Origin of the sequence: Streptomyces sp. NPDC102402 (genome assembly GCF_044765765.1) — a bacterium.
In the GTDB taxonomy this organism is placed as follows: domain Bacteria; phylum Actinomycetota; class Actinomycetes; order Streptomycetales; family Streptomycetaceae; genus Streptomyces.
The window spans coordinates 443927-499235 of sequence record NZ_JBIWKR010000005.1; the positions used below are offsets into that span (position 1 = coordinate 443927).

Annotated in this window: 58 protein-coding genes (2 of these 58 cut by a window edge); 33 read left to right on the plus strand and 25 right to left on the minus strand. The window is 71.9% G+C overall.

What is annotated here, in order from left to right; translation table 11 throughout:
- Positions 1 to 22, plus strand: the 3' portion of a protein-coding gene (locus ACIRJR_RS18625) for a DUF456 domain-containing protein (RefSeq protein WP_403781471.1). 461 nt of this gene lie to the left of the window's left edge; 22 of the gene's 483 nt are visible here — the last part of the coding sequence; its start codon lies off the left edge, out of view; its stop codon occupies positions 20 to 22.
- Positions 23 to 79: 57 nt separating this feature from the next.
- Here the strand turns inward: ACIRJR_RS18625 and rsgA are convergent, their stop codons facing one another.
- Positions 80 to 1243 (minus strand): ribosome small subunit-dependent GTPase A, encoded by a 1164-nt coding sequence (gene rsgA / locus ACIRJR_RS18630; protein WP_403781474.1) that lies wholly within the window; start codon positions 1241 to 1243, stop codon positions 80 to 82.
- A gap of 318 nt (positions 1244 to 1561) precedes the next feature.
- Here rsgA and ACIRJR_RS18635 point away from each other — a divergent pair, with 318 nt between their 5' ends.
- Entirely contained in the window at positions 1562 to 2062 is a 501-nt protein-coding gene (locus ACIRJR_RS18635) for a DUF5949 family protein (RefSeq protein WP_403781477.1), read from the plus strand.
- A gap of 137 nt (positions 2063 to 2199) precedes the next feature.
- Here ACIRJR_RS18635 and ACIRJR_RS18640 read toward each other — a convergent pair whose 3' ends face one another.
- From ACIRJR_RS18640 to ACIRJR_RS18665, 6 genes are all read right to left on the minus strand, one after another.
- Complete coding sequence (locus ACIRJR_RS18640; protein WP_403781480.1) at positions 2200 to 2607, minus strand: rodlin; 408 nt, start codon at positions 2605 to 2607, stop codon at positions 2200 to 2202.
- Between the two features lie 116 nt (positions 2608 to 2723).
- Positions 2724 to 2948 carry a hypothetical protein gene (locus ACIRJR_RS18645; RefSeq protein ID WP_403781483.1) on the minus strand — a complete coding sequence of 75 codons (225 nt, stop codon included), beginning with the start codon at positions 2946 to 2948 and terminating at the stop codon, positions 2724 to 2726.
- A 268-nt stretch (positions 2949 to 3216) separates the two neighbouring features.
- Positions 3217 to 3627 carry a rodlin gene (locus ACIRJR_RS18650; RefSeq protein ID WP_103513833.1) on the minus strand — a complete coding sequence of 137 codons (411 nt, stop codon included), beginning with the start codon at positions 3625 to 3627 and terminating at the stop codon, positions 3217 to 3219.
- Positions 3628 to 3800: 173 nt separating this feature from the next.
- On the minus strand, positions 3801 to 4103 hold the full coding sequence (locus ACIRJR_RS18655) for a hypothetical protein (RefSeq protein ID WP_403781486.1): 303 nt from the start codon (positions 4101 to 4103) through the stop codon (positions 3801 to 3803).
- A 170-nt stretch (positions 4104 to 4273) separates the two neighbouring features.
- Positions 4274 to 4507, minus strand: a complete 234-nt coding sequence (locus tag ACIRJR_RS18660) for a chaplin (RefSeq protein WP_403781489.1) — start codon at positions 4505 to 4507, stop codon at positions 4274 to 4276.
- A 222-nt stretch (positions 4508 to 4729) separates the two neighbouring features.
- Positions 4730 to 5134, minus strand: coding sequence for a rodlin (locus ACIRJR_RS18665; RefSeq protein ID WP_403781492.1), 405 nt, complete (start codon positions 5132 to 5134; stop codon positions 4730 to 4732).
- A 267-nt stretch (positions 5135 to 5401) separates the two neighbouring features.
- Here ACIRJR_RS18665 and ACIRJR_RS18670 point away from each other — a divergent pair, with 267 nt between their 5' ends.
- From ACIRJR_RS18670 to ACIRJR_RS18680, 3 genes are all read left to right on the plus strand, one after another.
- Positions 5402 to 6175, plus strand: a complete 774-nt coding sequence (locus ACIRJR_RS18670) for a chaplin (RefSeq protein WP_403781495.1) — start codon at positions 5402 to 5404, stop codon at positions 6173 to 6175.
- A gap of 184 nt (positions 6176 to 6359) precedes the next feature.
- A complete protein-coding gene (locus ACIRJR_RS18675) occupies positions 6360 to 7091 on the plus strand; it encodes a FadR/GntR family transcriptional regulator (RefSeq protein ID WP_403781498.1) in 732 nt (243 codons plus the stop codon).
- Positions 7092 to 7142: 51 nt separating this feature from the next.
- The gene (locus ACIRJR_RS18680; protein ID WP_403781502.1) at positions 7143 to 8315 is read left to right on the plus strand and encodes an FAD-dependent monooxygenase; all 1173 of its coding nucleotides are present in this window, start codon (positions 7143 to 7145) and stop codon (positions 8313 to 8315) included.
- Here ACIRJR_RS18680 and ACIRJR_RS18685 read toward each other — a convergent pair.
- A complete protein-coding gene (locus ACIRJR_RS18685) occupies positions 8303 to 9001 on the minus strand; it encodes a FadR/GntR family transcriptional regulator (RefSeq protein ID WP_403781505.1) in 699 nt (232 codons plus the stop codon). The genes ACIRJR_RS18680 and ACIRJR_RS18685 overlap by 13 nt on opposite strands.
- A gap of 151 nt (positions 9002 to 9152) precedes the next feature.
- On the opposite strand from ACIRJR_RS18685, the gene ACIRJR_RS18690 reads away from it, so the two are divergent.
- From ACIRJR_RS18690 to ACIRJR_RS18705, 4 genes are read left to right on the plus strand one after another with little or no spacing between them, the layout of a single operon-like run.
- Positions 9153 to 10112, plus strand: coding sequence for a dihydrodipicolinate synthase family protein (locus ACIRJR_RS18690; protein WP_403781508.1), 960 nt, complete (start codon positions 9153 to 9155; stop codon positions 10110 to 10112).
- Positions 10109 to 11050 (plus strand): ROK family protein, encoded by a 942-nt coding sequence (locus ACIRJR_RS18695; RefSeq protein ID WP_403781510.1) that lies wholly within the window; start codon positions 10109 to 10111, stop codon positions 11048 to 11050. The genes ACIRJR_RS18690 and ACIRJR_RS18695 overlap by 4 nt, the downstream gene beginning before the upstream one ends.
- Positions 11047 to 11727: an N-acetylmannosamine-6-phosphate 2-epimerase gene (locus ACIRJR_RS18700; protein ID WP_403781513.1), complete on the plus strand. Its 681-nt coding sequence runs from the start codon at positions 11047 to 11049 to the stop codon at positions 11725 to 11727. The genes ACIRJR_RS18695 and ACIRJR_RS18700 overlap by 4 nt, the downstream gene beginning before the upstream one ends.
- Before the next feature lie 39 nt (positions 11728 to 11766).
- Positions 11767 to 13239 carry a sialate:H+ symport family MFS transporter gene (locus tag ACIRJR_RS18705; protein WP_403781516.1) on the plus strand — a complete coding sequence of 491 codons (1473 nt, stop codon included), beginning with the start codon at positions 11767 to 11769 and terminating at the stop codon, positions 13237 to 13239.
- A gap of 106 nt (positions 13240 to 13345) precedes the next feature.
- On the opposite strand, the gene ACIRJR_RS18710 is transcribed toward ACIRJR_RS18705, so the two are convergent.
- The 4 genes from ACIRJR_RS18710 to ACIRJR_RS18725 all read right to left on the minus strand — a co-directional run bounded on the left by ACIRJR_RS18710 (position 13346) and on the right by ACIRJR_RS18725 (position 17541).
- Positions 13346 to 13804 carry a MaoC family dehydratase gene (locus tag ACIRJR_RS18710; RefSeq protein WP_403781520.1) on the minus strand — a complete coding sequence of 153 codons (459 nt, stop codon included), beginning with the start codon at positions 13802 to 13804 and terminating at the stop codon, positions 13346 to 13348.
- Positions 13805 to 13835: 31 nt separating this feature from the next.
- The gene (locus tag ACIRJR_RS18715; RefSeq protein ID WP_403781523.1) at positions 13836 to 15179 is read right to left on the minus strand and encodes an MFS transporter; all 1344 of its coding nucleotides are present in this window, start codon (positions 15177 to 15179) and stop codon (positions 13836 to 13838) included.
- A gap of 128 nt (positions 15180 to 15307) precedes the next feature.
- Positions 15308 to 16534, minus strand: a complete 1227-nt coding sequence (locus ACIRJR_RS18720; RefSeq protein ID WP_403781526.1) for an acetyl-CoA C-acetyltransferase — start codon at positions 16532 to 16534, stop codon at positions 15308 to 15310.
- Between the two features lie 116 nt (positions 16535 to 16650).
- Positions 16651 to 17541: a LysR family transcriptional regulator gene (locus tag ACIRJR_RS18725; RefSeq protein ID WP_403781529.1), complete on the minus strand. Its 891-nt coding sequence runs from the start codon at positions 17539 to 17541 to the stop codon at positions 16651 to 16653.
- Between the two features lie 155 nt (positions 17542 to 17696).
- Between ACIRJR_RS18725 and ACIRJR_RS18730 the strand changes: the two genes are divergently transcribed.
- The 4 genes from ACIRJR_RS18730 (at position 17697) to ACIRJR_RS18745 (ending at position 21443) form a co-directional block, all read left to right on the plus strand.
- A complete protein-coding gene (locus tag ACIRJR_RS18730; RefSeq protein WP_403781938.1) occupies positions 17697 to 18614 on the plus strand; it encodes a CoA transferase subunit A in 918 nt (305 codons plus the stop codon).
- Between the two features lie 26 nt (positions 18615 to 18640).
- Positions 18641 to 19417 carry a CoA-transferase subunit beta gene (locus ACIRJR_RS18735; RefSeq protein ID WP_403781532.1) on the plus strand — a complete coding sequence of 259 codons (777 nt, stop codon included), beginning with the start codon at positions 18641 to 18643 and terminating at the stop codon, positions 19415 to 19417.
- A gap of 34 nt (positions 19418 to 19451) precedes the next feature.
- Positions 19452 to 20978: a 3-hydroxyacyl-CoA dehydrogenase gene (locus ACIRJR_RS18740; RefSeq protein ID WP_403781535.1), complete on the plus strand. Its 1527-nt coding sequence runs from the start codon at positions 19452 to 19454 to the stop codon at positions 20976 to 20978.
- 69 nt (positions 20979 to 21047) lie between these two features.
- Positions 21048 to 21443, plus strand: a complete 396-nt coding sequence (locus ACIRJR_RS18745) for a VOC family protein (protein WP_403781537.1) — start codon at positions 21048 to 21050, stop codon at positions 21441 to 21443.
- Here the strand turns inward: ACIRJR_RS18745 and ACIRJR_RS18750 are convergent.
- Together ACIRJR_RS18750 and ACIRJR_RS18755 are read right to left on the minus strand one after the other, a co-directional pair.
- Positions 21380 to 22147 (minus strand): DUF6597 domain-containing transcriptional factor, encoded by a 768-nt coding sequence (locus ACIRJR_RS18750; RefSeq protein WP_403781540.1) that lies wholly within the window; start codon positions 22145 to 22147, stop codon positions 21380 to 21382. The genes ACIRJR_RS18745 and ACIRJR_RS18750 overlap by 64 nt on opposite strands.
- Before the next feature lie 19 nt (positions 22148 to 22166).
- Positions 22167 to 23297, minus strand: a complete 1131-nt coding sequence (locus ACIRJR_RS18755) for a YihY/virulence factor BrkB family protein (protein ID WP_403781543.1) — start codon at positions 23295 to 23297, stop codon at positions 22167 to 22169.
- 17 nt (positions 23298 to 23314) lie between these two features.
- Here ACIRJR_RS18755 and ACIRJR_RS18760 point away from each other — a divergent pair, with 17 nt between their 5' ends.
- From ACIRJR_RS18760 to ACIRJR_RS18825, 14 genes are all read left to right on the plus strand, one after another.
- Positions 23315 to 24952 carry an acyl-CoA dehydrogenase family protein gene (locus ACIRJR_RS18760; protein WP_403781546.1) on the plus strand — a complete coding sequence of 546 codons (1638 nt, stop codon included), beginning with the start codon at positions 23315 to 23317 and terminating at the stop codon, positions 24950 to 24952.
- 258 nt (positions 24953 to 25210) lie between these two features.
- The gene (locus ACIRJR_RS18765) at positions 25211 to 26503 is read left to right on the plus strand and encodes a GAF domain-containing protein (protein WP_403781549.1); all 1293 of its coding nucleotides are present in this window, start codon (positions 25211 to 25213) and stop codon (positions 26501 to 26503) included.
- A gap of 48 nt (positions 26504 to 26551) precedes the next feature.
- Positions 26552 to 27145: a GNAT family N-acetyltransferase gene (locus ACIRJR_RS18770; protein ID WP_403781552.1), complete on the plus strand. Its 594-nt coding sequence runs from the start codon at positions 26552 to 26554 to the stop codon at positions 27143 to 27145.
- Positions 27146 to 27278: 133 nt separating this feature from the next.
- Positions 27279 to 27362 carry a putative leader peptide gene (locus tag ACIRJR_RS18775; protein ID WP_349817346.1) on the plus strand — a complete coding sequence of 28 codons (84 nt, stop codon included), beginning with the start codon at positions 27279 to 27281 and terminating at the stop codon, positions 27360 to 27362.
- A gap of 113 nt (positions 27363 to 27475) precedes the next feature.
- Positions 27476 to 29173 (plus strand): nitrite/sulfite reductase, encoded by a 1698-nt coding sequence (locus tag ACIRJR_RS18780; RefSeq protein WP_403781555.1) that lies wholly within the window; start codon positions 27476 to 27478, stop codon positions 29171 to 29173.
- On the plus strand, positions 29170 to 29349 hold the full coding sequence (locus ACIRJR_RS18785) for a hypothetical protein (protein WP_403781558.1): 180 nt from the start codon (positions 29170 to 29172) through the stop codon (positions 29347 to 29349). Before ACIRJR_RS18780 ends, ACIRJR_RS18785 begins: the two co-directional genes overlap by 4 nt.
- Positions 29346 to 30062, plus strand: coding sequence for a phosphoadenylyl-sulfate reductase (locus tag ACIRJR_RS18790; protein WP_403781561.1), 717 nt, complete (start codon positions 29346 to 29348; stop codon positions 30060 to 30062). Before ACIRJR_RS18785 ends, ACIRJR_RS18790 begins: the two co-directional genes overlap by 4 nt.
- The gene (gene cysC / locus ACIRJR_RS18795; RefSeq protein ID WP_403781564.1) at positions 30062 to 30631 is read left to right on the plus strand and encodes an adenylyl-sulfate kinase; all 570 of its coding nucleotides are present in this window, start codon (positions 30062 to 30064) and stop codon (positions 30629 to 30631) included. Before ACIRJR_RS18790 ends, cysC begins: the two co-directional genes overlap by 1 nt.
- Complete coding sequence (gene cysD, locus ACIRJR_RS18800) at positions 30628 to 31563, plus strand: sulfate adenylyltransferase subunit CysD (RefSeq protein ID WP_403781567.1); 936 nt, start codon at positions 30628 to 30630, stop codon at positions 31561 to 31563. The genes cysC and cysD overlap by 4 nt, the downstream gene beginning before the upstream one ends.
- A 2-nt stretch (positions 31564 to 31565) precedes the next feature.
- Entirely contained in the window at positions 31566 to 32909 is a 1344-nt protein-coding gene (locus ACIRJR_RS18805; RefSeq protein ID WP_403781570.1) for a sulfate adenylyltransferase subunit 1, read from the plus strand.
- 234 nt (positions 32910 to 33143) lie between these two features.
- Complete coding sequence (locus ACIRJR_RS18810; protein ID WP_403781573.1) at positions 33144 to 34259, plus strand: aliphatic sulfonate ABC transporter substrate-binding protein; 1116 nt, start codon at positions 33144 to 33146, stop codon at positions 34257 to 34259.
- A 49-nt stretch (positions 34260 to 34308) separates the two neighbouring features.
- Positions 34309 to 35100, plus strand: coding sequence for an ABC transporter ATP-binding protein (locus ACIRJR_RS18815; RefSeq protein ID WP_376371230.1), 792 nt, complete (start codon positions 34309 to 34311; stop codon positions 35098 to 35100).
- The gene (locus ACIRJR_RS18820; protein ID WP_403781577.1) at positions 35087 to 35965 is read left to right on the plus strand and encodes an ABC transporter permease; all 879 of its coding nucleotides are present in this window, start codon (positions 35087 to 35089) and stop codon (positions 35963 to 35965) included. Before ACIRJR_RS18815 ends, ACIRJR_RS18820 begins: the two co-directional genes overlap by 14 nt.
- 6 nt (positions 35966 to 35971) lie before the next feature.
- Positions 35972 to 36724, plus strand: a complete 753-nt coding sequence (locus tag ACIRJR_RS18825) for a sirohydrochlorin chelatase (protein ID WP_403781580.1) — start codon at positions 35972 to 35974, stop codon at positions 36722 to 36724.
- Between the two features lie 75 nt (positions 36725 to 36799).
- Here ACIRJR_RS18825 and ACIRJR_RS18830 read toward each other — a convergent pair whose 3' ends face one another.
- From ACIRJR_RS18830 to ACIRJR_RS18850, 5 genes are all read right to left on the minus strand, one after another.
- Complete coding sequence (locus ACIRJR_RS18830; RefSeq protein WP_403781941.1) at positions 36800 to 37801, minus strand: ketopantoate reductase family protein; 1002 nt, start codon at positions 37799 to 37801, stop codon at positions 36800 to 36802.
- A gap of 115 nt (positions 37802 to 37916) precedes the next feature.
- Complete coding sequence (locus ACIRJR_RS18835) at positions 37917 to 38831, minus strand: S1 family peptidase (protein WP_403781583.1); 915 nt, start codon at positions 38829 to 38831, stop codon at positions 37917 to 37919.
- 553 nt (positions 38832 to 39384) lie between these two features.
- A complete protein-coding gene (locus ACIRJR_RS18840; protein ID WP_403781586.1) occupies positions 39385 to 39768 on the minus strand; it encodes a DUF4440 domain-containing protein in 384 nt (127 codons plus the stop codon).
- Entirely contained in the window at positions 39761 to 40309 is a 549-nt protein-coding gene (locus tag ACIRJR_RS18845; protein WP_403781589.1) for a DUF1697 domain-containing protein, read from the minus strand. Before ACIRJR_RS18845 ends, ACIRJR_RS18840 begins: the two co-directional genes overlap by 8 nt.
- A 262-nt stretch (positions 40310 to 40571) precedes the next feature.
- Entirely contained in the window at positions 40572 to 41774 is a 1203-nt protein-coding gene (locus tag ACIRJR_RS18850) for a S8 family peptidase (protein WP_403781592.1), read from the minus strand.
- Between the two features lie 308 nt (positions 41775 to 42082).
- Here ACIRJR_RS18850 and ACIRJR_RS18855 point away from each other — a divergent pair, with 308 nt between their 5' ends.
- The 4 genes from ACIRJR_RS18855 to ACIRJR_RS18870 all read left to right on the plus strand — a co-directional run bounded on the left by ACIRJR_RS18855 (position 42083) and on the right by ACIRJR_RS18870 (position 47487).
- On the plus strand, positions 42083 to 43504 hold the full coding sequence (locus tag ACIRJR_RS18855; protein WP_403781595.1) for a nucleotide sugar dehydrogenase: 1422 nt from the start codon (positions 42083 to 42085) through the stop codon (positions 43502 to 43504).
- Complete coding sequence (locus ACIRJR_RS18860) at positions 43501 to 44397, plus strand: hypothetical protein (protein ID WP_403781598.1); 897 nt, start codon at positions 43501 to 43503, stop codon at positions 44395 to 44397. Before ACIRJR_RS18855 ends, ACIRJR_RS18860 begins: the two co-directional genes overlap by 4 nt.
- A complete protein-coding gene (locus ACIRJR_RS18865) occupies positions 44394 to 45875 on the plus strand; it encodes a glycosyltransferase (RefSeq protein ID WP_403781601.1) in 1482 nt (493 codons plus the stop codon). Before ACIRJR_RS18860 ends, ACIRJR_RS18865 begins: the two co-directional genes overlap by 4 nt.
- Positions 45876 to 45975: 100 nt before the next feature.
- Positions 45976 to 47487 carry a polysaccharide deacetylase family protein gene (locus ACIRJR_RS18870; protein WP_403781604.1) on the plus strand — a complete coding sequence of 504 codons (1512 nt, stop codon included), beginning with the start codon at positions 45976 to 45978 and terminating at the stop codon, positions 47485 to 47487.
- Here the strand turns inward: ACIRJR_RS18870 and mgt are convergent.
- From mgt to ACIRJR_RS18890, 4 genes are all read right to left on the minus strand, one after another.
- A complete protein-coding gene (mgt, locus tag ACIRJR_RS18875; protein ID WP_403781607.1) occupies positions 47459 to 48661 on the minus strand; it encodes a macrolide-inactivating glycosyltransferase in 1203 nt (400 codons plus the stop codon). The genes ACIRJR_RS18870 and mgt overlap by 29 nt on opposite strands.
- Before the next feature lie 66 nt (positions 48662 to 48727).
- Positions 48728 to 50020: an ABC transporter substrate-binding protein gene (locus tag ACIRJR_RS18880; protein WP_403781610.1), complete on the minus strand. Its 1293-nt coding sequence runs from the start codon at positions 50018 to 50020 to the stop codon at positions 48728 to 48730.
- Positions 50020 to 50859: a carbohydrate ABC transporter permease gene (locus tag ACIRJR_RS18885; RefSeq protein WP_403781613.1), complete on the minus strand. Its 840-nt coding sequence runs from the start codon at positions 50857 to 50859 to the stop codon at positions 50020 to 50022. The genes ACIRJR_RS18880 and ACIRJR_RS18885 overlap by 1 nt, the downstream gene beginning before the upstream one ends.
- Positions 50856 to 51788 carry a carbohydrate ABC transporter permease gene (locus tag ACIRJR_RS18890; RefSeq protein WP_403781943.1) on the minus strand — a complete coding sequence of 311 codons (933 nt, stop codon included), beginning with the start codon at positions 51786 to 51788 and terminating at the stop codon, positions 50856 to 50858. The genes ACIRJR_RS18885 and ACIRJR_RS18890 overlap by 4 nt, the downstream gene beginning before the upstream one ends.
- 132 nt (positions 51789 to 51920) lie before the next feature.
- Between ACIRJR_RS18890 and ACIRJR_RS18895 the strand changes: the two genes are divergently transcribed.
- The gene (locus ACIRJR_RS18895) at positions 51921 to 52787 is read left to right on the plus strand and encodes a phosphotransferase (RefSeq protein WP_403781616.1); all 867 of its coding nucleotides are present in this window, start codon (positions 51921 to 51923) and stop codon (positions 52785 to 52787) included.
- 58 nt (positions 52788 to 52845) lie between these two features.
- Positions 52846 to 53358, plus strand: a complete 513-nt coding sequence (locus tag ACIRJR_RS18900) for a hypothetical protein (RefSeq protein ID WP_403781619.1) — start codon at positions 52846 to 52848, stop codon at positions 53356 to 53358.
- A 39-nt stretch (positions 53359 to 53397) separates the two neighbouring features.
- Here the strand turns inward: ACIRJR_RS18900 and ACIRJR_RS18905 are convergent, their stop codons facing one another.
- Both ACIRJR_RS18905 and ACIRJR_RS18910 read right to left on the minus strand, forming a co-directional pair.
- Positions 53398 to 54186 carry a 3'-5' exonuclease gene (locus tag ACIRJR_RS18905; protein ID WP_403781622.1) on the minus strand — a complete coding sequence of 263 codons (789 nt, stop codon included), beginning with the start codon at positions 54184 to 54186 and terminating at the stop codon, positions 53398 to 53400.
- Between the two features lie 78 nt (positions 54187 to 54264).
- A protein-coding gene (locus tag ACIRJR_RS18910; RefSeq protein WP_403781626.1) for an SAV2148 family HEPN domain-containing protein crosses the window boundary here: on the minus strand, positions 54265 to 55309 show its 3' portion. It continues 188 nt past the right edge of the window; 1045 of the gene's 1233 nt are visible here — the last part of the coding sequence; its start codon lies off the right edge, out of view — the gene reads right to left on this strand; the stop codon is at positions 54265 to 54267.

Below are 55309 nucleotides of genomic sequence, written 5' to 3' on the forward strand. Positions count from 1 at the left end.
GGGAGCCGTCGTCTGGGGATGAGGACCGAGGGGTGCCCGGCCGGCCGCAGGCCGTCCGGACACCCCCGGCGGTACCCCGCTAACGCGTCCTGCCCCGCTTCATCACCATGGCCTCCCTGCCCTCCGCTCCCCTGCGCTTCCATTCGCGCAGGGTCTCGGTGCGCAGCCGCGCGTCGGTCTTCGCCGCGATGCGGTGGTTCTCCCGGAGGAGCTTGCGGTAGCTGTCGAGGCGCCGTTCGGCCAGGGAGCCGTCCTCGATCGCGCCGAGCACGGCGCACCCGGGCTCGCTCTCGTGCGCGCAGTCGTGGAAACGGCACCGCCGTGCCAGGTCCTCGATCTCGGAGAAGACCTGGCCGACGCCCGTCTCCGCGTCCCACAGACCGACCCCCCGCAGTCCCGGAGTGTCGATCAGGACGCCCCCGCCGGGGAGTACGAGCAGATTGCGGGTCGTCGTGGTGTGACGGCCCTTGCCGTCCACCTCCCGCGCTTCCTGCACATGCATCACGTCCGCGCCGAGCAGCGTGTTGGCGAGGGTCGACTTGCCCGCGCCGGAGGTCCCGAGCAGCACGCTCGTACCGCTGCCGGCGATCGCGCCGAACACGTCGACGCCCTCCCCCGTGGCGGAGCTGACGGGGAGCACCTGCACCCCGGGGGCGATGCGCTCGATGTCCTGGACGAGGTGGGACAGCGTGGTGGCGTCCGGGACGAGGTCGGCCTTGGTGAGCAGCACGAGCGGCTGCGCCCCGTACACCTCGTGCCCGGCGGAGGTGGCGCCGTCGCCGAGCAGGGCGGCGCCGGCGGTGGCGGACATGGCCAGCGCCAGGAACCGCTCCAGCCGTCCGAGGTCGAGCTCGACCGCGAGCGAGACGCAGATGACGATGTGGTCGATGTTGGTGGCGAGCACCTGCCCTTCGGAGCGCTGCGACGACGTCGAGCGCACGAAGGCCGTGCGGCGGGGCAGGAGCGCCCGGACGAACTGCGGGTCGCCGTCCGGGTCGACGGCCACCCAGTCACCGGTGCAGACGATCCGCATCGGGTCACGGGGCACCACGAACGCGGTGTCCGCCCTGAGGGTGCCCGCAGGAGTGACCACGTCGCACAGACCGCGGTCGACCCGCACCACGCGTCCCGGCAGGAGTCCCTGCTCGGCGTACGGGGCGAAGGTTTCGGCCCACGCGTCGTCCCAGCCGTACGGAGCCAGCGGGTGCGACGGAACGGAGCCCGGGGAAATCGAGAAAGACAAGGGAGACCCTTCACAAGGGCGGCCCCGGCAACGCGCGTCAGGCGCGGAGAGAGAAGTCGAGTCAGCCGGTGGCCACAGGGGTGGGAACGATGCACTTCGGGTTGTGGGCAGCGCCCATCGCAACGACAGTCATCAATGTCCTCACCTCCTGGTTCCTCGAACTCCGCACACCATAGCCCGGGGTATCCCCGCAAGCGCAACAGGTTTTACGGGAACGGCCCCCCTGCACCGACGGATTGGACGGAGTTGCCGGAGATACTCCACGATCAGGTGATACGCGTGCACAAGGACCGGTCTCGGGCCGTTAGGGTGCCGGTCATGACCTCACCGAAAACCTCCGCCCTCCCTTACTCACAAGCCCAGTTGGGCACCCAGGTCCTGATCGGCTGGAGCGGGGCGAGTGCCCCCGGAGAGCGCGAGACGGCCTTCCTCCTCGCCTACTCGCTCGGCGACGGCCGGGACGGGCCCGAGGCCGGCGAGACGGCCATGCACACGGCACTGGAACGCAGTGGGCTGCATGTGGGAGGCGAGACACTGGACGCCTCCGGGCTGCCGAACCTCCCGGTGAAGCTCCTCGTCCAGGCCGGTCAGGCCGTCCTGACACTGCCTCACTTCAAGGCGCAGTACTCCGTACCCCCGGAGTGGCTGGCCGCGGCGCGGTCCGAGGGCCGGGTCCACGGGATGTTCGCCACGCGCCCGTGGCCCGCGGCCGTCCCCGGGCAGCCGGTCGGCCAGGATCTGCTGATGTCCTTCGTCGGCGATCCCGACGTCATCAGGACCTCCGCCCACTGTCTGCTTCCGGTACGCAGTCTCGGCTGACCCTCCGGGGCTCCCGGTGCAAGGCGATGCCCACCACCCCCCGTGGAGTGGTGGGCATCGCCCTGTGCGCTGCGCTTCGCAGCATTCATGCGGGCGTCCCGCAGGCCTGCGCCCGGGGGTCACCGCACGGAGTGACGTCAGTTGTTGCCGACGCCGTTGCCCGAGAGCACCGGGATGTCGTTCAGGATGTGCGACAGGGCCTCGTCGCCCTTGGCCTGCGTGGAGTTGTCCGCGCACTGCTGGTTCTGCGGCGAGGACAGGACGTTGATGTCCTGGACGGCGATCGGAATGGCACCGATCAGCGAGCCCACGTTGGCCTTCACCGGCAGGGCGATGCAGGGCTTGTTGAGCGAGCCCTGGACGAGGCTGAGCTGCGGGCTCTGGTCGCCCCTGGTCGAGCTGTTACCGAACTCCGACTCGGCGCCGTTGCCGTTGACCGAGGTCGTGCCGTGGTCGTCGCCGATCGCCATGGCCGAGGGGGCCGCGGCCGCGGACAGGCCGATCAGGGACACGGCTACGGCGGCGCCGGCCATCATCTTCTTCATCACGCTTCACCTTTCGGAGCGTCCCGTTCTGGAACGTACTGACTAACCCCAAACGGAGCTTTCGGTTCCGCTACACCACTCGAACGGGTTGGATCCGATTCCGCTGTGACGTGCGCCTATCCGCAACCGCCCGCGGTGCGGGCGGCGGGGACGAAGGCGCTCTCCCTGCCGGACGACGGCTCCCCGGATGCCTCAGGGGCGGGTGCGGCGCCCTCCGCCCACGACACCGCCTCGCGGCGGGCGGCGTCGCGCCATTCGGCGAGCAGCCGGTCGTAGATGGGCGTGGAGCTCTCGGGCTCCCGGCCGCGGCCACGAGCGTGGTGACTGTCGTACGAGTCCATGAGGCGCACCTACCCGGACACGCGTACGGCGTCCGCCGTTCGTGCGGCAACCGGCCCAATTCCCGCACTATCGGGCTACCCGACGTGCAGACCGACGGATCACCGGGCGCGTGCGGGCAGGCGTGTGGGGCCGCCCCGTCCGGACACCCGACCGAGGGTCGGGCACTGCTCGGAGGAACGGCCCCACATGTGTTCACGGACTACGCGAAGGCGGGAAACGGTGCGCCCTGGCCTGGACGGACGCAGGGAGAACCGGAGCGGAGCGTTGTCAGTTGTTGCCCGCGCCGTTGCCCGAGAGCACCGGGATGTCGTTGAGGATGTGCGACAGGGCCTCGTCACCCTTGGCCTGGGTGGAGTTCTCGGTGCACTGCTGGTTCTGCGGCGAGGACAGGACGTTGATGTCCTGGACCGAGATCGGGACGAGCCCGAGCAGCGAGCCGATGTTGGCCTTCGCCGGAAGCGCGATGCAGGGCTTGTTGAACGAGCCCTGGATGAGACCGATCTGCGGGCTCATGTCGCCGTGCGTGCTGCTGTTGCCGTAGTACTGGTCGGAACCGTTGCCGTTGACCGTCGTGGTGCCGGTGTCGTTGCCGATCGCCATGGCCGAGGGGGCCGCGGCGGCTGAAACACCGGCGACGGATGCGGCCATGGCCGCCGACGCCAGAATCTTCTTCATCATGAACGTGCCCTTCTGAATTTTCTGTTGCCCGCCTGTCCGGAGCATTCTGAACAACTCCGGCAGACGCATTCCGGTTGCGCCCTTTCACTCGAACGATGTTTCTCGTCCGGGGTGCCGCACGGCGCGCGGAAGCGGCCCGCCCGCCGCACGGCCCGAAGGGACGGGCCCGGCGGTCAGCCGCCCAGCGGGAGTCCGCCCAGGAGCGGGGCCGCCGTGTCCGCCACACCGGTCACCACATCGGCCGACCTGCTGACCGTGCGGTCCTCCTGCACCGCTCCGACGGTCTCTCCGGCCGCGTCCACCAGGGGGTCGACCACCTGGTCCGGGATCCGCGGTGCCGCGGAGGTCAGTTCGTTCACACCGGTGGTGAGGCTGATCCGAGGAGCCGTGGGGGTGGTCGCGGCGAAGGCGGGGGCGGCGGCCCCGAGAGCGGCGACGGAACCTGCGACAACGGCTGCGGTCTTCGCGTACTTCACTTTCCCAAATCCCTTCTTCGGCGGCGTGCGCCGCCTCTGCCCCGGACAACGATCAAGCGTCGTCCCGGGAAACTGCGCGGGGCCGCATTTCCCTCCGAGCAGCGAGAAGGCCCTGGGGCGGCAGACGCACCCCAGGGCCTTCTCGTGACGAACCGTCAGCTGCGACCGGATCAGTCGTTGACGCAGACGTTGCCGAACGCCGGGTTGAGCAGGCCGATCACGTTGATGGTGTTACCGCAGACGTTCACCGGGATGTGGACCGGAACCTGAACGACGTTGCCGGACAGGACACCCGGGGAGTGGGCGGCAACGGCCTCGGCGCCGGAGTCGGCCATGGCCGGAGCAGCGGCACCCAGAGCCATGAGGGTTCCGGCGGCGACGGCGGCAACCTTGGTGTACTTCACTTTCGTCCCTTTCTGCAGCGGAGTCCTGAGCGGTCACGTCTTTCGTGCCGCACGAGCACTTCTCTGAAATGCGCTCGTGACTCCGGAGCTGTAATCCGTAACGAGTGACGGGCGATTGCGAAACGCCATGGAAGGAGTTTCCCGGAAAAACGCCCGAATGATGCAGGCCCGGGCCGCACGATGGAGGAATGTCGACGGCCCGGACCGGTCCTGGTGGGCCGGTCAGTTGTTGCCGGCGCCGTTGCCGGAGAGGACCGGGATGTCCGACAGGATGTGCGACAGCGGCTCGTCACCCTTGGCCTGGGTGGAGTTGTCCGTGCACTGCTGGTTCTGCGGGTTGGACAGGACGTTGACGTCCTGGACCGCGAGCGCCGCGATGACACCGACCAGCGCGCCGGCGTTGGCCTTGACGGGCAGGGCGATGCAGGGCTTGTTGAGCGAGCCCTGGACGATGCTGAGCTGCGGGCTCTGGTCACCCCTGGTCGAGCTGTTGCCGAACTCCGACTCGGCGCCGTTGCCGTTGATCGACGTCGTGCCGGTGTCGTCACCGATCGCCATGGCACTGGTCGCAGAGACACCGAGGACGGAAGCGGCGACGGCACCCGTAGCCAGAACCTTCTTGATCACGATTAACCCTTCTCGTACCGACTTGCCCCGCGGCGGAGCTCACTGATCAACTCGCCGGCCGGCGTTTGGTTCCCCCCGTTCACCCGAATGCCGGAACTCCCCCACCGGGGCGAACACCCGTACGTGACCCTTTCGGGTGGTTACAGAATTTCCACGAATCTCCGAGTTTCCCCCGCAACCGTCGCGTCGTTATGGAGTAGTCCGCGTCGATGGCATGACTGCCATCAGGGTCACCGCCCACGCGAATTTCCCGGAGAAGGGCATGTAATGCGACAGGTTCTGAATAAAAGCATGATCGTCATGGCGGCGGCGTCGGGCATCCTGACCGCCGCCGGCGGTTACGCTCACGCCGACGCCTCGGCCGACGGTGTCGCGGCCAATTCGCCGGGTGTCGGCTCGGGCAACGCCGTTCAGGTCCCGGTGCATGTCCCGGTCAACCTCTGCGGCAACACCGTCAATGTGATCGCCCTGCTGAACCCGGCCTTCGGCAACAAGTGCGCGAACGTCAGCTCGCACGACGAGCACGGCCGCGGCTCCTCGGGCGCGAGCGCCGACGGCAAGGCCGTCGGGTCGCCCGGCGTCCTCTCCGGCAACCTGGCGCAGGTTCCGGTGGACGTCCCCGTGAACGTCTGCGGCAACTCCGTCAACGTCGTCGGCGCGCTGAACCCCGTCTTCGGCAACTCCTGCGCCAACGAGAGCGGTCGCGACCACGGGCACCCGCCGGTGCACCCGCCGGTGGACCCGCCCGTCGACCCGCCGGTGCACCCGCCGGTCGACCCGCCCGTCGACCCGCCGGTGGAGCCCCCCACCGAGGAGCCCCCCACGGTCACCCCGCCGACCGAGGAGCCCCCGACGGTCACCCCGCCGAGCTCGAAGCCGCCCGTGGAGGAGCCGCCGGCCGGCAACCCGGACCCGAACAGCCCCGACGCGCAGCTGGCACAGACCGGTGCGGGTGGGGTCGGCATGGCTGCCGGCGCGAGCGCGGCACTGCTGCTGGGCGGCGCGGTGCTCATGCGCCGCACCCGCGGTTCGCGCGACTGATCAACTCCTGAGAAGGGGCTGCCGGAAGGAGCCGGCCGACAGCTGCACCTGTCGGCCGGCCCTTCTGTGTCCGGACCGCCTGCCGGGGCCGGGAGCAGACCGCTGCCGGTCCGTGCGTAGGACGTCTGCCACCTGACGCCTTGATAGCGTGTCCCCTCAGCTCGATGACCGAGAGGGGCGAGAGGTGGGGAGTCCACCGGCGCCGGGCCGCAAGCCCGGCCGGACACTGCTCCGGCAGGAAGTCGCGGAGGGGATCAAGCGCTACATCCTGGAGGAGCGCCTGCGACCGGGCGACGCCCTGCCCACGGAGCCCGCCCTCTGCGAGGCGCTCGGCGCGAGCCGCTCGAGCGTGCGCGAGGCGGTCAAGATCCTCGACGCCCTGGACATCGTCGAGGTCCGTCACGGACACGGCACGTACGTCGGCCGGCTGAGTCTGTCCGCTCTGGTGGAGAGCCTGACGTTCCGTGGGCTGCTCTCCCCCGGCGACGACTTCCAGGTGCTGGCCGACCTCGTGGACGTACGCGAACTCTTCGAGCGCGGGATGGCCGACCGCATCATCTCGCTGCTCGGGCCTGCCGATCTCGACCGGCTGGACGCGCTGGTGGCCGAGATGCGCGGGACCGACGCCCACGCCGGTGAGGGATTCGTGACCGCGGACCGGGCGTTCCACGCGCTGCTCGTCGCTCCGCTCGGCAACGACCTCATCGGGCAGCTCTCGATGGCCTTCTGGGACGTGTACACGATCGTCGCGCCGCGTCTCGACGGATTCACCCATGCCGACGAGACCGCCACGATCGCGGCCCACCAGGCCCTCGTCGACTCCGCGCGCGCCGGTGACGTCGCCGGCTTCGTGAGGGCGCTGGGTGAGCATTACGCCCCGGTCAGACGGCGTATCTCGGAGGCTCGCGCCTCCTGACCTGACATCCTGGGCGTCCACGCGAGGTTCACGGGAGTGCCTGCTGTGCCGATGACGGGTTTACGGATGGGAGTGGTCGGCGGGAGCATCGCCGGCTGCGCGATGGCGATCGCCGGGACCCGGGCGGGTGCGGAGGTCACCGTCTACGAGCGCAGCGGCGGCGCGCTCCAGGACCGGGGCCTCGGGGTCGTCGTCCCACCCGCCCTGCACACCCGGCTGGTCGCCCTCGGCTATCTGGACGCGTCGATGCCGACCGCCCCGGTCGGAACCCATGTCTGGCTGGCCCGGCCCCGGGGCCTGCGCTCCACCCGTGAAATCGCCCGGCAGCCGAGTCCGGTCACCCCCTGCAACTGGGGGCTGCTGTGGCAGTCCCTGCGGGCGAACACCGGCGGAACGCACCATCACCGGGGCCGGCCCGTCACGTCCGTGGGCCGGACCCCCGCGGGAGGCGGACTGATCCGCACGGCTGACGGCGAGGAGGGGTACGACATCGTCGTGGGGGCGGACGGGCACCGCTCGCTCACCCGGCAGTCGCTCGCCCCGGGACTGGAGCCCACCGCCGCCGGATACGCGGTGTGGCGCGGCACGATCCCGATGAGCGCGCTGACGGGCCATCGGCGCCCGCTGGAGCTGCTGCGCGAGGCCTGGGTCACTCTGGGCTTCCCCGGCGGCCACGGCATCTTCTACCTGATCCCGGCGGGGGCGGGCGCGGATCCCGGGGAGCGGCTGCTCGCCTACGCCGTCTACGCCTCTCCGCCCGCCCGGGACGGACAGCGGGATCCCGCCCCGTACGTACGGGAGATCGCGGACGAGCACTTCCCCGACGAGTGGGCCGACATCGTGGCGCGGGGCGCGCACGCCTCGCTGGTCTGCCATCCCGTCACCGATCTCCACGCCCCGCGCGCCGCGGATCCGCCCTTCCTGCTCGCGGGTGACGCGGCCGGCATCACCCGGCCGCACACCGCGAGCGGGGCGGTCAAGGCGCTCGAGGACGCGCTCTGCCTGGAGGAGGCCCTGCGCGGCAGCACGTCACCCCAGGAGGCGCTGCTCCGGTACGAGGCCGAACGCACGCCCGAGGGGGCGAGGCTGGTCGAGCTGGGCCGCAGGCTGGGCGCGGCGCAGGTGGAGCGGGCCCCCGACTGGGGCGCGATGGGGCAGAACGAGGTCGACGGCTGGTTCCGCGCCGCGCTGGCCGGTACGCCCAGCTACCTCTACGAGGGCTGACCGCCCGCGCCGAGCCGGTGGCGGATGCCGTCGAAGTGGGTGCGCATGGCGCGGACCGCCCGCTCGCCGTCGCCTGCCGCGACCGCCTCGACGATCTCCAGGTGCTGGGCGCAGGTGGTCAGCGGGTCCTGATGGCCGTCGTCGAGGTCCTCGCGCACCCGGTCCATGGCCGCCCAGAACGCGTCCAGCACCTCGCTGAGCAGGTGGTTGTCGAGCGAGGCGTAGAGCGCGAGGTGGAAGGCACGGTCGGTGGCCCGGGCCACGCGGCCGGTGCCGGCCTCGGACTCCATGGTGGTCACGAGCGCGCGGAGGACGGCCAGGTCCTCCTCCGGTATGCCCGCGGTGACGGCCCCCACCAGGCCCGCCTCAAGGGCCTCCCGCACCTTCATCAGCTCCAGGAGGCCCGGCTTGCCCCGCCGGTGGCGTACGGCGGCGCGGAAGGCGAGCCCCTCGGCGAACGGTGAGAGCGAGAGCGAGCCGACGAAGGTCCCGGACCCGCGCCTGATCTCCACCGCGTTGACGGCCTGGAGCGACTTGAGCGCCTCGCGCACGGAGACCCTGCCCGCGTCGAAGTGCTCCATCAGCTCCCCCTCGGTCGGCAGCGGGTCGCCCGGGCCGAGCCGCTGTTCGAGGATCAGTTCCTTGATCCGGCGCTCGATGTCCTGGGCGATGGTGGGGCGGGCCACAACTGTCCTCCTGGGGTGCCGTTACCTCTTGACCGTGCGCCGGGGCATCTGTTTAAGGTGGGCGCCAGACATAGGACATCTTACGTCTCACCTCTGGGTCTGCGCACCCCCGGGCCGCAGACCGGTGTCCCCCACTCCCTGGAGCCCCCGCATGCCCCTGACCGCACCGCTGCACGGCGTCGTACCGCCGGTCTGCACCCCCCTCGGCCCCGACGGGGAGGTGGACACCGCCTCCCTCGGCCGGCTCGTCGAGCACCTGATCGACGGCGGTGTGCACGGACTCTTCGCCCTCGGTTCGACCAGCGAGGTCGCCTTCCTCACCGACGCGCAGCGCCGCACCGTCCTGGAGACCGTGATCGGCGTGACCGCGGGCCGGGTCCCGGTCCTGGCCGGGGTCATCGACACGACGACCGCCCGTGTCATCGACCACGCGCGGACCGCCGCCGGGCTGGGCGCGGACGCCCTCGTCGCCACCGCGCCCTTCTACACCCGCACCCACCCCAAGGAGATCGCCGGCCACTTCCGCCGCATCCGCGCGACGGTCGACCTGCCCCTCTTCGCCTACGACCTCCCGGTGTCCGTGCACTCCAAGCTCTCGGGCGCCCTGGTCCGCGAGCTCGCCGAGGACGGCACCCTGGCCGGCCTCAAGGACAGCAGCGGCGACGAGGGCGGGCTGCGCAGGCTGATCGTCGAGCTCGGCGGGCGCGACGGCCGCTCCACGGGTCCCGCGCCGCACTTCAGCGTGCTGACCGGTTCGGAGCTCACGGTGGACGCGGCGCTGCTGGCCGGCGCCGACGGCGTCGTCCCCGGCATCGGCAACGTCGACCCTGCCGCCTACGTGCGCCTCCACGACGCGGCCGCGGCCGGTGACTGGAAGCTCGCCGCCGAGGAACAGGAGCGGCTCGTCGCGCTCTTCTCCCTCGTCGACGCCGGGCCCGAGGCCGACATGGGCCGCGGTTCCTCCGCTCTCGGCGCGTTCAAGGCGGCGCTCTGGCTGCTCGGCGTCATCGACGACGGCGCCACCGCCTTCCCGCAGATCCCGCTCTCCGCCGAGTCGGTCGCCCTGGTCGCGGAGCGGCTGCGCGGTGCCGGTCTGACACCGGTCCGATGACACGGCCCGGCGCGTACCCGGTGGTCGGGCTCGATCTCGGCGGTACGAAGATCGCCGCGGCGCTCTTCGCCGCCGACGGCAGGGTGTCCGCCCGCCACACCCGCCCCACTCCCGCCGGGCAGGGGCCCGCGGCGGTGCTCGACGCCCTCGCCGTGGCCGTCGCCGAGGTCGATCCCGGGGGGCGCGCCACCGCCGTCGGCGTCGCCGCCGCCGGGGTCGTCGATCCGCGCAGCGGCGTGGTCACCAGCGCCACCGACGCGATCCGGGACTGGGCGGGCACCGCCCTCGGCACCGGGCTCGCGGACCGTACGGGACTGCCGGTGGCCTGTGACAACGACGTACGGGCGACCGCGGGGCCCGAGCTCGCCGGACTGCCGGACGGCCGCGGTTCGCTCGTGTTCGCGGCCGTCGGCACGGGCGTGGGCGGCGCGCTCGCGGCCGACGGGCGGATGCTGCACGGCGCGTCCGGGATCGCGGGGCACATCGGCCACCTCCCCAGCGCCGAGGCGGCCGGGCTGACCTGCGCCTGCGGGGCCACCGGACACCTGGAGGCCGTCGCCTCGGGCCCGGGCATCACCGCCCACTACGAGCGGCTCACCGGCGCCCCGGTGGACCGGCTCGAAACGGTGGCCGCCCGGGCGGCCCGGGGCGACGCCGACGCCGTACGGGCCGTCACCACCGGGGCCGCGGCGGCCGGACGGGTCCTCGGCGGCCTCGCCAACGCGCTCGGGCCGGACCGGGTGGTCGTCGGCGGCGGCGTCCCCAGGATCGGCCCGCTGTACGGGGACGCGCTGGCCCGGGCCTTCGCCGCCGAGCTGATGCCGCCACTGCGCCACCTCGTCCCCCGGCCCCCGCGGTTCGGCCCCGACGCGGCCGTGACCGGGGCGGCGGCCCTCACCACCACCCTGCCCCTCCACCAGCCGGGAGCTCTCCGATGACCGCACAGGACCTCACCGGGTCCCTCCGGGGCCGCCTGATCGTCTCCTGCCAGGCACCGCCCGGCGATCCGATGCGCGAGACCTCCGCCCTGGTGCGGCTGGCCCGGTCGGCGGCCGCGGGCGGCGCCGCGGCTGTCCGCGCCAACGAGCCGGAGGTCGTCGCGGCGATCACCGAAGCCGTCGACCTTCCGGTCATCGGGCTGTGGAAGGACGGCGACACCGGCGTCTACATCACGCCGACCGTCCGGCACGCCCTGGCGATCGTCGAGGCGGGTGCCGCGGTGGTGGCCGCCGACGCCACCGACCGGCCGCGCCCCGACGGCTCCTCCTTCGCCGAGCTGGTCACCGCCGTCCACGCGGCGGGGGCGCTGGTCATGGCGGACGTCTCCACACTCGCCGAGGGGATCGCCGCCGCGGCGCTGGGGGCGGACTTCGTGTCCACCACCCTGTCCGGCTACGTGCCGGGCACACCGGCGCAGCACGGTCCCGACCTCGGCCTGGTGGCCGCACTGGCCGCCGCCACCGACGTGCCGGTGGTCGCCGAGGGCCGCATCGGTACCCCCCGACAAGCCGCCGAGGCACTGTCCAGCGGCGCCCACAGTGTCGTCGTCGGCACCGCCATCACCGCACCGACCGCCCTGACCGCCCGCTTCGTGGCCGGTCTCCTCCTGCGCTGAACCGTCCGGACCGCTCAAGGGCCCGCGCCCTCCCGCACCATGGAGTCCACCGTGCAGAAAACTCCCCCGACGCTCCCCTGGTACCGCGAGGTGAGCCGTACGCAGTGGAAGTCGTTCTTCGCCGCCTGGATCGGCTATGTCCTCGACGGTTTCGACTTCGTCCTCATCACCCTCGTCCTGACCGAGATCAGCGACGACTTCGGCCTGAGCACGGTGCAGGCGGCCAGCCTGATCTCCGGAGCCTTCATCACCCGCTGGCTGGGCGGGGCCGTGCTGGGAGCCATCGGTGACCGGTACGGCCGCAAGATGTCGATGGTGCTGAGCATCCTGCTCTACTCGCTGGGCACCTTCGCCTGCGGTTTCGCGTGGGACTTCCACAGCCTGTTCGCCGCCCGCCTCGCCATCGGGATGGGCATGGCCGGGGAGTACAGCGCCAGCGCCACCTACGTCATGGAGAGCTGGCCGGCCAGGGTCCGCAGCCGGGCCAGCGGCTTCCTCATCTCGGGCTTCTCCGTCGGTTCGGTGCTCGCGGCACAGGTCTACGACTGGGTGGTCCCCTCGCTCGGCTGGCGGTGGATGTTCTACCTGGGGCTGATACCGATCGCGGTCGCGCTCTGGATGCGGCGCGCGCTGCCGGAGGCCGAGGAGTGGACGGAGACGGTGGCCGAACAGGGCGCCAGGCCCAATCCGTTCCGGCCGCTGTTCATGACCCGGGGACGTGCGGTGGCCAACACCGTGCTCGTCGCGGCCGCCACGCTCTCGCTCTTCCTGATCTTCACACCGGGCGGCGAGGGCCTGGTGCCACTGCTGTCCGTCGTGGCGGGCCTGTCTCTCGCCGCCTTCGCGGTGCAGATGGGCGGGAAGAGGGGATGGCTCCTCTACCTGTCCATGATCGTGACGCTGTTCTTCGCCTTCCTGTACTCGTGGCCCATCCAGGCCCTGCTTCCCACCTATCTGAAGACGGAGCTGGGATACACCACCGGCCAGGTCACCGACGTCCTCTACTTCGCGGGATTCGGGACCATGGCGGGCTGCTGGGCGGCGGGCTTCCTGGGCGACCGGATCGGGGCCAGGAAGGCGTACGCGCTGACGCTGCTGGCCTCGCTGGCCTTCGTCTACCCGGTGTTCGCGGTGAAGGACAACCTGCTGGTGCTCGGCTGCCTGCTGTTCCTGCTCCAGGCCACCAGCTTCGGGATCTCAGGGCTGCTGCCCCGGTACATCGGCGGCCACTTCCCGACCGCGAGCCGGGGAGCCGCACTCGGCTTCACGTACAACGTGGGGGCGCTGGGAGGTGCCGTCGCACCGGTCCTCGGGGCGAACCTGGCCTCCGGGATGGATCTGGGGCAGGCGCTGGCGGTGCTGACCTTCGCCGGGACCGTGATCGTGGTGCTGCTGGTCGGGTTCGACGTGCCCTCGCGGCTGAACCGGCTGACCGACCCCGGCGCGCAGGCCGACCACCTGTCCGCGCCGTCCGCGGCCGGGGAGCCGGAGAAGGCGGACCGCGTCGGATAGCGGTTCCGTACGCACCGGCGCCCGCCTCGGTACTCCCGGGCGGGCGCCGGCGCGTGTCCGGTACTTCCGGGCGGGCGCCGGCGCGTGCGGACTCGGGACCGCGGGCCTACGGGTAGAAGTGGGTCAGAGACTCGGCGACGCAGGCGGGCTTCTCGGAGCCCTCCAGCTCGAAGGTGAAGCCCCGTGTCATCTGCACGCCGCCCCGGGCGACCTCGCTCACCCCGGTGACCACGGCGTGCAGGCGCACGCGGCTGCCGACGGGGACGGGGGCCGGGTAACGGACGCGGTTGACGCCGTAGTTGAGCGCGCGGCCCACACCGCTCACCTGGAGCAGCTCCCCGAACATCGGGATGCCCCAGCTCAGGACCATGTAGCCGTGGGCGATGGTGCGCCCGTACGGGCCGGCGGCGGCCCGCTCGACGTCGGTGTGGATCCACTGGTGGTCCCCGGAGACGTACGCGTACGCGTCGATCAGCTCCTGGGTGACCTCCTTCCACTCCGAGCGTCCGAGGTCGCGCCCGCCGAGGGCGAGGATCTCCGGGATGCCGTGCGCGGTCAGGGGCATGGCGGTACTCCGATCTACGGGAACGGGCGGGTCAGGCGGTGACGGTCGCGGTGCGGGGTGCGGCGACCGGCTCGGCGGCCTGCTCGTCGTGGTCGGGGCGCTTGAGCAGGAGGAGCATGCAGCCCAGGGTCAGCGCGACCTGGAAGACGGCGTAGGCGATGACGGCCGTGATGGAGCCGGTCCGGTTCAGCAGGAACTGGCCGATGATCGGGGTGGTCCCGCCCAGCAGGGTGCCGCAGAGCTGGTAGCAGAGCGAGATGCCGGTGTAGCGCAGATGGGCCGGGAAGCGGCTGGCGAGCATGCCGGCGAGGGCCGCGTAGTAGAGGCAGTGCGGGATGGTGGCGACGGCGACACCGACCATCGCGAGCCCGTAGTTCTCGGTGCTGATGAGGACGAACATCACCGGCATCAGGACGAGTTCGGGGACCAGCATCACGATCACCGCGCGGGACCAGCTCTTCATCCGGGTGGCGATGAGGGCGCCGAAGGGCTGGACGACGATCTGGGTGACGTTGGCGACGAGGATGATCGTCAGGAACGAGCTGCGGTCGAAGTCCAGGGACGTGGTCGCCCAGGAGAGGGCGAACGTCGACTTGAAGTACGTCGCGGACAGCCCGATGGTGCAGGCGCCGATACCGAGGACGATCAGCATGGGGTGGGTGCGCAGGACCTCGGTCAGGGGGAGCTTGACGACTTCCTTCTTCTCGATGAGCCTGGCCATGGCCGGGGACTCGGTGACCTTCAGGCGGACGAGCAGGCCGACCATGACGAGTGCGGCGGAGGCGAGGAAGGGCACCCGCCAGCCCCAGGAGACGAAGGCGTCGTCGGGCAGCTGGCTGATGGCGAGGAAGCTCACGGTGGAGAGGGTGTTGCCGACGGGCGAGCCCTGCTGGGCGAAGGCCGCGTACAGCACGGACTTGCCCTTGGGGGCGTGCTCGGAGGCGATCAGGACGGAGCCGCCCCACTCGCCGCCGAGGCCGATGCCCTGGATCATGCGGATGCAGACCAGCAGGATCGGGGCGGCGATGCCGATGGACGCGTAGCCGGGCAGCAGACCGATCGCGGTGGTCGAGATCCCCATCATCAGCAGGGTGATGACGAGCGTCTTCTTGCGGCCGAGCCGGTCGCCGTAGTGGCCGAAGATGATGCCGCCGAGGGGGCGGGCGAGGAAGCCGACCCAGAAGGTGGCGAACGCGACCAGCGTGCCTATGGGCCCTTCGAGTTCGGGGAAGAACACCTTGTCGAAGACGAGCGCTGCCGCGGTTCCGTAGATGTAGAAGTCGAACCACTCGATGGTGGAGCCGATGAAGGCTCCGAATCCTGCGCGGTTGGCGGCTTTCGTTCGCTCGCGTGCGGTGGCGGTGGTCGCACTCATGGGTGGCTCCCGAACATCGTTGATCAAGCGGATGGGGGCACGGCTGACCCGGGCGTCGCCCGGGACGCCCTGGATCGCGTGGTGGAGAGGGGACGGAGAGGAAGGGGACGGCGAAGGGGGAAGGGCCGTCAGGCGGCGATGCGTTCGAAGACCGCGGCGAGGCCCTGGCCACCGCCGATGCACATGGTCTCCAGCCCGTAGCGCGCCTGGGTGCGGTGCATCTCCCGGCTGAGGGTGGCGAGGATGCGCGCGCCGGTGGCGCCCACCGGGTGGCCGAGCGAGACGCCGGAGCCGTTGACGTTGATCCGCTGGTCGTGGTCCTTCTCGCCGAGGCCGAGTTCGCGGGTGCAGGCCAGGACCTGGGCGGCGAAGGCCTCGTTGAGCTCGATCAGGTCGAGGTCGGCGAGGGTGAGGCCGGCCCGGCCGAGGGCCGCGTGGGTGGCGGGGACGGGGCCGATGCCCATCGTCGCGGCGGGGACACCCGCGCGGGCGAAGGAGACCAGACGGACGAGCGGGGTGAGCCCGAGCCGTTCGGCGGTGGCGGAGCTGGTGACCAGACAGGCGGCGGCCGCGTCGTTCTGGCCGCTGGCGTTGCCCGCGGTGACGGTGGCCTCGGGGTCGGACTTGGCCATGACGGGGCGCAGCGCGGCGAGCTGTTCGGCGGTGGTGTCCGGGCGGGGGTGCTCGTCGGCCGAGACGACGGTCTCGCCCTTCCGGGTGCGCACGGTCACGGGGACGGTCTCGGCGTCGTAGCGCCCCTCCTTCGCGGCGCGGGCGGCGCGGGCCTGCGAGCGCAGGGCGAGGGCGTCCTGGTCGGCGCGGCTGATGGAGTAGGCGCGGCGGAGGTTCTCGGCGGTCTCGATCATGCCGCCGGGTACGGGGTGGTGGACGCCGCCCGCCGTGACACGGCCACGGGCGAGCGAGTCGTGGAGCTGGAGGCCGGGGCCCTTGATGCCCCAGCGTCCGTCGTGCGTGTAGTAGGGGGCGGCGCTCATGACGTCGACGCCGCCGGCGATGACGACGTCGCTGAATCCGGCGCGGATCTGCATGGCGGCGTCGAGGACGGCCTGCAGGCCGGAGCCGCAGCGCCGGTCGGTCTGGGCGCCGGTGACGGTGTCGGGGAGCCCGGCGTCCAGCGCGGCGACCCGGCCGATGGCGGGCGCCTCGGACGAGGGGTAGGCGTGTCCGAGGATCACCTCGTCCACCCGGTCGGGGTCGATCCCCGTGCGCGCGACGACCTCGGCGATGACGCGGGCGGCCAGCGCGGCCGGTGTCTGCTGGGCGAACGCGCCGCCGAAACGCCCGATGGGGGTGCGCAGCGGCTCGCAGATGACGACATCGGTCTGGTCGGGCACGGCGGAACACCTTTCGGCGGGTTCGGGTGTGTGGGGTGACCTTCGCACCGGACCACTGAGTCGGTCCAATATCGAGTTGCCTCACATTCAAGACGCCACGCGTCTCAATCGGACCGCTACGGGGTCGGCAGGGCCTCCTCGGCGACCGCGAGCACCGCGCCGAGGGCCGCCGAGGGGTTGTCCGTGCGCCAGGCAAGCGCCGCCTGGCGCCGGACGGGCGGACCGGCGAGGGACCGGTAGACCAGCCCGTTCTGCTGGATGTGGCGGACCGAGGAGACCGTGAGCGTGACGCCGACGCCCGCGGCGACGAGGGCGAGGATCGTGTACGAGTCCGGCGCCTCCTGCACCACGCGCGGGTTGAAGCCGGCTGCCTCACAGACCTGGACCATGGCGTCGCGCACCGTGGAGCCGGCGTTCGCGGGGAAGGAGACGAAGGGCTCGTCGGCGAGAATGCCGATCGGGATGCTCTCCAGGCGGGCGAGCCGGTGGTCGGAGGGCAGCGCGCACAGCAGCTCCTCCTCGTCGATCACCCGGTAGGCAACACCGGGCTGGGTGACGGGGAGGCGGACGAAGCCCAGGTCGAGGGAGCCGTCGGCGACCCGGGAGAGGGCGACGTTGGCGTAGGTCTGGCCCTTCATGGCCAGCTCGATCCCGGGGTGGGCGGCGCGCACGGCCCGGGTCAGCAGGGGCAGGGTCTCGTGGCTGGAGGCTCCCGCGAAGCCGATGGTGACCCGCCCGTGCTCCCCGCGCCCGGCGGCCTTGGCGGCCCGTACCGCCGTGTCGAGGTCGGCCAGGACGGTCCGTACGGGTTCGAGGAAGGACTCCCCCGCGCTCGTGAGCCGCACCGAGCGCGTGTTGCGTTCGAAGAGCTGGACCCCGAGCTCCTTCTCCAGCTGCCGGATCTGCTGGCTGAGCGGGGGCTGGGCCATCTGCAGCCGCTTGGCGGCGCGGCCGAAGTGCAGCTCCTCGGCGACGGCGGTGAAGGCGGTCAGATGACGCAGTTCCATCGGATGCTTCCATTCATTAACCAGCTGTCTTGATCTGACCTTAATTTGGTATTGGACAGCAATCAATGGCCGCTGACACGGTGAGGGCCAACAGCACGCACTCGCCGAGGAGCACCGTGGAGCGGACGGATACGGCCGACGGGCCCAGCAAAGTCATGTCGATGAAGGAGGCCGTCGCCACCTTCGTGCGCGACGGGGCGACCGTCGCCATCGAGGGGTTCACCCATCTCGTCCCGACCGCCGCCGGTCACGAGATCATCCGCCAGGGCCGCAAGGACCTCACCGTCGTACGGATGACGGCGGACATCGTGGTGGACCAGATGATCGCCGCGGGCTGCGTCTCCCGGCTGGTCTCCTCGTTCGTGGGCAACTCCTCCGCCGGCTCGCTCGGCGAGCTGCGGCGCAGGATCGAGCGGGCCGACCCGGCGCCGCTGGCCTTCGAGGAGTACAGCCACTACGGGATGGTGTGCCGCTATCTCGCGGGGTCCCAGCGGCTGCCCTTCTATCCGCTGCGGAGCTACGGAGGCAGTGATCTTCCCTCGGTCAACAGCGGTCTGCGCAAGGTGACGTCGCCCTACCCGGGGCCCGACGGGGAGCCGGAGCAGATCTACGTCGTGCCTCCGGTGAACCCGGACGTGACGATCATCCACGCCCAGCGGGCCGACCGCCGGGGCAACACCCAGATCTGGGGGCTGACCGGAATCCAGGCCGAGGCGGTCTACGCGGCGGAGAAGGCGATCGTGGTCGTCGAGGAGGTCGTCGCGGACGAGGTGGTCCGCTCGGACCCCAACCGCACCCTCGTCCCGTCCCACGCCGTGGACGCCGTGGTCGTCTGCCCTCGCGGCGCACACCCCTCGTTCGCCCAGGGCTACTACGACCGCGACAACGCCTTCTACCGGGCCTGGTCGCACATCAGCAAGGACCCGGAACGGCTGCGGGCCTGGCTGGCGGAGTGGGTGTACGGAACGGCCGACCACGCCGAGTACGTCGACAGGCTGGGCGAGGACTTCTGGGCCGGACTCGCGGTGGGCGAAGCCCTCAGCGAACCGGTGAACTACGGGCGGCGGCTGTGAGCGCGCCGCAGGAGAGGGAACGGGACATGACCACCACCGCACCGGAGACCGCCACCTCCTCCGAGCTGCTCTCCGTCGTCGCCTCCCGCGAACTGGCTTCCCGGAGAACGGTGTTCGCCGGCATCGGGCTGCCTACGCTCGCCACCGAGCTCGCCCGTCTGACGGTCGCGCCGCAGATCGAGGTCGTGTACGAGTCCGGGGTCTGCGGGGCACATCCCTCGCACCTGCCGGAGACCATCGCCGACGCGGTCCTCATCTCGGGCGCGGAGGCCGTGCTGTCGATGCCGGCGCTGTTCGGCTGCGTACTCCAGGGCGGCCACATCGACGTGGGCTTCCTCGGTGCCGCGCAGATCGACCGGTGGGGCAACCTGAACACCTCCGTCATCGGGGAGTGGGAGCGCCCGACGGTGCGACTGCCCGGATCGGGCGGCGCCATGGAGGTGATGGCCAACTCCCGCGAGGTCTTCGTGGTGATGCGCCGCCACGATCCGCGCTCCTTCACCGCGACGCTCGACTTCTGTACGACGCCCGGCCCGGACCGCGCCCGCGCGGAGGGCATCCGCCCGCTGGGCGCGGGGGTCACCCGGGTCATCACCGAGCTGGGCATCCTGGCCCGCGCGGGCGTCGGCGAGGAGCTCCGGCTCGTCGCCGTGCATCCGGGCGTGACGGTGGACCAGGTGCGCGCGGCGACGGGCTGGGACCTGCAGGTCGCCGCCTCCGTCGGCACCGTCCCCCCGCCGACCGGGGCGGAACTGCGCCGCCTGCGCGAGGACGTCGACCCCGGCCGCGTCTACCTTCGCTGACATCGACCACACCTGCCGAGAGGACGTCACCGCCATGCGTATCAGGATCGTCGGCGCCGGAGCCATGGGCCGCGGCATCGCCCAGTGGGCCGCCGTCGCCGGGCACACCGTCGAGCTCTGCGACGTACGGACCAAGGCGGTGACAGCCGCCGTGGACTTCGTACGTTCCATGCTGGAACGCGCGGTCCAGAAGGGCCGGATGACCTCCGGCGACGCCGCCGCGGCCCTGGAACGCCTGGTCCCGCTGGACGACCCGTGGGCGCCCGGCCCGGAGGTCGAGCTGGTCGTCGAGGCCGTCCGGGAGGATCTGGACACCAAGGCCGAGGTGTTCGGGAAGCTGGAGGAGGCACTGCCGGACTCCACCGTCTTCGCGACCAACACCTCGTCCCTGTCGGTGACCCGGATCGCCGCCTCGCTGCGCGACCCGGCGCGCCTGGCGGGGCTGCACTTCTTCAATCCCGTGCCGCTGATGAGGATCGTCGAGGTCGTGCCGGGCGCCGCGACCCGTCCCGGGATCCCGCCGGCCCTGACCGCGCTGGTCGAGAGCTGCGGCCACCGCGCGGTGACCGTCGCCGACACCCCCGGGTTCCTGGTCAACCACGCCGGGCGTGGCCTCGTGACCGAGGCCCTGGCCCTGCTGGAGGAGTCCGTCGCGGACGCGGCCGGGATCGACCGGATCGCCAGGGACGTGCTGGGACTGCGCATGGGCCCGTTCGAACTGATGGACCTCACGGGGCTCGACGTCACCGCCGCCGTGATCGACTCGATCTGGCAGGGCTTCCGCCACGAGGACCGGCTCCGCCCCTCCTACCTCACCCCGAACAGGGTGACCGCCGGCCTGCACGGCCGCAAGACCGGGCAGGGCTGGTTCGCGTACGGCCCCGACGCTCCCGACGCCGGGGAACCGCCGGTGACGGGCGACGCGGGCCGGCCGGTGTTCGTCGCGGGCGGCGAGGGCGCGGAGGGGCTGCGGAACTCGCTGCGTGCCGGCGGGGCAACGGTCGAGAGCGGCCCGGAGCCCTCGGAGGAGGCCCTCGTCCTGGTCCCCGTCTGGGGCACCACGGTCGCCGCGGCGGTGGCCTCGCAGGGGCTGCCCGCCGCGCGCAGCTTCGGCGTGGACCCGCTGCCCCCGGCCGGCCGGCGACGGGTACTGGCGGTGACGCCCGCGGCCGACCCCTCAGCCGCGCGGGACGCCCGCGCGGTGCTGGCCCGTGCGCCGGAGGGCGGGGAGCCGCACGCCGTCTCGGTGGTGCGGGACACCGCGGGGTCGGTGGCGCAGCGGCTGCTCGCCTCCGTGGTCTCGGTCGCCGCGTCGATCGCGGAGCGCTCGCTGGCCACCCCGGCGGACATCGACCTCGCCGTGACGACCGGCCTCGGCTATCCGACGGGCCCGCTGGCCTGGGGCGACCGCATCGGCACCACGCGCCTGCTGGACCTGCAGCGGGCGCTGCACGCGACGACCGGCGACCCGAGGTACCGGCCGACCCGCTGGCTCACCGAGCGGGCACAGCTCGGCCTGTCACTGACGGACCCGGGCACCCCGCCGGAGGACTGCGCGTAACGGTGCCTCCGCCCGGCCCGTGACCGTTTCGTACAAGACCCGGCCACGGGCCCGGCCTACGGTCGTCCCATGACTCCACGACTCGACGCGATCTCCGTCACCACGGCCGACCTGGCCGCATCGCTCGCCTTCTACCGCAGGCTCGGCCTCGACATCCCGGCCGGGGCCGAGTCGGCTCCCCATGTCGAGGCGGCCCTCCCCGGAGGGCGGCGTCTGCTGTGGGACACCGAGGACGTCGTACGTTCCTTCGACCCTGACTGGACGGGGCCGAAGGGCGGCGAGCGCCTCGGGCTCGCCTTCCTCTGCGACAGCCCCGCGGAGGTCGACTCGGTGTACGCCGACCTGACCGCCGCCGGACACCCCGGCCATCTGGAGCCCTGGGACGCCGTGTGGGGACAGCGTTACGCGGTCGTCCTGGACCCCGACGGCTGCGCGGTCTCGCTCTTCGCGTCCACCCCCTCGTAGCCGGTCCCGGCCAGATAGCCGCCGAGCGTCGTCCCGGCCAGGTCCCGCATCTCACGCGCGAGGTGCGCCTGGTCCGTGCAGCCGGCGGCGTACGCGGCCTCGGCGTACGGCGTCCCCTCCCGGACGAGGGCCAGGGCGCGCTGCAGTCTCAGGATCCTGGCCAGGGTCTTGGGGCCGTAGCCGAAGGCTGCCAGGGAGCGGCGGTGCAGCTGGCGGGCGCCGAGCGCCACGGCATGCGCCGTGGCGGCCACGGAGCGCCCCTGCCGCAGCTGCGCGGCGACGGCCGCGGCGAGCGGGTCCGGGGGCTCGGCACGGGCCGCCCGGCGCAGCGCGAGGGACTCCAGCGCGGCGGCCGGGTCGTGGGCCGCGCCGATCCGTTCGGTGAGCCCGCGGACCTCCGCGCCGGGCCAGACCGCGTCGAGCGCGACCCGCCGGTCGCGCAGCTCGTGGGCCGGGACGCCCAGGAGCGCGGGTGCGGTGCCGGGGGCGAAGCGGATGCCCGCGCAGCTGCCGGAGAGTGCCGCGGCGGGGGTGAAGGCGTGGGTGTCGGGACCCGCCACCAGCAGCCGGCCACCGGCCCACAGCAGGTCCATGCAACCGTCGGGGAGCACCGGACGGCCGGGGTCGCGCGGACCGCTCCACGTCCAGAGGACCGCGCCGCCGAAGCGCGACACGCGCTCCTCGTACCTTGGGCCCACGGTCACCAGGCTATCGGACGCGCCCTCAGGAGGCGTCCTTGTCCCGGGGCCCGTGGAGGCGGGACTTCACGTCGTCCGGGGGCAGGAAGCGTGACCAGCGCTCGGGGAACTCGGAGGGCATGGACACGTCCTCCTCGTCGTCGTCCGCGTACGCGTCCCAGTTCGCCGCCTGGGTGCGGGCGAGGAGTTCGGCGGCCTGCGCCGCCCGTGCGCGCTCGGTGACCTCGCGTGCCGCCGCCGTGGCCAGCGAGGGCCAGACGCGGTCGATCGCGGCGTTCACCGCGGCGCCGACGAGTACCGCGAAAGCGGAGATGCCTATCCAGAGCAGGACAGCGATGGGTGCGGCCAACGAGCCGTAGATGGTGGGGCCTTCGACCGTGCTCGTGAGGTAGATCCGCAGCAGGAAGCTCCCCACCACCCACATCCCGAGCGCCACGAGCGCACCCGGCACGTCCTCTATCCACGGCGAACGGACCGGGACGGACACGTGGTAGAGCGTCGTCAGGAAGGCGATGGACAGGACGATGACCAGCGGCCAGTACATGACGGCCAGCACCTCGGTGCCCCACGGGACGAACTCCACCACCCGGTCGGGGCCGACCACCAGCAGCGGCAGCACCACCGCCCCGAGCAGCAGGGCGACCACGTACAGCAGGAAGGCGAGCAGCCGGGTCTTGACGATGCCGCGGTGACCGTCGAGGCCGTACATCACGGTGATGGTGTCGATGAAGACGTTCACCGCGCGTGAACCCGACCAGAGCGCGATCGCGAAGCCGATGGAGATGACGTCCGGGCGCGCACCCGTGGTCACGTCGGCTATCAGCGGCTTGGCGATGTCGTTGACGCCCCGCTCGGACAGCACCGTCTGCACCGCGCCCAGGATGTTGCGCTCGATGGAGGCGACCGTGGTGGTCGCCGTCCAGTCGTCGACGTAACCGAGCAGCCCGATCAGACCGAGCAGCAGCGGCGGCAGGGACAGCAGGGTGAAGAACGCGGCCTCCGCCGCGAGGCCGAGGATGCGGTACTCGATGCACGAGTTCACCGTGTCCTTGAGCAACTGCCAGGCCATCTGCCGCTTGGACACGTTGCGGTAGAGGACGCGAGCCCGGTGGAGCCGGCCCGGTGGCCGCTCGGGTGTTTCGTTTGCTGCCTGCACCTCCTTACCGTATCGGCATGGCACCTAGCACCCACACAGTGACCAACCAGGTTCCGCCGCTGGTCGGCTATGACGTCTTCGCCGCGGACCGGGCGCTGACGGAGGCCGTCGAGCGTCATCTCCCGCCCGGGGTCCTCGACGAGGCCCGGCAGGAACTCGCCGGGCTGGGCCGGTCCGCCGGCTCGGCCCAGGCCCAGCGCTGGGGTGCCCAGGCCGACGAGAACCCGCCGAGGCTGCGTACGCACGACCGGTACGGGCACCGGGTCGACGAGGTGGAGTTCCACCCCGCGTGGCACCGGCTGCTGGGGCACGCGGTCACGGCCGGGCTGACGGACGCCTGGGGCAGGCAGGGGGGTCATGTCCGGCGCGCGGCGGGCTTCCTGGTCTGGACGCAGGCCGAGGCGGGCCACGGGTGCCCGCTGTCGATGACGCACGCGGCGGTCCCGGCGCTGCGGACCGATCCGTCGCTGGCCTCGGAGTGGGAGCCGCTGCTGACCTCGCACGTGTACGAGGAGGGGCTGCGGCCCCCGTCGCAGAAGTCCGGTGTGCTCTTCGGGATGGGCATGACGGAGAAGCAGGGCGGCACCGACGTGCGGTCCAACACCACCCGGGCCGAACCGCTGGCCGGCGGCGGGGAGTACCTGCTGACCGGCCACAAGTGGTTCTGTTCGGCACCCATGTCCGACGGCTTCCTGGTGCTGGCGCAGGCACCTGGCGGGCTGAGCTGCTTCCTCGTGCCCCGGGTCCTGCCGGACGGCGCCCGCAACGCGTTCGCGATCCAGCGCCTCAAGGACAAACTGGGCAACAGGTCCAACGCCTCCGCCGAGGTCGAGTTCGACGGGACGTGGGCCCGCCCGGTCGGCGAGGAGGGGCGCGGGGTCCGCACCATCATCGAGATGGTGGCGGCGACCCGGCTGGACTGCGTGGTCGGTTCGGCGGCGCTGATGCGCCAGGCGGTTGCGCAGGCGATCCACCACAGCTCCCACCGCCGCGCGTTCGGCGGCCTGCTGGTCGACAAGCCGCTGATGCGCAACGTACTGGCGGACCTGGCCCTGGAGTCGGAGGCGGCGACGACGCTCGCGCTGCGGCTGGCCGCGGCGTACGACGCGGACACGGAGCAGGAGCGCGCCTTCCTGCGGATCGCGGTGCCGGCGGCCAAGTACTGGGTGACGAAGCGGTGCGCGGCGGTGGTCGGGGAGGCCCTGGAGTGCCTCGGCGGCAACGGCTACGTCGAGGAGTCCGGGATGCCCCGGCTGCTGCGCGAGGCCCCGCTCAACTCGATCTGGGAGGGCTCGGGGAACGTACAGGCGCTCGACGTGCTGCGTGCGCTGCTGCGCGAGCCGATGGCGCTCGACGCCTTCCTCCAGGAGGTCGGGAAGGCGCGTGGCGCCGACCACCGTCTCGACGCGGCGATCAAGGGCCTGCTGACCGAGCTGGCGGACCTGGGCGCCGCCGAGGAGCGGGCCAGGCGGCTGGTGGAGCGGATGGCCCTGGTGCTGCAGGGCTCCCTGCTGCTGCGCTGGGCGCCGCCGGAGGTCGCGGACGCGTTCTGCGCCTCGCGGCTCGGCGGGGACTGGGGCTCCGCCTTCGGGACGCTGCCGCACGGTCTTCATCTGGCCGCGGTGGTGGAGCGGGCGCGCGCCGAGCGGGGGTAGGGGCAAACGACGGAGGGTGGTGCTGCGCCGACACGGCACCACCCTCCACGCTTGTGCACCACCGCACGTCGGGCCGAGGGCCTCCCGCACGGTGTCCCGCCACTCTCGTACGGCCGTCGGGCCCGTCACCAGAGTTGCAAAGGGTTGCAACCATTGCGCGGAGTGCGAGCCAACGCGACCCTCGCACGGCAGGATGGGTGCTTCGGGGCCGGTACCTCATCTTCCGGACCGGGCCCACGCATTGTTGGGGGGACCGTCATGGATACACACCCTGTCGCGTCGGTACGGCCGGAAGGCGACTCCTGCCCCGCGGCGACCGAGCGCCTGGTGCACCGCGCACGGGAGGCCCGGCTGGCGGGCGGGCGCACGGCCGCTGTGCCGCGCGCGGAGATCGACGCGTCCTGGGACCGGGTGCTGCGCAGCGGCATCGATCCGGAGCAGTCACCGGAGAGCAGGCTGCTGGAGACGGACGAGATCGAGCACCGGCGCAGGGGCACCGCGATCGGCGAGGTCATGCCCCTGCTGCGGGAGGGGCTGGCCACGATCGCGGACGCCGCACAGCAGATCATGGTGGTCACCGACACCGAGGGCAGGGTCCTGTGGCGTCAGGGTCATGCGGCCGTGATGCGCCGGGCCAAGGACATCTGCCTGGAGGAGGGCGCCGCCTGGGCGGAGTCGGCGACGGGGACGAACGCCATCGGCACCGCGCTCGCCGTGCGCACCCCCATCCAGGTCCACTCCGCCGAGCACTTCATCCGCGCCCTGCACAACTGGACCTGCGCGGCGGCCCCGGTCCGCGACCCCCGGGACGGCCGGCTGATGGGCATCGTCGACATCAGCGGTCCCGCCTCCACCTTCCATCCGGCGACGCTGGCGCTGGTCGGCTCGGTGGCCGCGCTGGCGGAGAGCGAGCTGCGCGGCCGGCACCTGGTGGCGATCGAGCGGCTGCGCTCGGTGGCCGCCCCGATCCTGTGCCGGCTGGGCGGCCGCGCCATGGTGGTGGACAGCCACGGCTGGCTGGCCGCCGTCAGCGGGATGCCGCCCGTGGACCGGCTGCCCCTGCCCAAGTCGCTGGAGCCGGGCACGGTGTGGCTGGCCTCTCTCGGGATGTGCCGGGTGGAGCCGCTGCCGGGCGGCTGGCTGGTGCAGGTCGCGGAGGGCGCGTACGACGGGCCCCCGCGCCGCCTGGTGCTCGATCTGAGCCGCGACCGTGGGCTCGCGGTCCACGTGACGGGCCCCGTGGGCAGCTGGACGCGCCGGCTCTCGCCGCGTCACGCGGAGCTGCTGTACGCGCTGGCCCTGCACCGGGAGGGGCGCACCGCGGCGGAGCTGGCCGCCGACGTCTTCGGTGACACCGGCAGGACGGTGACGGTGCGGGCCGAGATATCGCGGATCCGCCGCCATCTCGCGCAGGTGCTGGCCCACCGCCCCTACCGGTTCCGCGAGGGGGTCGACGTGGAGGTCGTCCACCCGGACGTCCCGGCCGACCTGCTGCCCCGGTCGACGGCTCCGGTGGTGGTCAGGGCGCGTATGCCCGCGGGGACGGTCTGAGCGGTCCGGGTTTGGGCAAGGGGCCGCGGCCGTGGTTCTCTGACCGCCATGAACGACTCCACCCACTCCTCCCCCGCCGTCTGCGACGTGACCGTCTGGTCCCTGGAGCAGACCTCGCCCGCCGACCTGAGCCCCGCCTCCGCCGCCCCCGCCGGAGTGACGGTCACCCGCGCGGAGACGCCCCTGCCCGAGTTCAGCCGTTTCCTCTACACGGCGGTGGGCGGGGACGTGCGGTGGACCGACCGGCTGGGCCTCACCTACGCGCAGTGGCAGGAGATCCTGGGCCGGCCGGGGGCCGAGACCTGGGTGGCGTACGAGAACGGGACCCCGGCGGGCTTCATCGAGCTCGACGCCCAGGAGGGCGGAGCGGTGGAGATCGCCTACTTCGGCCTGATCCCGGCCTTCCGGGGGCGACGGATCGGCGGGCACCTCCTGACGTACGGGGTGGCGCGTGCCTGGGACCTCGCGGAGCGCCACGACGACCGCACACCGACGAAGCGGGTCTGGCTGCACACGTGCTCCCACGACGGCCCGCACGCGATGGACAACTACCTGCGGCGGGGTTTCCGGCTGTTCGACACCAGGACCGAGCAGGAGCCGGACGTCGCGAACCCCGGCCCCTGGCCCGGCGCGCACGCCTGACCGGAGGCCGTTCGTATCGGTTTGTCGACAGGGCGACGTGATCGACGCCACACCATCTCGCATTTCGGGACCATCCCGTCCACATAATGGATCGTGGTGGACTGGCCCGAGATCCGCGTGACACGCTTCCGTCATGTCTGGAACTGGAATTGCCTTGGTGAGTCGGCGGCACGTCGACCTCGGCCGCATGTCCAGCGCCATCTGTCCGGTCCGCTGAGAGTCTCCAGCACCGCGATCCCCTGAAGTCCGCTCCACCCCTGCGCACCGCCGCGCCTCGCGCGAGTGTGCAGTTCAGAGCCGCCCTCCTGCAGTCCCGAAGGACGTATTGCCATGGCCGCCAGCCCCGATAAGCCTGCTACCGCCACGCCCCGCCGCAAGGCCGGACGTCACCGTGGTGAAGGTCAGTGGGCCATGGGTCACTTCACCCCGCTGAACGGGAACGAGCAGTTCAAGAAGGACGACGACAGTCTCAATGTGCGGACGCGCATCGAGACGATCTACTCCAAGCGCGGATTCGACTCCATCGACCCGAACGACCTGCGCGGACGCATGCGCTGGTGGGGGCTCTACACGCAGCGCAAGCCCGGGATCGACGGCGGCAAGACCGCCGTGCTGGAGCCGGAGGAGCTGGACGACCGCTACTTCATGCTCCGCGTGCGCATCGACGGCGGCCGGCTGACCACCGCTCAGCTGCGTGTCATCGGCGAGATCTCCGAGGAGTACGCGCGCGGCACCGCCGACGTCACCGACCGGCAGAACATCCAGCTGCACTGGATCCGCATCGAGGACGTCCCGGCGATCTGGGAGAAGCTGGAGGCCGTCGGGCTCTCGACCACCGAGGCCTGCGGCGACTGCCCCCGTGTGATCATCGGTTCGCCGGTGGCCGGTATCGCCGCGGACGAGATCATCGACGGCACGCCCGCCGTCGACGAGATCCACGAGCGGTACATCGGCAGCAAGGAGTTCTCCAACCTGCCCCGCAAGTTCAAGACCGCGATCTCGGGCTCGCCGGTCCAGGACGTGGTGCACGAGATCAACGACATCGCGTTCGTGGGTGTCGACCACCCCGAGCACGGCCCCGGCTTCGACCTCTGGGTCGGCGGCGGCCTCTCCACCAACCCCCGGTTCGCCGAGCGGCTGGGTGCCTGGGTCCCGCTGGGCGAGGTGCCCGACGTGTGGGCCGGTGTCGTCGGGATCTTCCGCGACTACGGCTACCGCCGTCTGCGTACCCGCGCCCGTCTGAAGTTCCTGATGGCCGACTGGGGCCCGGAGAAGTTCCGCCAGATCCTCGAGGACGAGTACCTCAAGCGCCCGATGCTGGACGGGCCGCCGCCCGCGCAGCCCTCCTCCCGCTGGCGCGACCACATCGGTGTGCACGCGCAGCAGGACGGCCGCTTCTACGTCGGCTTCGCCCCGCGCGTCGGCCGGGTGGACGGCTCGACCCTCGCCAAGATCGCCGACCTGGCCGAGGCGCACGGCTCCGGCCGGGTGCGCACGACGGTCGAGCAGAAGATGCTCATCCTCGACGTGGAGCAGGACCAGCTCGAGTCCCTGTCCGCCGGACTGGAGGCACTGGACTTCCAGGTGAAGCCCTCCCCCTTCCGGCGCGGCACGATGGCCTGCACGGGCATCGAGTTCTGCAAGCTGGCGATCGTCGAGACGAAGGCGCGGGGCGCCGCGCTCATCGACGAACTGGAGCGCCGCATGCCGGAGTTCGAGGAGCCGCTCTCCATCAACATCAACGGCTGCCCGAACGCCTGCGCCCGTATCCAGACCGCGGACATCGGCCTCAAGGGCCAGCTCATGCTGGACGGCGACGGCAACCAGGTCGAGGGCTACCAGGTGCACCTCGGCGGGGCGCTCGGCCTGGAGGCCGGCTTCGGCCGCAAGGTCCGTGGCCTCAAGGTCACCTCGGCCGAACTCCCGGACTACGTCGAGCGGGTGCTCGGCAGGTTCCAGGAGCAGCGCGAGGACGGCGAGCGCTTCGCGACCTGGGCCGCCCGGGCCGACGCGGAGTCGCTGTCATGAGCGAACGAGCCGCGCCGTTCTACTGCCCCTACTGCGGCGACGAGGACCTGCGCCCGCACGAGACCGGCCACGGCGCCTGGGAATGTGCTTCCTGCAACCGCGCGTTCCAGCTGAAGTTCACCGGTCTGCTGACCCGTGGGCTCCAGCGCGACGACGTAGAAGGGGACGGGACATGACGGACACCCTGCAAGCGGACGAACTCACCGACGAGGCCCTGAAGGAACTGGCGGAGCGGGCCGGCCGCGAGCTGGAGGACGCCTCGGCCGGCGACATCCTCACATGGGCGGCCGACACCTTCGGCAAGCGCTTCTGCGTCACCTCCTCCATGGAGGACGCGGTCGTCGCGCACCTGGCGTCCCGGGTCTTCCCCGGCGTGGACGTGGTCTTCCTGGACACCGGATACCACTTCGAGGAGACCATCGGGACGCGGGACGCGGTGGACGCCGTGATGGACGTCAACCTCATCACGCTGACCCCGCGTCAGTCGGTGGCCGAACAGGACGCCGAGTACGGGCCGAAGCTGCACGACCGCGACCCCGACCTGTGCTGCGCGCTGCGGAAGGTCAAGCCCCTGGAAGAGGGCCTGACCGCGTACGCCGCCTGGGCGACCGGGCTGCGCCGCGACGAGTCCCCCACCCGGGCGAACACCCCGGTCGTGGGCTGGGACGAGAAGCGCCGCAAGGTGAAGGTCTCACCGATCGCCCGGTGGACCCAGGACGACGTGGACGCGTACGTCGCCGAACACGGCGTACTGACCAACCCCCTGCTGATGGACGGCTACGCCTCCGTCGGCTGCGCCCCCTGCACCCGCCGGGTGCTGGAGGGCGAGGACGCACGGGCCGGCCGGTGGGCCGGGCGGGGCAAGACCGAATGCGGGCTGCACGGCTGATGACGACTGATCAGGAGATATCGATGAGCGTGACGGAGACGGGAGCCACCGTCTGGCTCACCGGTCTGCCGAGCGCCGGCAAGACCACCATCGCCTACGAACTGGCGGGCCGGCTGCGTGCGGACGGTCACCGGGTCGAGGTGCTCGACGGTGACGAGATCCGGGAGTTCCTCTCCGCCGGGCTCGGCTTCTCCCGCGAGGACCGGCACACCAACGTCCAGCGGATCGGCTTCGTCGCCGAACTGCTGGCCGCCAACGGCGTGAAGGTGCTCGTCCCGGTCATCGCCCCGTACGCCGACAGCCGTGACGCGGTGGCCAAGCGCCATCAGCAGGAGGGCACCGCGTATCTGGAGGTGCACGTCGCGACCCCCGTCGAGGTGTGCTCCGAGCGCGATGTGAAGGGGCTGTACGCCAAGCAGGCGGCAGGCGAGATCAGTGGTCTCACCGGGGTCGACGATCCCTACGAGGCACCCGAGTCGCCGGATCTGCGGATCGAGTCGCACCAGCAGACCGTGCAGGAGTCCGCAGCGGCGCTCCGTGCGCTGCTCACCGAGAGGGGCCTGGCGTGAGCACCGTCGCCACCGTGCCGGAAGGCACCGTCAACCCGTACGCGCTGAGCCACCTGGACTCCCTGGAGTCGGAGGCGGTGCACATCTTCCGTGAGGTGGCGGGTGAGTTCGAGCGGCCGGTGATCCTCTTCTCCGGCGGCAAGGACTCGATCCTGATGCTGCACCTCGCGCTGAAGGCGTTCGCCCCCGCGCCCATCCCCTTCACGCTCCTGCACGTGGACACGGGGCACAACTTCCCCGAGGTCCTCGAATACCGCGACCGCACCGTCGAGAAGCACGGGCTGCGCCTGCACGTCGCCTCCGTCCAGGAGTACATCGACGCCGGCAAGCTCCGCGAGCGCCCCGACGGCACCCGCAACCCCCTGCAGACGGTCCCGCTCACCGAGGCCATCCAGCAGCACCGCTTCGACGCCGTGTTCGGCGGCGGACGCCGTGACGAGGAGAAGGCCCGCGCCAAGGAGCGCGTGTTCTCCCTGCGCGACGAGTTCTCCCAGTGGGACCCGCGCCGTCAGCGCCCCGAGCTGTGGCAGCTCTACAACGGCCGCCACGCCCCCGGTGAGCACGTCCGCGTCTTCCCCATCTCCAACTGGACCGAGCTCGACGTCTGGCAGTACATCGAGCGCGAGGGCATCGAGCTCCCGGAGATCTACTTCGCCCACGAGCGTGAGGTCTTCAGCCGTTCCGGCATGTGGCTGACCGCCGGTGACTGGGGCGGCCCCAAGGAGCACGAGAGGACCGAGACCCGGCAGGTCCGCTACCGCACCGTCGGTGACATGTCCTGCACCGGCGCCGTCGACTCCGACGCCACCACCCTGGACGCCGTCATCACCGAGATCGCCGCCTCCCGCCTCACCGAGCGGGGCGCCACCCGCGCCGACGACAAGATGTCCGAGGCCGCGATGGAAGACCGCAAGCGCGAGGGGTACTTCTAGACATGAGCATCACCACCGAGCAGCTCTCGGCCACCACCCTGCTGCGGTTCGCCACGGCCGGCTCCGTCGACGACGGCAAGTCCACGCTCGTCGGGCGCCTGCTGCACGACTCCAAGTCGGTCCTCACCGACCAGCTCGAAGCCGTCACCCAGGCCTCGCTGGGCCGCGGCCAGGAGGCGCCCGACCTGGCACTGCTCACCGACGGCCTGCGCGCCGAGCGTGAGCAGGGCATCACCATCGACGTGGCGTACCGCTACTTCGCCACGCCCCGGCGCCGGTTCATCCTCGCCGACACCCCCGGCCACGTGCAGTACACCCGCAACATGGTCACCGGCGCCTCCACCGCCGAGCTGGCCGTCGTCCTCGTCGACGCCCGCAACGGCGTGGTCGAGCAGACGCGCCGTCATGCGGCGGTCGCCGCGCTGCTGCGCGTCCCGCACGTCGTCCTCGCCGTCAACAAGATGGACCTCGTGGAGTACGCGGAGCCCGTGTTCGCCTCGATCGCCGAGGAGTTCACGGCGTACGCCGCCTCCCTCGGCGTCCCGGAGATCACCGCGATCCCGATCTCCGCGCTGGCCGGCGACAACGTCGTGGAGCCGTCCGCCCACATGGACTGGTACGGCGGCCCGACGGTCCTGGAGCACCTGGAGACGGTGCCGGTCAGCCACGACCTGACCGCGTGCCACGCGCGTTTCCCCGTGCAGTACGTGATCCGGCCCCAGAGCGCCGAGCACCCCGACTACCGCGGCTACGCCGGTCAGATCGCCGCCGGCGTGTTCCGGGTCGGTGAGACCGTCTCCGTGCTGCCGTCGGGGCGCACCACGACGATCGAGGGCATCGACGCGCTCGGCGAGAGCGTCGACGTCGCCTGGGCCCCGCAGTCGGTGACGATCCGGCTGGCCGACGACATCGACGTCTCGCGCGGTGACCTGATCGCGCCGGCCTCCGACACGCCCGCCACCACACAGGACGTCGAGGCGACCGTCTGCCACGTGGCCGACCGGCCGCTCACCGTCGGCCAGCGGGTGCTGATCAAGCACACCACCCGCACGGTCAAGGCCATCGTCAAGGACATCCCGTCCCGGCTGACGCTGGACGACCTCTCCCAGCACCCGGCTCCCGGGCAGCTGGTGGCCAACGACATCGGCCGGGTCGTCGTGCGTACCGCCGAGCCGCTCGCGCTCGACTCCTACGCCGACTCGCGGCGCACCGGATCCTTCCTGCTGATCGACCCCGCCGACGGCACGACGCTCTCGGCCGGGATGGCGGGCGCCTCGTTCGCCGCCGTCACCGACGGGGCTCCGGACGAGGACACCTCCGCCGAGGACGCGGAGTGGGACTTCTGATGATGACCGATTTCTTCTCGACCTTCGCGAAGGAGGGCGGCCGGGTCGGCAGCGGCGCCCTCGGCAGCGGCCAGGGCGGCGTCGGGCGATGTGCGTGATGACGTACGCGCACTGCCTGCGCGCCCGCTCGTACCACCCGCACCGCCCGTTCAGACGAAGACCTGCCGACCGCCCGGCCGCGCCACCTGATCCCAGGGGGACGTGAGCACCGGGCCAACGAGAGGAAAGCCTCCCGTGCCTGCCACCCGTACCACTCTCCGCCGCGGCCTTGCCGCCGCCGCCGCACTGCCGCTGCTCGCCGTGGCGGCCACCGCCTGCGGCTACGGTTCCGAGGCGAAGGACGACGACTCCGCCAAGTCGAACGTCTCCGCCGGCGGGAAGAAGCTCTCGACGGACACCGTGAAGATCGGGTACTTCCCGAACCTCACGCACGCCACCGCCCTGGTCGGTATCCAGGAAGGCCTCATCGCCAAGGAGCTGGGCGGCACCACGGTCAAGCCCTCGACGTTCAACGCCGGGCCCTCCGAGATCGAGGCGCTCAACGCGGGTGCGATCGACATCGGCTTCATCGGCCCCTCCCCCTCGATCAACGGCTACGCCAAGTCCGACGGCCAGAGCCTGCGCATCGTCGGCGGCTCGGCCTCCGGCGGCGTGAAGCTCGTCGTGGACCCGAAGAAGATCAAGACCCTGGACGACCTCAAGGGCAAGAAGATCGCCACCCCGCAGCTCGGCAACACCCAGGACGTGGCCTTCCTGCACTGGATCGCCGAGAAGGGCTGGAAGGTCGACGCCCAGAGCGGCAAGGGCGACGTCTCCGTGGTCCGCTCGGACAACAAGGTGACCCCGGACGCCTTCAAGTCGGGCTCCCTGGACGGCGCCTGGGTCCCCGAGCCGACCGCCTCGAAGCTGGTCGCCGAGGGCGGCAAGGTCCTGCTCGACGAGTCGTCGCTGTGGCCGGACGACAAGTTCGTCATCACGAACATCATCGTGTCGCAGAAGTTCCTCTCCGAGCACCCGGACGTCGTGGACGCGGTGCTGCGCGGCACGGTGAACACCAACAAGTGGATCAACGCCAACCCGGACAAGGCGAAGGCCTCGGCCAACGCGGCGCTCGAGAAGCTGAGCGGCAAGGCGCTGCCCGCCGACGTCCTCGACCCGGCGTGGAAGTCCATCCAGATCACGAACGACCCGCTGGCCGCCACGCTCCAGGCCCAGGCGGACCACGCGGTCTCGGCCGGTCTGCTGGAGAAGCCCGACCTCAAGGGCATCTACGACCTGAAGCCGCTGAACAAGATCCTCAAGGCCGAGGGACAGCCCGAGGTCGCCGACGCCGGTCTCGGCGCCGAGTAGTCCACCCGACCGCACCAGGATCCCTGAAGATTCCCAGGAGGTGACGACCATGGCGACCACCACCCTCACCAAGGCCGAGGACCGTGCAACGGTCGAGCACGCCGCTCGTCTCGCGAACGTCTCCAAGTCCTTCGCCGGACCCACGGGGCAGCAGCTCGTCCTGGACGACATCACGCTCGATGTCGCTCCGGGCGAGTTCGTCACCCTCCTGGGCGCTTCCGGGTGCGGCAAGTCGACCCTGCTCAACCTGGTGGCCGGACTCGACCGCCCGACCGCGGGGTCCATCGAGACCCCCGGCGGGCGGCCGGCCCTGATGTTCCAGGAGCACGCCCTCTTCCCGTGGCTGACCGCGGGCAAGAACATCGAACTGGCCCTGCGGATGCGCGGGGTGCCGAAGTCGGACCGTCGTCCCGAGGCGGAGCGGCTGCTGGAGCTCGTACGCCTCGGCGGGGCGTACGGGAAGCGGGTGCACGAACTCTCGGGCGGGATGCGCCAGCGGGTCGCGATGGCCCGCGCGCTCGCCCAGGACAGTCAGCTGCTGCTGATGGACGAGCCGTTCGCCGCGCTCGACGCCATCACCCGCGATGTGCTGCACGACGAACTGACCCGGATCTGGCGGGAGACGAACGCCTCCGTCCTCTTCGTCACGCACAACGTGCGCGAGGCGGTGCGGCTCGCGCAGCGCGTGATCCTGCTGTCGTCGCGCCCCGGCCGGATCGCGCGCGAGTGGACGGTCGACATCGAGCAGCCGCGCCGCATCGAGGACACCGCCGTGGCGGAGCTGTCCGTCGAGATCACCGAACAACTGCGTGGGGAGATCCGCCGACATGGCCAGCACTGAGACGAAGGCCGACGACCTGGCGGGTCTGGAGGCGGGGCTGGACGCGCTCGACGCCGTACAGGTCCGCAGGACGCCGACCCGCGAGATCCTGCTCAACAAGGTCCTGCCGCCCGTCGTCGCGGTCGTCCTGGTGGTCCTCGTCTGGCAGCTGCTGGTCTGGGCGAAGGTGACCGACGACTACAAGCTGCCGCCGCCCGCGGCGGTCTGGGACAGCCTGACCGACATGTGGGTGCAGGGCACCCTGCTGGAGGTCATCTGGACCAGCGTGTCGCGCGGTCTGCTCGGCTTCGTGATGGCCGTCGCGATCGGCACCCCGCTGGGGCTGCTGGTGGCACGGGTGAAGGTGGTCCGGGCCGCGATCGGCCCGATCCTGTCGGGGCTGCAGTCGCTGCCGTCCGTGGCGTGGGTGGCACCGGCCATCATCTGGCTGGGTCTGGACGACAAGACCATGTACGCCGTGATCCTGCTCGGCGCGGTCCCGTCCGTGGCCAACGGTCTCGTGTCCGGTGTCGACCAGGTGCCGCCGCTGTTCCTCCGCGCGGGCCGCACGATCGGCGCGACGGGGCTGCGCGGGACGATCCACATCGTCCTGCCGGCGGCACTGCCCGGCTATCTGGCGGGCCTGAAGCAGGGCTGGGCGTTCTCCTGGCGCTCGCTCATGGCCGCCGAGATCATCGCGTCCTCGCCCGACCTGGGGCTGGGTCTCGGACAGTTGCTGGAGAACGGCCGGAACAACTTCGACATGCCGGGGATCTTCCTCGCCATCCTCCTCATCCTGTTCGTCGGCATCGCGATCGACCTGCTGATCTTCAGTCCGCTGGAGCGGCGGGTGCTGCGCAGCCGCGGTCTCCTCGTGAGGAGCTGAGCCCCCGTGTCCGCCCCTGTCCTCCTCGTCATCGCCCACGGCAGCCGCGACCCGCGGCACGCGGCGACCGTCCACGCGCTCATCGCGCGGGTGCGGTCGCTGCGGCCCGGCCTGCGCGTGGAGACGGGCTTCCTGGAGTTCAACGCCCCCTCGGTGCCCCGGGTGCTGGAGCGTCTGGCCGCCGAGGGCGCGGAGGAGGTCGTGGCCCTTCCGCTGCTGCTGACCCGCGCCTTCCACGCCAAGTCGGACATCCCGTCGGTGCTGCGTGAGGCGCGCACGCGCCTCCCGCGGCTGCGGATCAGCCAGGCCGGCGTACTCGGCCCTTCCCCCCTGCTGAACGCGGCCCTGGAGCAACGGCTGTACGAGGCCGGGGTCACCCCCGGCGACAAGAGCTCGACCGGGCTGGTCCTGGCCTCGGCGGGCTCCACGGACCCGGAGGCGATCGCAGTGATCGCTGAAATCGCGCGGGAGCTGCGGCACACCGGTTGGTGCGCCGTGCGGCCTGCGTTCGCCTCCGCATCTCTCCCCCGTACCGCGGACGTGGTGCGGGCCCTGCGGGCCGACGGCGTGCGGCGGGTCGCGGTCGCGCCGTACGTCATCGCGCCCGGCCGTCTCCCCGACCGCATCGCGGCGGGAGCCGAGGAGGCCGGGGCAGATGTGCTCTCCGGCGTGCTCGGCCCGTCCCCCGCACTGGCCCGGCTGCTGCTGACCCGGTACGACGAGGCGTGCGTCCCGGTGCCCGGGGCGATGAGCGCCTAGCCGAGGTCCAGGCTGCCGGTGCGCTCGCGCTTCATCTCGAAGAAGTGCCCGGTCTTGAAGAAACGCGACAACCGGTCAGGCCTCGGCGTCCACCAGCGCCGTGAGCTCCGCCACCGTCATCGATCCGGCCGCGCGCCGCTCCCGGGCGAAGAGGTTCGCGGTGCGCCGCAGTACGTCGTTGACGGGGGTCGCGATGCCGTGCAGCCGGCCCAGCAGGACGATCTCGCCGTTGAGGTGGTCGGCCTCGATGGTGCCCGTGCCCCGGCTGAGGCTCTGCCAGGACGATCCGCCGCCGCGCTCGGAGCCGTCGAAGGGGTCGAAGCGGATCCGGTCGCCGCGGACGGCCTCCTGCTCCTCCCTGCCGGTGGCCTCGATGCCGGCCGCCGTGAGCACGGCGTTCCCCTCCTCGCGGGCACGGTCGAACAGGGCGAACGCGCCGGGGCTGTCCAGCACACCGGTCGTGGCCTCGATCGCGTTGGCGAGGTTGGAGAGCAGCTTGGCGTACTTCCAGCGCATCACGTCGGGGACGACCGGCGCCGCCAGATTCGCCTTCTCCCAGTCCGCCGCGACGGCGCGCACCGTGTCGTCGGTGCCCGAGGGGTAGCGGCCGAGGTGCAGGATGCCGGTGAGCGGGGCGCAGGGCGCGGAGACCCTGCCCGGCTCGACGAAGGTCGCGGGGAGATAGACGCAGCAGCCGTAGACGTGGCGGAACCGGCGCAGGGCCGTCCGCTCGCTCTCCACCCCGTTCTGCGCGCAGATGAGGGGCAGCCGCTCCCCCGCCGTTCCGCCTCCCCGTACGGGCCGGGCGCTCCAGGCGTCGAGGGCGGCGATGGCGTCCTGTGTCTTGACGGCGAGGACGAGTACGTCGTCCGGGCCGAGGTCCACGGCTCCTGGCCCGTCGGCGACGGGGAGGCGGTGGGTGCGCGTGCCCTCGGGAGTGGTGAGGCGAAGACCGTCGTCGCGCAGTGCGGCGTACTGCGCTCCCCGTGCGACGAGTACCACCTCCTGGCCCGCCTCCGCGAGCCGTCCGCCTATGGCGCCGCCGACGGCGCCCGTACCCACGATGATGTAGCGCATGCCTCGTATGCCTCGCATGCCGAGAGCCTGGCACAGCGTCTCTCGCGCGGGAAGCGGGTACGGCAACGGGCCGCGCTCGGGGAGCGCGGCCCGTCGGCAGGTGGTGCCGGAGGTCCTAGAAGACGCTGACGCCGTAGGCGCTCAGCGCCTCGGTGACGGGCTGGAAGAAGGTGGTGCCGCCCGAGGAGCAGTTGCCGCTGCCGCCGGAGGTGAGGCCGAGGGCCGTGGTGCCGGAGAAGAGCGAGCCGCCGCTGTCACCGGGCTCGGCGCAGACGTTGGTCTGGATCATGCCGTAGACGACGTCGCCGCCGCCGTAGTTCACGGTCGCGTTCAGGCCGGTCACCGTGCCGCTGTGGACACCGGTGGTGGAGCCGCTGCGCTTGACGGCCTGGCCGACGCGCGGGTTCGCGGCGGAGGTGATGTCCTGGTAGCTGCCGTTGTACAGGTAGACCCGTCCGTCGGCGGCGGCGGAGTTCGAGTGCCGGATGATCCCGTAGTCGTTGGTCGGGAAGCTGGAGCCGGTCCGCGTACCGAGACTGGTGGTCTGGCCGGAGTTGGTGTACCAGGTGCTGCCTATCTCCGTGCAGTGTCCGGCGGTCAGCGCGTAGTAGGTGCTGCCGCTGCGGACGTTGAAGCCGAGGGAACAGCGGCCGCCGCCCGCGTAGATGGCCTGGCCGCCCGCGATGAGCTTGTTGAACGTGCCCTCGGTGCGGTTGATGTCGGCCTTCGCACCCGAGTCGGTGACCGACTTCTTGATCGTGGCGATCTCGGCGGCGCTGACCGTGCTGTCGACGGTCACGACGACCTTGCCGGTGCCCGCCTCGGTGTACCAGGCGGTGCCCGCGATGTCGGCACCGCGCACGGCCGTACTGGCGTCGGCCAGCTCGGCCTTCGTCACGGTGTCCGGGGCCGCCTGGGCGACCGCGGTGGGTGCCGCAAGCGCCACGGCGGTGACCAGACCCGAGGTCGCGGCGATGAGGCGAGCGCGTCTGGAGAGCGAGCCGAGGGGGGCGAAGCGCTTGAAGGTCACAGGATCCTCCGTCGTTGGGGGGTGTCCGGTCCGCTGGGTGGGCGGACCGAGGTGTGCGGCCGTCCGCGACCAGTGGGTTATCTCGTCGTGGACCTGCCAACCGCACGCCTCGAATCCTTGACTCCGCTTGGCCGGGTGACAAGGTCGCCTTCCGGACCGTGAACGGAGAACGGACCGTGAACCCCGGCATGCGTACGCATGACCTCCGAACGCCGGCGTCCGCCCACCGAACGGAAGAGGGCAGCGAATTGCAGCAAAGCCCGGAACGGGGGGCGGACTTCGGCCTCTGTCTACGCGCATCGCGTTCACACACGCCGCGACTGTCCGCGAGAGGCACGCACCCGCGCGCACACGGCCCGGACCGGGCCCCGCCGGCCGCCGTCCCTTCGGGCGGTTTACCTGCGCTTTGCCCGGCGGTCCAGCATGGCTGGAATCAGCCCTTCCGGCGAGAACCGGCCGTGCTCCGGGGGCGGATCAGACCGGGGCGGCACTCTTGCGGCGCCATGCCGGTGTGTGCTGTGGCTCGGTGACGGGGAACCGGCGGGGCAGGCGCTCAGAACTCGGCGAACGGATCGTCGATGAAGGGAGTGGCCTGGTGGAAGTAGAGCAGCCAGCGGCCCCCGGTCAGCCGCCACAGCGAACTGCGGTGGGAGCGCAGGCCCTTGGACTCCGTGTCGAAGGTGAGGTGCACCAGATCCGCCGCGAGCTGGTCACCCCGCATCCGGGACGCGGTGAGCGGCCCGGGGTGCGGGGCGCCGGGCTCCGTGAGCATGGCGATGATCGTGTCCCGCTCCCAGAGCCGTCCGCTGGTGCCGATCTCCCTGAAGTCGGGGTGCAGGAGGGTGGCGAGCACCTCCGCGGAGGCGCGCACCACGGGGTCGAGGAGGCGGAGCTCGCCCTCGACGGCTGCGGCCACGGCGGGCGAGGGCTCAGTCACGCGTCATCTCCACGAGTTTGGCCACGGTGTTCCAGTTGCGGCTGGTGGCGACGAGGCCACGGTTGAGGGCGGGGCGTCCGAGCGCGGCGGCGAGCTTCGAGCGGCCGAGCCCGTCGGGCGCGTACAGGTACAGGGCCCTGTCGCCGAGACGGAAGTCCTCGGGGAGGAAGGAGCCGGCGTCGACCGAGGCGAACCGCGCGGCGTCGACGGCCTGGTCGAAGTACGTCACGTGCAACTGCTTCCCCTCGAGCTCGGCGGCCGGGAAGGGACAGGCGTCGGCCACACCCGCGAGGTAGGGGCCCGGGCGGACGAGGCAGTCGACCGGAAAGCCGAAGCGGTCCTCGATCGCCTGCTCCAACTGGGCGCGGAGGGCGCCCTCGTCACCCGACGCACTGCGGAACACCGCGTTCCCGCTCTGCAGGTGCGTGGCGACGTCCTCGTGCCCCAGCTCTCCGAGCAGCTGACGGAGATCCGCCATGGGGACCCGCCGGTGGCCGCTGACGTTGATCCCGCGCAGCAGCGCCGCGTACATCGTGCTCATGCCCCCACCCTAGGGCGTGTTTCGAAAGTAGCGCCGTCCGCCCGGAGGGCGGGCCTGGCGGCGTCTCGTGCGTGCGATCGCAAGGCGCGGAAATGTTCTCGTAGCGGAGCTACCAGGGCATTTCCGCAACGCCGCGAGCGTGCGTGCCAGACGTCGCCAGGCAGGCGGGACTTTCGAAACACACCCTAGGTCCCTTCCGCGCGAGGGCCGCCGCGCCCCGTGGGGGAGAGCGCGGCGGCCTTCGTACCTGTCTCCGCCGGTCCTACTCGACGATCTTCAGGAGCTTGTTCGCCGTGCCCTCGGTCGCGTTCGAGATGGCGTCCGGGGTGGCTCCCCCGGTGAGCGCCGCGGCGACCTCCTCCGGGGTGGCGTCCGGGTGGCCGCCGAGGTAGACGGCGGCGGCGCCGACGACGTGCGGGGTCGCCATGGACGTACCGGAGATGGTGTTCGTGGCGTCGTCGCTGTCGTTCCAGGCGGAGGTGATGTCCGACCCGGGGGCGTAGATGTCCACGACGGAGCCGAAGTTGGAGAACGACGACTGCTCGTCGTCCTTCGTGGACGAGGCGACCGTGATCGCCTCGGGCACGCGGGAGGGGGAGCCCTCGCCCGCGTCGCTCGACTCGTTGCCCGCGGCGACCGCGAAGGTGACGCCGGAGGCGATGGCCTTCTGCACCGCGGCGTCGAGGGCCGGATCCGCGGATCCGCCGAGGCTCATGTTGGCCACGGACGGACCCTGGTGGTTGGCGGTGACCCAGTCGATGCCCGCGACGACCTGCTCGGTGGTGCCCGAGCCGGCGTCGTCCAGGACGCGGACGGCCACGATCTTCGCCTTCTTGGCCACGCCGTGGGCCGCGCCGGCGATGGTGCCGGCCACGTGGGTTCCGTGCCCGTTGCCGTCGTCGGCGTCCTCGTCGTTGTCCACGGCGTCGAAGCCCGACGTGGCACGGCCCTCGAAGTCGCTGTGGGTGACCCGGACACCGGTGTCGATGACGTACGCCGTGACGTCCCCGCCCGCCGCGTCCGGATAGGTGTACGCGCCGTCCCCGGCGGTCTCGGCCTGGTCGATCCGGTCCAGCCCCCAGGACGGCGGGTTGTCCTGGGTGGCGTCGATGTGGAACTTCTTGTTCTGGACGACCTTGGCGACGGCCGGGTCGGCCGCGAGCCGCTTGGCCTCGGTCTCCGAAAGGCCGCCGGCGGAGAAGCCGTTGACGGCAGAGTTGTAGTTCCGGCGGAGCGTGCCGCCGTACTCCTCGGCCAGGTCGGCCTTGTCGGCCTTCCCGTCGAGCATGACGATGTAGCTGCCGGAGACGGCTGTTGCCGCGTCCGCACCGTAGACGGTGCCCATCGCGGGCGCCGGGGCGGCTCCCGCGAACGGTGTGGTGAGCAGGGTGACACCGGCGGCCGCCGCCACAGCAGTTATCGCGGCGGTGAGCTTGACCGAACGGACACGCTTGTGAATTGCCATGAAGAGGGGGTCTCCTCGTCATTCTTTGTGGGGGGATTGACCCTCGGCCGGAAGATCTCCGGGGGTTGGTTCGAAACCCTGCTCGATTGACGCGCCCAGATCAAGACCTTCATGTAGCCGTCACGCACTCGGCAAACTTTCGCCACAGCGGACCGGAACATTCCGCCTGTACGCAGGCAAGACGCCCCCGCCCCGCTCGCGCGCATTGGGGCGAACCGGGGTTCCGGACGGGTGAACTCGACCCGACCCGGCTCGGGTCATTGCATCCGCTACGGCGTAACGGCAAACCGGAATGGCATGTTTCGTTCGTGCACATCGCCAGCAACACACCCCATGACTCTCACCAGGACACATGGCCGACCACGCGTGCGGCGAACCGGGACGACGCCGCGCCGGACGGCGCCGGCACGCGCACGGCCGTCCCGCCCCCCGGCCCCGCGACCGCCGCGGCCCTCCCCGCCCAGAGCCAGCACGAGCGCCGCGCCACCGTCGCCGTCATCGGCCTGGGCTACGTGGGACTGCCCACCGCCCTCTCCCTGCACGCGGCGGGTCACACGGTCATCGGCGTGGACACCAGCGAGTCCCGGCTGGGGGACATCCGGTCCGGCCGGGTCGACCTGCTGCCCTCCCAGCACAGCCGGCTGACGGCGGCGCTCCCCGACCCGGCCTTCCGGCTGACAGCCGAGCCCGCGGCGGTCGCGGACGCGGACTCGGTGATCATCTGCGTGCCCACCCCGGTCGACGGGATGCTCAGGCCGGACCTGCGCGCACTCACCGCCGCCTGCGCGTCGGTGGTGCGCCACGCACTCCCCGGGCAACTCCTGGTCCTCACCTCGACCAGCTACGTGGGCACCACCCGCGACCTCCTCGTCGCACCGCTCACGGCGCGGGGGCTGCGGCCCGGCGAGGACGTCTTCGTGGCGTTCGCCCCCGAGCGGATCGATCCCGGCAACCCCTCCCACTCCCCCGACCGCACCCCGCGCGTCATCGGCGGGCTCACCCCTCGCAGCACCGAGCTCGCCGCCTCGCTGCTGGCCGGCACGGCCCCGTCCGTCCACCGGGTGGACAGCCCCGAGGCCGCGGAGATGAGCAAGCTCTGGGAGAACACCTTCCGGGCCGTCAACATCGCGCTGGCGAACGAACTGACCGAGAGCTGCCTGGAGTTCGCGCTGGAGCCCCGGCAGGTCATCGACGCCGCAGCCACCAAGCCGTACGGCTTCATGCCCTTCTACCCGGGTGCCGGCGTCGGCGGGCACTGCATCCCCTGCGACCCGCACTACCTGCTGTGGCAGTTGCGGGCGAGGAAGGTCGCCTCCCCCCTGGTGGACGCGGCGATGACGGCGATCGCCGAGCGCCCCGCCAGGGTGGCCGGGAAGGCGCGGGAGTCCCTGGCGGCGAGGGGAGTGGCGATCGCCGGCGCCCGCGTGCTGATCCTGGGCGTCGCCTACAAGCCCGGTGTGGCGGACCTGCGCGAGAGCCCGGCGCTGGAGATCATGGACCGGCTCACGGCCTGGGGCGCCACCGTCGAGTACGCCGACCCCCTGGTGCCGAGCCTGGACCGGCACGGCGTCCCGCGGCACAGCGTCGGAGCCCCCGGAGCGCTGGGGTGGGACCTGGTCGTCGTGCACACGGTGCATCCGGGCACCGACCTGGACTGGCTGGACGACGGCCCCGCGGTCCTGGACGTCACGCACCGCCTCCCCAGGGCCGCCACGGGCGCCGCGGTATGAGGAGGACCCCCGCCCCGGAGAGCGGCCGCACGACGAGCCGGCGGGCGCTGCTCACCGCGGCGGTCGCCGCACCTGCCGCCGGGTTCGCCGCCGCGCTCACCGCGGACGCGCCGGACCCGGCGGGGCGGCCCGCCGACGACAAGGCCCCGGGCGGTCCGGGAGACGTCTTCCGCCCGGCCTTCCCGCTCGAGGGGCTGGTCACCAACGAGTACGCCCACGGCCACCCGGACTCCCCCGACGCCGTGCTCTCGGACGACTGGACCGTCACCAGCGGATCGCTCTTCGCGCACTGGGCCTTCGGCTGGACCGGGGTACCGGACGGCGGCTCCCCCGGCCCCGGCTCCGTCCCGCACACCGGGTCCTCCGTCTTCCGGCTCGTCACCCGCCGCCGGGACTTCGGTGACACGGCCGTGCGGTTCTGGGTGTTCCTGAGGCCGCCGGGCGCCACCGGACGCACTCCCGCGCAGGACTGGGACGGCGGGCACCTATGGCTGCGCTACCGCAGCGCCCAGGAGCTGTACGCCCTGAGCTTCCGCCGCCGCGACGGCGCCGTCGTTCTCAAGCGCAAATATCCTGCGCCCGGCCACTCCCCCGAGGAGGAGGGCCTCTACACCACGCTCGCCGCCCGTGAGTACGCCGTCGAGTACGGCCGCTGGCATCAGGTGTCGGCCACGGTGAGCGGCTGCGACGACGACCACGTGCGGATCACGCTCGCCCTGAACGGACGGACGGTACTGGAAGCGGAGGACAGGACACCGGGGAGGCTGGCCACGCCGGGAGGCGTCGGGCTGCGCGGGGACAACACCGAGATGGCCTTCTTCGGCTTCACCGCCAGGGGCGGCCCCGGCCCACGGCAGTGCGCCGCGCCCTGGGAAGGGGGAGCCCACCGGTGACGACGCTCCACCGGCCGCCCGCGGGTCCCCTCCCCGGCACACCGGCCGCGCCGCCCCCCGACCGCTCACCCCGCCTCCGCGCCCTCCGCCGCCGCGCGGCGCCCGCCGATCCCGCGGTCAGGCACGGGGTGCGCCGGCTGCTCGTCCTCCTGTGCCTGATGCCCCTGCTGACCGTGCTGGCCCACCAGGCCGCACGGCTGCCGCGCCTGAACCTGCCGGTCTGCTACGGACTCGTCGTACTGGCCGGCACGATCACCATGCTCTACGTCGCCTACAGCCGGTACGAGGACCCCGCCGAGGGCGAACTGCGGGTGCGGCCCGGCCCGGAGGAGGCCTTCCCTCCGCTGACCGCGAACCCACGCGTCGCCTTCCTGCTCGCCGTGAAGGACGAGGCGGACGGCATCGAGGCGTGCGTCCGCTCCATGGCCGCCTCCGACTGCCCGGGAGTGCGGATCGTCGTCGTCGACGACCACTCCCAGGACGGCACGGGCGAGGTCCTGGACAGACTCCGCGACGAGCTCGGGATCACGGTCATCCATCTGGAAGCCAACGTCGGCAAGAAGCACGCGCTGGTCCGCGCCTGCGCGCTCGCCGACACCGAGATCATCGCCTTCACCGACTCCGACTGCGTGCTCGCCCCCGACGCGCTGCGCCGGTGCGTGCACGCGCTGGCCACCCATCCGGAGCTGGGGGCGGTCAGCGGCCACTGCCGGGCGCTCAACACGGACTCCGGTCTGCTGGCACGGGTGCAGGACGTCTGGTACGAGGGCCAGTTCAGGGTCGCCAAGGCCGCCGAGGCGTCCTTCGGCTCGGTGTCCTGTGTCTCGGGCCCGCTGGCCGTGTTCCGCCGTGACGCCGTCTACAACTACCTCCCCGCGTGGGCCGACGACCGCTTCCTGGGCGCACCCTTCCGCTTCGCCACCGACCGCCAGCTGACGGGTTACGTCCTGGGGCAGGCGTGGACGGGCCGGGCGCTCAAGCGCCGGTACGCCGGATCGCCCTTCCTTGAGGAGGACTTCGCCGAGCGCCGCTGGCGCGTGGGGTACGTGCGCTCCGCGAAGGTGTGGACCGATGTGCCCGCCCGGTTCGGGCCCCTCCTGCGCCAGCAGATCCGCTGGAAGAAGAGCTTCATCCGCAACCTCTTCTTCACCGGTTCCTTCATGTGGCGCCGTGGCCCCGGGCCCGCGGCCCTCTACTACGGACACGCGCTGTGGGTGCTCGCCGCACCGGTGATGGCGTTCCTTCACCTGGTCTGGGCGCCGCTGCACGGGGCCCTCTTCCTGACCCTGCTCTACTTCTGCGGCGTCGTCCTCAAGGGCTGCGTCTGGGGGCTCGCGTACAAGATCGATCACCCGGGGGACACCCGCTGGCGCTACCGGCCGCTCATGAGCCTGTTCTCCTCGGTACTGCTCGCCTGGCTGCTGCCGTACTCCCTGCTCACCGTCCGGCGCGGTGTGTGGTCCAGGGGTGCGTCATGAGGAATCTGGCCCGTCTTGCGTCCAGGGTGCTGGCCGCACTGCTCAGCGCGGCCGCCGTCGTCGCCGTGTACCTACTCGTGCTCTTCCGGGGGACCCTTCCGTGACCCACTCCGCCACCAAGCGGGCCCTGCTCGGGGTGGCCGCCCTGACGATGGTCTGCGTCCCGTTCTACGGTGCCTGGCGCTACGACGAGTTCAGCCGGGCGGTGGCGGCCCAGGAAGCGCCTCCCGACGCCCGGCCCGGTGCCGCCGCGGCCGTGGGCGGCACCCCCTCGGGGAACGGCGCGCGGGACACCGCCCCCGTCGTGCTCGCGTACCACGACATCGCCCGGGACAGCCCCAGCCGCTACACCGTGACCCCCGAGGCGTTCGACGCCCAGCTCGCCGCTCTCTCGGCTGCCGGTTACCGCACCCTGAGCAGCGAGGAGTTCGCCGCCTATCTCCGCGGCGGGCCGGCGCCGGGGCCGCGTTCGGTGTTCCTGACCTTCGACGACGGGACGCACGGGCTGTGGGTGCACGCCGACCGCGTCCTGGCCCGGTACCGCATGAAGGCGGCGGCCTTCCTCATCACGCGCGCGGTCGGCAGCCACCGTCCGTACTACCTCTCCTGGGAGGAGATCGGCCGGATGCACCGGTCCGGCCGCTGGGACTTCCAGAACCACACGCGCGATCTGCACAGGCGGGCGGCCGTGGACGCGTCCGGCCGGATGTCCTCCGTCCTCGCCGGCCGGCTGTGGCTGCCCGGCGAGGAGCGGCGGGAGACGGAGCGGGAGTACCGGCGGCGCGTCGAGGAGGACCTCGACCGGGCGAACGACGACATCACCCGTCAGGGCCTGCCCGCCCCCGAGCTGTTCGCCTATCCGTTCTCCGAGGCGGACGGGCACATCTCGGTGGGTCCGACGAACCGGATCCTGCGTGCGGCGCTCGCCTCGCGGTTCACCGCCGCCCTGACCAACACTTCCGGCCGCCCGCTGCCCGCCGGGCGCAGGGCGGCTGCGGCCCGCGAGGTACGCCGGGTGGAGATCACCGCGGACACCGCCGTCGGGGATCTGATGGCCGAGGTCGAGCGCTGGACGGCGGTGCTCCCCGCCGCGTGCCCCTCCCCTCTCACGCAGCCGGGGCTCTGGCGGCACGAGGGCGGTTCCGGCACCACCGGCCTGGGGGCGTTCACCGGCGCGGGACCCCACCCCCGCCGCCGGTACGCCGCGGCCTCGTACCGGCCGGAGAGCACAGCCGACTGGAGCGGCTACACCGTCGACGCCCGGGCCGGCGGACTGCGCGACGCGAGGAACAACGTCCGCCTGACCGTCCGCGACGGCAGCCTCGACCCGGTCGCGGTCGGGCTGAGCCACAGCTATGTACGCCTGCTGGAGATCCGGGACGGCCGCTGGCACGAGATCGGCCGCCGCAGGCTCACCGACGCCGCCGAGCACCGGGTCAGGATCGCCGTGGAGGACGGCCGGACCGTCGTCGTCGTGGACGGCAGGACGCAGATCAAGCGGGCCGCGCGCGTGACCGGCGGCGCCGCGACCGGGGGCATCGCCATCAGTGTGCGCAACGGCGACGACGGCTCCTGGCCGCACTTCACCTCACTGGCAGTTCGGCCTCGATGAGATCGGCCGCCCGCCGCGTGCCACCCTCCCCCGCCATCCGTTCCCGGATCCGCGCCAGCCTCGCGGCGACCTCCGGGTCGTCCACCAGCGCGAGGACGGCGGCACGCAGGGACGCGGCGTCCGCCTGGTCCTTCGGCAGGTGCCGGGCCACGCCGAGCGCCTGGAGCATGTCCGCGTTGCCGAACTGGTCGACGGCCTGCGGGACCGCCACCATCGGGGTGCCGGTGGCGAGCCCCTCCTGGCTGCCGCCCGCGCCGGCGTGGGTGATGAAGGCGTCGGCCTGCTTCAGTACGGACAGCTGCGGGACCCAGGAGTGCGTCTCGACGCTGTCCGGCAGGTCCCCGAGTGCGGAGGGGTCGACGTGCGTCCCGATCTGCAGCACCACGTGCCAGCCCGGCAGATCGCCGAAGGCCTTGACGCACTCGCGGTAGAACGCGGGCTCGTCGGTGTACGAGGATCCGAGGGAGACCAGCAGGACCTTGTCCGCGTCGGCCGGACGCTTCCACTCCCCCTGGTCGGCCCGGTCGCCCTGGCAGGCGCCGACGAAGGTGAACCTGGAGTGGTCCACGCGGTCGGCGTTCGGCTGGAGCGCCTCGGGGATCAGCACCAGGCCGCGCCGCGGGCGTGCCACGAAGTCGTCCGACGAGAGGTCGCCCAGACCGTTCTCGGCGAGCCAGGACGCGAAGCGCGCGTAGTACGCCCGGCCCCGCTCGGTCTGCTTGAGCCCGGCGGTCTGGGGGTCCCCCACCTCCTCCGCGTACCCCTCCCAAGGGACCAGGTTGGGCCAGAGCTGGACGGCCGGTACGCCCCAGCGGTGGGCGAGGACGCGGGCCGGGTAGGAGGTGATGTCGTGCAGGACGAGGTCCGGCTCGTCCCCCTCGAAGGCACCGGCGAGGTGCGGGAGTGCCTGGACGGCGTCCGCGAGGAACGGCTCGATGTTGTCGATGAGTTCGGTACCCCAGTCCTCCGGGTTGTCGGCGGTGGGCAGCACCGAGGTGTAGATCACCGGCTGGGCCCCGGTGGCGGCGACCGTCCCGGCGAAGGAGGCCGGAATGGCGTAACTGACGCGGTGCCCACGGACGACGAGCTCCCGGATCACTTCGAGGCTCGGGTTCACGTGTCCGTGGGCGGCGATGGAGAACATGGCGATGTGTGCTCGCCGGGTCGATGACATGCCACCACCGTAAACGAGACGATACGTCTCGTCCGATTCGGTTTCGGGCCCCGCCCCGCGCCCCGGTCAGCGCTGGTAGCGGGCCAGCACCCGGTTCCCGTCCTCGACCAGGCGTTTCCTCAGCTCCTCGGTGTCGATCGCGCCGCTGTAGTACTCCTGAAGCGCGGGCGTGGCGACCTTGTCCTTCCACTCGGGATACCCGCGCACCGACTGCGCGGGGGCGGGGCGGAGCGCCCTGGCGAGGGCGGTGCCCGCCGCCCAGCCGTTCTTCTCGGTGTGCAGCGAGGGGTCGGCCAGGGCCGCGGTGCCGGTCGGCAGCATCCAGTCGCCCCTGGCCAGCCGCACCATGTTCGCGGGGCGCAGCAGGAAGTCGATGAACCGCACCGCCTCCTTCTTGTGCGGGCTGTCCTCGGCGACCGAGAGGGTCTGCGGGCTGACCCCCTGGGCGAGCCCTCCGCTGCCGGCCGGTGCGGGCAGCACCGTCCACTCGAATCCCTCGGGCGCCTGCTCGACGACCTGCTGACGGTAGGAGAAGCCCAGCGGGACCATGGCGTACTTGCCGCCGAAGAAGCCGGGCAGCGTGTCCGAACCTCCCATGCCGAGCGCCGAACGCGCGGCACTGCCGTCGGAGTTGACCTGGTCCCTGACCGTGCCGGGCATGACACCGTCGCCCTCGCCGAAGCGGATGGTCACCTTGCCGTCCCCACCGCGGTGGAAGAGCCGTCCACCGGCGGAGAGCCCGAGGTTGAGAGTGACGGAGACCGGCTCCTTCAGGGGCCAGGCGACCCCGTACGTCCCCTTCTCCGTCAGCTTCTCGGTGACCTGCCGGAACTCCGGCCAGCTCCACGGCTTCGCGGGCGTGGGGATCCGTACGCCCGAGGACTCGAGGATCTTCGTGTTGGCGATCAGGACCTTGGGTTCCTGGAGGAAGGGGACGCCGTAGACGCCGTCACCGAAGGTGGTCGTCTCCCAGGACCGCCGCGGGATGTCCCCGGTCAGCCGGTCCGGGAGCAGGGACCGCAGATCCGCGAGGTAGCCGCCGTACGCGAAGTCCGCGAGGTCGTCGGACGCGTCGTGGATGATGTCGGGCGCCTCACCGCCCTCGAAGGAGGTGAGCAGCTGGTCGTGGACGTTGTCCCAGCTGCCCTGGACGTAGTCCACCTGGATGTCCGGGTGGGCGGCGTTCCACTCCCGTACGAGTTGCTTGTTGGCGTCGACGGACTCCTTCTGCCAGGCCAGCGACTGGAAACTGAGCCGGATCGTGCCGTCCTCGCCGCGGTCGCCGTCTCCCGCGCAGCCGGTCAGCAGGAGTGCGAGCGCGGTGGTCAGCGCGGCCGCGACCCCGGGGAGGCGGCGCATCAGTGCTTCACCGCCCCGGCCGTCAGACCGCCCGTGATGCGCTTCTGGATGACCGCGAAGAGCACGAGCGAGGGGAGGGTCGCGAGGAAGGCGGCGGCGGCGAGCGGCCCGAGGTCGGCCACTCCCTCCGCGCCGAGGAAGTGGGTGAGTACGACCGGCAAGGTCTGCTTCTCCGGTGTCTTGAGCAGGACGAGCGCGAAGAAGAACTCGTTCCACGCGGTGATGAAGGCGAAGAGTGCGGTGGCGACGATCCCGGGGGCCAGCAGCGGCGCGGTGACCGACACGAGGATGCGCGCCTTCCCCGCCCCGTCGACCGCGGCGGCCTCCTCCAGTTCGGGCGGCACCGCCCGCACGTATCCGGCGAGCATCCAGAGCGCGAAGGGCAGCGACCAGACGACGTACACCAGGATCAGACCCCACAGGGAGTTGATCAGGTGCAGGTACTTGAGGACGAGGAAGAGCGGAATGATCACCAGGACGAAGGGGAACGCCTGGCTGACCACGACCCACCCGGTGGCGGCCGTGGACAGCCTGCCGCGGTGGCGCGCCATCACATAGGCCATGGGTGTGGCGATGACCACCGCGATCAGGGCGGCGCAGAGAGCGGCGGTGAGCGAGTTGGCCGCCGCCCGGAGCAGCGGCTGCTCGTCGAAGGCCTGCCGGAAGTTGTCCAGCGTCGGGTTCTCGGGGATCCACGTGGGATGCAGCGAGCCCAGTTCACGGGCCGGCTTGAAGGCGGTGGAGAGCAGCCAGAGGAAGGGGAAGGCCAGGAAGACGAGGTAGCACACGAGCGCGGCGTACTGCCCTGCGCGCGCGGTCCTGCCCGTACGGAGGCTCATGCGTCCTCGCCTCCCCTGAGCCGGCCGACCAGATAGAGGGCGAGCAGCACCGAGATGACGGCGACCATCACGCATCCCATGGCGGCGGCGTAGCCGAACTGGCCGTATCGGAAGGCCTCTTCGTAGGCGAAGAGCATGGGCAACCGGGTGCGGCCGCCCGGTCCGCCGCTGGTCAGGACGTAGACGAGGGCGAAGGAGTTGAAGTTCCAGATGAAGTTGAGGGCCGTGACGGCGAGCGCCACGGGCCTGATGGCGGGCCAGGTGACCGTACGGAAGCGGCGCCAGGCCCCGGCCCCGTCGAGGGCGGCCGCCTCGTGGAGTTCGTGCGGGGTGTTCTGGAGGCCCGCCAGCAGCGCGACGGTCGTCTGCGGCATGCCGGCCCAGATGCCGACGACGATCACCGCGGGCAGTGCGGTGGCGAGCCCGGTCAGCCAGTCCCTGCCGTCACCGAGACCCAGATCGCGGATGGTCTCGTTGAGGATGCCGGCGTCGGGGTTGTAGACCAGGCGCCACATGATGCCGACGACGACCTCGGGCATGGCCCACGGGATGATCGCCAGGGCCCTGGCGAGCCAGCGCATCCGCAGGTTCGCGTTCAGCAGCAGCGCGAGACCGAGCGCGAGCACGAACTGCGGGACGGTGACCCCGACCGCCCACAGCAGACCGATCCGGAAGGAGTCCCAGAACAGGGTGTCGTGCATGAGGTCCTGGAAGTTGAGGACGCCGACCCACTGGGTGGAGCGGGTGCGGCCCGACTGCGCGTCGGTGAAGGCCAGCGCGATGCCGTACAGCAGGGGGCCGACGCTCAGGATCAGGATCGGGATCAGCGCGGGCAGCACCAGGAACCACGCGGCGCCGTCCCTCCGGCGGGCCTCACCCCGCCCGCCGCCGGGGGTCTTACGCCCGGACCGCGGCACTGCGGTCGCCAGTGTCACGAATTCGACCCCTTTGCTTCCTCGGATCGGCTTCATCCCCGTATGGACCACCCGGGCGGCCTCCGCCATCGTGCTGACGGGCCGACCGTTCGTCAAGGTGGCCTGCGGGGATGAGAAAATCGGGCCATGGACGAGATGCGCGCGCGCGAGGTACTGACCGCCACCGGCCTGCCCGGCGGCGCGGAACTCCTCGCACTGGGTGAGAACGCGGTGTTCTCCGCCGGCGACCTGGTGGCCAAGGTCGGCCGGGACGCCACCCACCACCCCGAGCTGCGGGAGCGGGCCGAGCGCGAGGTGGCCGTCGCCGAGTGGCTCGCAGCCTCGGGCGTACCCGCCGTGCGGGCCGCCGAACCCCGGGCCCGCCTCGTCCAGGGGCACCCGGTCACCCTGTGGCACCGGCTGCCCGCGGCCGTGCGCCCGACCGAACCGCGCGATCTGGCCCCGCTGCTCACACAGGTACACGCGCTGTCCGCCCCCGGGCACTTCACACTGCCGCGCCGCGAACTGCTCGGCGGCGTCGAGCGCTGGCTGCGGCTCGCGGGTGACGCGATCGATCCGGCCGACGCCGACTACCTGCGCGGCCGGCGCGACGGCTTCGCGAAGGCCGCGGCGGCCCTCGCCCCGCATCTGGCACCGGGCCCCGTCCACGGCGACGCCCTGCCCCGCAACGTCCACGTCGGCCCGGACGGGCCGGTGCTGGTCGACCTGGAGACCTTCTCCGCGGATCTGCGCGAGCACGACCTCGTCGTCCTCGCCCTGTCCCGCGACCGGTACGGCCTGTCCGCCGAGGCCTACGACGCCTTCACGGAGGCCTACGGATGGGACGTACGCTCCTGGGAAGGGTGCGCGGTGCTGCGCGGCGCCCGCGAGACGGCGAGCTGCGCCTGGGTCTCCCAGCACGCACCGGCGAACCCGAAGGCGCTCGCGGAATTCCGGCGCAGGGTCGCCTCCCTGCGCGATGACGACCCCGAGGTGCGCTGGTACCCCTTCTGAACCCCCCTCGTCCAGGCCTGCCTTGCACGGCCGATCCGGCCCCTCATAGGTTGAGCCCATGGGATTCTTCGACATGCTGACCGGAACGAGGCACCCCGCGGACGGGGTCGCACCCCGCTCTGCGGAGGACGTGCGGTCAGGGCTGCTCGCCCTCAACAGCGCGGAGGTCCCTTACGTCATTCGAGACGGCGCCGCGCACGGCGCCGATCTGGTGGCCGAGTGGCGCATCGCCGAACCCGCCTGGCACAACTTCTTCGTCTCCTCCCAGCTGACGCACGCCATCCGGATCCGCATGCGACTGGCCGGGGAAGCCCATGAGGTGCGCGCCGTCGAGGAACAGTGGGAGGTCACGCGCGTCGGGAACCCTCCGCGGCTCCAGACGTCGTCGCAGTACGCGCGCGGCGCCGGCAGGACCGTCTCCCGCCGCTACACGCTCAAGCGGGGGGAGAACGGGCGACTCGAAGCGACGGAGTCGTCCAGCTTCGACAGTGCGCGGCTCACCGACCCCCTGCGCGACACCGCTCTCGGGTCGGGCTGGACCTGGCGCGGAGTGGTCTTCGGAAGGCTGTGAGTCCTGCGGGTGCCCCGGCCGGCCGGGTCAGCTCCGGCATCAAGGCCGACGAGACGGCATCACCCGCTCCGAACTGACGCCCCCGCGCGTCGGATCGCCCTCCCCCGCCGCCGGCTCCCGCCGCCGCGGGATGAGGGGCCAGGCCGGCTCGACGACGGCCGCCGGATCCGCGGTGCGCCGCAGGTACGCCTGCAGGGAGAGCGACTGCTCGGCCGCCGCGCGCACCTGGAGGCCGTGCAGATCCTCCAGCGCCATCACGCCGACGGGCTGGTGCCTCTGGGCCATGCTCCGCACCACGCGGGCCGCGGCCACGGCGTCCGCCCTCGCGTCGTGCGCGTCGTCGAGGGACACCCCGTAGTGGGCGCACAGCGCGTGGAGGGCCCGCTTCCCCTTCCGGTACTTGTCGACGTGCTTGTCGATCACCAGCGGATCGATGACGGGCGAGGGTGTGTCCCCCAGCCTCTCGCTGACCGACGCGACCCCGTGACGCAGGCACTCACGGTCCAGCAGCGAGAGGTCGTAGCGGGCGTTCATCACCACCAGAGGCGTTCCCGAGCGCAGCCCGTCGGCGACGGCAGCCGCGATCTCGTCGATCGCGGTGACGGCCGGAGCCCCGTGTTCGCGGGCGCGTTCCGTCGAGATGCCATGGATCGCGGAAGCCTGCTCGGGTATCACCACGCCCGGATCGAGCAGCCAGGTCCGCTCCTCGGAGACGGATCCGTCCGCCTCCAGCCGGACGACCGCCGCCGTCACGACCCGGTCGGTCTCGACGTCCGTCCCCGTGGTCTCCAGGTCGAACGCCAGCAACGCCCCGCTCGTCCAGCTCATCCCGTACCTCCTCCTTTGGTGCTTTCCCCCGAGTGACGACCACCTTCGCACGCACCACTGACAACGCGGGAAGAGGCGTCAGGAGACGGGCCTGGAGTCGGTCCAGACCGACTCGAACTCCTCGCGGTACGTCCCGAAGAGGCCGTGCTCGCTGTCCTGCCCCGCCCTGACCACGGCACGCCCCCCTCCCCGCAGCACCAGCACGGGGGCCTCCATGCCGCGTGCGCGCCGCAGATAGGGCTGGACGACCCCGACCGCGTCGGGCCCGTCGCCGTCGACCAGGTAGGCCGTGAAGCGCGGCGTCTCGTCGAAGACATGGATCTGGAAGGCGCCCGGGTCGCGGAGCTTGGAGCGGACCCGGCGCATGTGGAGGATGTTCATCTCCACGGAGCGGCTCAGTTCGCCCTTCTTGAGACCCAGTTCGCGCTCGCGGCGCTTCACCGCGCTGCTCGCCGGATTGATGAAGAGCAGCCTGACCCGGCACCCCGACTCGGCGAGACGCACCAGCCGGCGCCCCGAGAAGTTCTGCGTCAGGAGATTGAGCCCTATGCCGATCGCGTCCAGCCGGCGCGCCCCGCCGAACAGGTCCTCGGCGGGCAGCTGACGCTGCAGCCGCACCCGGTCCGGATGGACGGAGACCACGTCGGCGTACCGGTCGCCGACCAGGTCCTCCACGGCGTCCACCGGCAGCCGGTCGGCGGACGGCACCGCGGCCCCGCTGCCGAGGATCTCCAGGAGCCGCGCGGAGGCCCGTTCCGCCTGCGCCAGGACCGCTTCGTTCAGGGCGCGGTTGCGGGAGACGACGTTGCGGGCCACCTCCAGCTCGTCCAGGGCGAGCTCCACCTCGCGGCGGTCGTCGAAGTACGGCTCGAAACAGGGCCAGTGCTGGACCATCAGCTCCCGCAGCTGCGGAAGCGTCAGGAAGCTCAGGACGTTGTCGTCGGCCGGGTCGAGCAGGTAGCCCTTGCGGCGCGAGACCTCCCGGACCGCGACGGCGCGCTGCACCCACTCCTGGCCCGCGGGCCCGGCGGCGGCCACCACCCAGTCCTCGCCGTGCACCGGCTCGTAGATGGGCCGGATCACGGCGGAGACCACGGCGCGCAGCCGCTGCTCCACCAGATTC

Bases quoted from the DNA above. Each gene is read 5' to 3' on its own strand.
- ACIRJR_RS18635 (WP_403781477.1), top strand. From the start codon at position 1,562: ATGACCTCACCGAAAACCTCCGCCCTCCCTTACTCACAAGCCCAGTTG.
- ACIRJR_RS18640 (WP_403781480.1), bottom strand. From the start codon at position 2,607: ATGAAGAAGATGATGGCCGGCGCCGCCGTAGCCGTGTCCCTGATCGGC.
- ACIRJR_RS18645 (WP_403781483.1), bottom strand. From the start codon at position 2,948: ATGGACTCGTACGACAGTCACCACGCTCGTGGCCGCGGCCGGGAGCCC.
- ACIRJR_RS18650 (WP_103513833.1), bottom strand. From the start codon at position 3,627: ATGATGAAGAAGATTCTGGCGTCGGCGGCCATGGCCGCATCCGTCGCC.
- ACIRJR_RS18670 (WP_403781495.1), top strand. From the start codon at position 5,402: ATGCGACAGGTTCTGAATAAAAGCATGATCGTCATGGCGGCGGCGTCG.
- ACIRJR_RS18680 (WP_403781502.1), top strand. From the start codon at position 7,143: ATGACGGGTTTACGGATGGGAGTGGTCGGCGGGAGCATCGCCGGCTGC.
- ACIRJR_RS18690 (WP_403781508.1), top strand. From the start codon at position 9,153: ATGCCCCTGACCGCACCGCTGCACGGCGTCGTACCGCCGGTCTGCACC.
- ACIRJR_RS18695 (WP_403781510.1), top strand. From the start codon at position 10,109: ATGACACGGCCCGGCGCGTACCCGGTGGTCGGGCTCGATCTCGGCGGT.
- ACIRJR_RS18700 (WP_403781513.1), top strand. From the start codon at position 11,047: ATGACCGCACAGGACCTCACCGGGTCCCTCCGGGGCCGCCTGATCGTC.
- ACIRJR_RS18705 (WP_403781516.1), top strand. From the start codon at position 11,767: ATGGAGTCCACCGTGCAGAAAACTCCCCCGACGCTCCCCTGGTACCGC.
- ACIRJR_RS18710 (WP_403781520.1), bottom strand. From the start codon at position 13,804: ATGCCCCTGACCGCGCACGGCATCCCGGAGATCCTCGCCCTCGGCGGG.
- ACIRJR_RS18715 (WP_403781523.1), bottom strand. From the start codon at position 15,179: ATGAGTGCGACCACCGCCACCGCACGCGAGCGAACGAAAGCCGCCAAC.
- ACIRJR_RS18725 (WP_403781529.1), bottom strand. From the start codon at position 17,541: ATGGAACTGCGTCATCTGACCGCCTTCACCGCCGTCGCCGAGGAGCTG.
- ACIRJR_RS18730 (WP_403781938.1), top strand. From the start codon at position 17,697: ATGTCGATGAAGGAGGCCGTCGCCACCTTCGTGCGCGACGGGGCGACC.
- ACIRJR_RS18735 (WP_403781532.1), top strand. From the start codon at position 18,641: ATGACCACCACCGCACCGGAGACCGCCACCTCCTCCGAGCTGCTCTCC.
- ACIRJR_RS18740 (WP_403781535.1), top strand. From the start codon at position 19,452: ATGCGTATCAGGATCGTCGGCGCCGGAGCCATGGGCCGCGGCATCGCC.
- ACIRJR_RS18745 (WP_403781537.1), top strand. From the start codon at position 21,048: ATGACTCCACGACTCGACGCGATCTCCGTCACCACGGCCGACCTGGCC.
- ACIRJR_RS18760 (WP_403781546.1), top strand. From the start codon at position 23,315: ATGGCACCTAGCACCCACACAGTGACCAACCAGGTTCCGCCGCTGGTC.
- ACIRJR_RS18765 (WP_403781549.1), top strand. From the start codon at position 25,211: ATGGATACACACCCTGTCGCGTCGGTACGGCCGGAAGGCGACTCCTGC.
- ACIRJR_RS18770 (WP_403781552.1), top strand. From the start codon at position 26,552: ATGAACGACTCCACCCACTCCTCCCCCGCCGTCTGCGACGTGACCGTC.
- ACIRJR_RS18775 (WP_349817346.1), top strand. From the start codon at position 27,279: ATGTCTGGAACTGGAATTGCCTTGGTGAGTCGGCGGCACGTCGACCTC.
- ACIRJR_RS18780 (WP_403781555.1), top strand. From the start codon at position 27,476: ATGGCCGCCAGCCCCGATAAGCCTGCTACCGCCACGCCCCGCCGCAAG.
- ACIRJR_RS18785 (WP_403781558.1), top strand. From the start codon at position 29,170: ATGAGCGAACGAGCCGCGCCGTTCTACTGCCCCTACTGCGGCGACGAG.
- ACIRJR_RS18790 (WP_403781561.1), top strand. From the start codon at position 29,346: ATGACGGACACCCTGCAAGCGGACGAACTCACCGACGAGGCCCTGAAG.
- cysC (WP_403781564.1), top strand. From the start codon at position 30,062: ATGACGACTGATCAGGAGATATCGATGAGCGTGACGGAGACGGGAGCC.
- ACIRJR_RS18805 (WP_403781570.1), top strand. From the start codon at position 31,566: ATGAGCATCACCACCGAGCAGCTCTCGGCCACCACCCTGCTGCGGTTC.
- ACIRJR_RS18815 (WP_376371230.1), top strand. From the start codon at position 34,309: ATGGCGACCACCACCCTCACCAAGGCCGAGGACCGTGCAACGGTCGAG.
- ACIRJR_RS18820 (WP_403781577.1), top strand. From the start codon at position 35,087: ATGGCCAGCACTGAGACGAAGGCCGACGACCTGGCGGGTCTGGAGGCG.
- ACIRJR_RS18830 (WP_403781941.1), bottom strand. From the start codon at position 37,801: ATGCGCTACATCATCGTGGGTACGGGCGCCGTCGGCGGCGCCATAGGC.
- ACIRJR_RS18845 (WP_403781589.1), bottom strand. From the start codon at position 40,309: ATGAGCACGATGTACGCGGCGCTGCTGCGCGGGATCAACGTCAGCGGC.
- ACIRJR_RS18850 (WP_403781592.1), bottom strand. From the start codon at position 41,774: ATGGCAATTCACAAGCGTGTCCGTTCGGTCAAGCTCACCGCCGCGATA.
- ACIRJR_RS18860 (WP_403781598.1), top strand. From the start codon at position 43,501: ATGAGGAGGACCCCCGCCCCGGAGAGCGGCCGCACGACGAGCCGGCGG.
- mgt (WP_403781607.1), bottom strand. From the start codon at position 48,661: ATGTCATCGACCCGGCGAGCACACATCGCCATGTTCTCCATCGCCGCC.
- ACIRJR_RS18880 (WP_403781610.1), bottom strand. From the start codon at position 50,020: ATGCGCCGCCTCCCCGGGGTCGCGGCCGCGCTGACCACCGCGCTCGCA.
- ACIRJR_RS18885 (WP_403781613.1), bottom strand. From the start codon at position 50,859: ATGAGCCTCCGTACGGGCAGGACCGCGCGCGCAGGGCAGTACGCCGCG.
- ACIRJR_RS18895 (WP_403781616.1), top strand. From the start codon at position 51,921: ATGGACGAGATGCGCGCGCGCGAGGTACTGACCGCCACCGGCCTGCCC.
- ACIRJR_RS18900 (WP_403781619.1), top strand. From the start codon at position 52,846: ATGGGATTCTTCGACATGCTGACCGGAACGAGGCACCCCGCGGACGGG.
- ACIRJR_RS18905 (WP_403781622.1), bottom strand. From the start codon at position 54,186: ATGAGCTGGACGAGCGGGGCGTTGCTGGCGTTCGACCTGGAGACCACG.